The organism is Streptomyces sp. NPDC052114, assembly GCF_040680155.1.
Taxonomy (GTDB): Bacteria; Actinomycetota; Actinomycetes; order Streptomycetales; family Streptomycetaceae; genus Streptomyces.
The window spans coordinates 1-57,671 of record NZ_JBFAWC010000025.1 but is presented as its reverse complement, the minus strand read 5'-3'; the positions used below and the strand labels follow the sequence as shown (position 1 = coordinate 57,671).

Annotated in this window: 43 protein-coding genes and 2 pseudogenes (1 of these 45 running past the window's edge); 21 read left to right on the top strand and 24 right to left on the bottom strand. The window is 71.3% G+C overall.

What is annotated here, in order from left to right; genetic code table 11:
- Positions 1 to 181 carry the 5' portion of an XRE family transcriptional regulator gene (locus AB0L89_RS36880; RefSeq protein ID WP_365151537.1) on the bottom strand. 782 nt of this gene lie to the left of the window's left edge, so 181 of the gene's 963 nt are visible here — the first part of the coding sequence; it begins with the start codon at positions 179 to 181; the stop codon falls past the left edge of the window.
- A gap of 273 nt (positions 182 to 454) precedes the next feature.
- Here AB0L89_RS36880 and AB0L89_RS36875 point away from each other — a divergent pair, with 273 nt between their 5' ends.
- Together AB0L89_RS36875 and AB0L89_RS36870 are read left to right on the top strand one after the other, a co-directional pair.
- Positions 455 to 835 carry a hypothetical protein gene (locus tag AB0L89_RS36875; RefSeq protein WP_365151535.1) on the top strand — a complete coding sequence of 127 codons (381 nt, stop codon included), beginning with the start codon at positions 455 to 457 and terminating at the stop codon, positions 833 to 835.
- A 272-nt stretch (positions 836 to 1,107) separates the two neighbouring features.
- Positions 1,108 to 1,524 (top strand): hypothetical protein, encoded by a 417-nt coding sequence (locus AB0L89_RS36870; RefSeq protein ID WP_365151533.1) that lies wholly within the window; start codon positions 1,108 to 1,110, stop codon positions 1,522 to 1,524.
- A gap of 69 nt (positions 1,525 to 1,593) precedes the next feature.
- Here AB0L89_RS36870 and AB0L89_RS36865 read toward each other — a convergent pair whose 3' ends face one another.
- Together AB0L89_RS36865 and AB0L89_RS36860 are read right to left on the bottom strand one after the other, a co-directional pair.
- Positions 1,594 to 2,061 (bottom strand): hypothetical protein, encoded by a 468-nt coding sequence (locus AB0L89_RS36865; protein WP_365151531.1) that lies wholly within the window; start codon positions 2,059 to 2,061, stop codon positions 1,594 to 1,596.
- 132 nt (positions 2,062 to 2,193) lie between these two features.
- Positions 2,194 to 2,931, bottom strand: coding sequence for a VOC family protein (locus AB0L89_RS36860; protein WP_365151528.1), 738 nt, complete (start codon positions 2,929 to 2,931; stop codon positions 2,194 to 2,196).
- Positions 2,932 to 3,219: 288 nt separating this feature from the next.
- Between AB0L89_RS36860 and AB0L89_RS36855 the strand changes: the two genes are divergently transcribed.
- The 4 genes from AB0L89_RS36855 (at position 3,220) to AB0L89_RS36840 (ending at position 8,200) form a co-directional block, all read left to right on the top strand.
- A complete protein-coding gene (locus AB0L89_RS36855) occupies positions 3,220 to 5,442 on the top strand; it encodes a helix-turn-helix transcriptional regulator (RefSeq protein WP_365151525.1) in 2,223 nt (740 codons plus the stop codon).
- 6 nt (positions 5,443 to 5,448) lie between these two features.
- Positions 5,449 to 6,006, top strand: a complete 558-nt coding sequence (locus tag AB0L89_RS36850) for an XRE family transcriptional regulator (RefSeq protein ID WP_365151522.1) — start codon at positions 5,449 to 5,451, stop codon at positions 6,004 to 6,006.
- A gap of 116 nt (positions 6,007 to 6,122) precedes the next feature.
- The gene (locus AB0L89_RS36845) at positions 6,123 to 7,046 is read left to right on the top strand and encodes a hypothetical protein (protein WP_365151519.1); all 924 of its coding nucleotides are present in this window, start codon (positions 6,123 to 6,125) and stop codon (positions 7,044 to 7,046) included.
- Between the two features lie 125 nt (positions 7,047 to 7,171).
- A complete protein-coding gene (locus AB0L89_RS36840) occupies positions 7,172 to 8,200 on the top strand; it encodes a hypothetical protein (RefSeq protein WP_365151516.1) in 1,029 nt (342 codons plus the stop codon).
- A 14-nt stretch (positions 8,201 to 8,214) separates the two neighbouring features.
- Here AB0L89_RS36840 and AB0L89_RS36835 read toward each other — a convergent pair whose 3' ends face one another.
- The 3 genes from AB0L89_RS36835 to AB0L89_RS36825 all read right to left on the bottom strand — a co-directional run bounded on the left by AB0L89_RS36835 (position 8,215) and on the right by AB0L89_RS36825 (position 10,801).
- A complete protein-coding gene (locus AB0L89_RS36835) occupies positions 8,215 to 9,687 on the bottom strand; it encodes an FG-GAP-like repeat-containing protein (protein ID WP_365151513.1) in 1,473 nt (490 codons plus the stop codon).
- A 199-nt stretch (positions 9,688 to 9,886) separates the two neighbouring features.
- Positions 9,887 to 10,309, bottom strand: coding sequence for a hypothetical protein (locus tag AB0L89_RS36830; protein ID WP_365151510.1), 423 nt, complete (start codon positions 10,307 to 10,309; stop codon positions 9,887 to 9,889).
- 207 nt (positions 10,310 to 10,516) lie between these two features.
- A complete protein-coding gene (locus AB0L89_RS36825) occupies positions 10,517 to 10,801 on the bottom strand; it encodes a VOC family protein (RefSeq protein ID WP_365151507.1) in 285 nt (94 codons plus the stop codon).
- Positions 10,802 to 11,219: 418 nt separating this feature from the next.
- Between AB0L89_RS36825 and AB0L89_RS36820 the strand changes: the two genes are divergently transcribed.
- Positions 11,220 to 13,280 (top strand): NACHT domain-containing protein, encoded by a 2,061-nt coding sequence (locus tag AB0L89_RS36820; protein ID WP_365151504.1) that lies wholly within the window; start codon positions 11,220 to 11,222, stop codon positions 13,278 to 13,280.
- A gap of 223 nt (positions 13,281 to 13,503) precedes the next feature.
- Here the strand turns inward: AB0L89_RS36820 and AB0L89_RS36815 are convergent.
- The 4 genes and pseudogenes from AB0L89_RS36815 to AB0L89_RS36800 form a co-directional block, all read right to left on the bottom strand.
- Positions 13,504 to 14,048, bottom strand: a pseudogene (locus tag AB0L89_RS36815) (IS5 family transposase); the annotation flags it as partial.
- 58 nt (positions 14,049 to 14,106) lie between these two features.
- Positions 14,107 to 14,861 (bottom strand): annotated as a pseudogene (locus AB0L89_RS36810) (transposase family protein).
- A gap of 884 nt (positions 14,862 to 15,745) precedes the next feature.
- Positions 15,746 to 17,290, bottom strand: a complete 1,545-nt coding sequence (locus tag AB0L89_RS36805; protein ID WP_365151501.1) for a diacylglycerol kinase family protein — start codon at positions 17,288 to 17,290, stop codon at positions 15,746 to 15,748.
- A gap of 116 nt (positions 17,291 to 17,406) precedes the next feature.
- Positions 17,407 to 17,835, bottom strand: a complete 429-nt coding sequence (locus AB0L89_RS36800) for a VOC family protein (RefSeq protein ID WP_365151498.1) — start codon at positions 17,833 to 17,835, stop codon at positions 17,407 to 17,409.
- A 182-nt stretch (positions 17,836 to 18,017) separates the two neighbouring features.
- On the opposite strand from AB0L89_RS36800, the gene AB0L89_RS36795 reads away from it, so the two are divergent.
- Complete coding sequence (locus tag AB0L89_RS36795; RefSeq protein ID WP_365151495.1) at positions 18,018 to 19,178, top strand: serine hydrolase domain-containing protein; 1,161 nt, start codon at positions 18,018 to 18,020, stop codon at positions 19,176 to 19,178.
- A gap of 65 nt (positions 19,179 to 19,243) precedes the next feature.
- Here the strand turns inward: AB0L89_RS36795 and AB0L89_RS36790 are convergent, their stop codons facing one another.
- The 4 genes from AB0L89_RS36790 to AB0L89_RS36775 form a co-directional block, all read right to left on the bottom strand.
- Positions 19,244 to 21,667 carry a GMC family oxidoreductase gene (locus tag AB0L89_RS36790; RefSeq protein WP_365151492.1) on the bottom strand — a complete coding sequence of 808 codons (2,424 nt, stop codon included), beginning with the start codon at positions 21,665 to 21,667 and terminating at the stop codon, positions 19,244 to 19,246.
- 1 nt (position 21,668) lies between these two features.
- The gene (locus tag AB0L89_RS36785; RefSeq protein ID WP_365151489.1) at positions 21,669 to 22,763 is read right to left on the bottom strand and encodes an alpha/beta hydrolase; all 1,095 of its coding nucleotides are present in this window, start codon (positions 22,761 to 22,763) and stop codon (positions 21,669 to 21,671) included.
- A 289-nt stretch (positions 22,764 to 23,052) separates the two neighbouring features.
- Entirely contained in the window at positions 23,053 to 25,797 is a 2,745-nt protein-coding gene (locus AB0L89_RS36780) for a hypothetical protein (protein ID WP_365151486.1), read from the bottom strand.
- Positions 25,798 to 26,032: 235 nt separating this feature from the next.
- Positions 26,033 to 26,431, bottom strand: coding sequence for a VOC family protein (locus AB0L89_RS36775; RefSeq protein WP_365151483.1), 399 nt, complete (start codon positions 26,429 to 26,431; stop codon positions 26,033 to 26,035).
- 94 nt (positions 26,432 to 26,525) lie between these two features.
- Here AB0L89_RS36775 and AB0L89_RS36770 point away from each other — a divergent pair, with 94 nt between their 5' ends.
- Together AB0L89_RS36770 and AB0L89_RS36765 are read left to right on the top strand one after the other, a co-directional pair.
- The gene (locus AB0L89_RS36770; protein ID WP_365151480.1) at positions 26,526 to 27,530 is read left to right on the top strand and encodes a YafY family protein; all 1,005 of its coding nucleotides are present in this window, start codon (positions 26,526 to 26,528) and stop codon (positions 27,528 to 27,530) included.
- A 109-nt stretch (positions 27,531 to 27,639) separates the two neighbouring features.
- The gene (locus tag AB0L89_RS36765) at positions 27,640 to 29,223 is read left to right on the top strand and encodes a TIGR03086 family metal-binding protein (RefSeq protein ID WP_365151612.1); all 1,584 of its coding nucleotides are present in this window, start codon (positions 27,640 to 27,642) and stop codon (positions 29,221 to 29,223) included.
- A gap of 27 nt (positions 29,224 to 29,250) precedes the next feature.
- On the opposite strand, the gene AB0L89_RS36760 is transcribed toward AB0L89_RS36765, so the two are convergent.
- The 4 genes from AB0L89_RS36760 to AB0L89_RS36745 form a co-directional block, all read right to left on the bottom strand.
- Entirely contained in the window at positions 29,251 to 30,132 is an 882-nt protein-coding gene (locus tag AB0L89_RS36760) for an aminoglycoside phosphotransferase family protein (RefSeq protein ID WP_365151477.1), read from the bottom strand.
- Positions 30,133 to 30,196: 64 nt separating this feature from the next.
- The gene (locus AB0L89_RS36755) at positions 30,197 to 31,183 is read right to left on the bottom strand and encodes an ornithine carbamoyltransferase (RefSeq protein WP_365151474.1); all 987 of its coding nucleotides are present in this window, start codon (positions 31,181 to 31,183) and stop codon (positions 30,197 to 30,199) included.
- Complete coding sequence (locus AB0L89_RS36750) at positions 31,180 to 32,505, bottom strand: amino acid permease (RefSeq protein WP_365151471.1); 1,326 nt, start codon at positions 32,503 to 32,505, stop codon at positions 31,180 to 31,182. Before AB0L89_RS36750 ends, AB0L89_RS36755 begins: the two co-directional genes overlap by 4 nt.
- Positions 32,502 to 33,272 (bottom strand): ArpA protein, encoded by a 771-nt coding sequence (locus AB0L89_RS36745; RefSeq protein WP_365151468.1) that lies wholly within the window; start codon positions 33,270 to 33,272, stop codon positions 32,502 to 32,504. Before AB0L89_RS36745 ends, AB0L89_RS36750 begins: the two co-directional genes overlap by 4 nt.
- Before the next feature lie 569 nt (positions 33,273 to 33,841).
- On the opposite strand from AB0L89_RS36745, the gene AB0L89_RS36740 reads away from it, so the two are divergent.
- Both AB0L89_RS36740 and AB0L89_RS36735 read left to right on the top strand, forming a co-directional pair.
- Positions 33,842 to 35,005: a GNAT family N-acetyltransferase gene (locus AB0L89_RS36740; protein ID WP_365151465.1), complete on the top strand. Its 1,164-nt coding sequence runs from the start codon at positions 33,842 to 33,844 to the stop codon at positions 35,003 to 35,005.
- A gap of 181 nt (positions 35,006 to 35,186) precedes the next feature.
- Positions 35,187 to 36,431 (top strand): DegT/DnrJ/EryC1/StrS family aminotransferase, encoded by a 1,245-nt coding sequence (locus AB0L89_RS36735; protein WP_365151462.1) that lies wholly within the window; start codon positions 35,187 to 35,189, stop codon positions 36,429 to 36,431.
- A 22-nt stretch (positions 36,432 to 36,453) separates the two neighbouring features.
- On the opposite strand, the gene AB0L89_RS36730 is transcribed toward AB0L89_RS36735, so the two are convergent.
- Positions 36,454 to 36,900 (bottom strand): MarR family transcriptional regulator, encoded by a 447-nt coding sequence (locus AB0L89_RS36730; protein WP_365151458.1) that lies wholly within the window; start codon positions 36,898 to 36,900, stop codon positions 36,454 to 36,456.
- A 192-nt stretch (positions 36,901 to 37,092) separates the two neighbouring features.
- On the opposite strand from AB0L89_RS36730, the gene AB0L89_RS36725 reads away from it, so the two are divergent.
- The gene (locus AB0L89_RS36725) at positions 37,093 to 38,559 is read left to right on the top strand and encodes an MFS transporter (protein WP_365151455.1); all 1,467 of its coding nucleotides are present in this window, start codon (positions 37,093 to 37,095) and stop codon (positions 38,557 to 38,559) included.
- Positions 38,560 to 38,674: 115 nt separating this feature from the next.
- Positions 38,675 to 39,721, top strand: a complete 1,047-nt coding sequence (locus tag AB0L89_RS36720) for a methyltransferase (RefSeq protein ID WP_365151452.1) — start codon at positions 38,675 to 38,677, stop codon at positions 39,719 to 39,721.
- Between the two features lie 43 nt (positions 39,722 to 39,764).
- On the opposite strand, the gene AB0L89_RS36715 is transcribed toward AB0L89_RS36720, so the two are convergent.
- Positions 39,765 to 41,750 (bottom strand): hypothetical protein, encoded by a 1,986-nt coding sequence (locus tag AB0L89_RS36715; protein WP_365151449.1) that lies wholly within the window; start codon positions 41,748 to 41,750, stop codon positions 39,765 to 39,767.
- Positions 41,751 to 42,041: 291 nt separating this feature from the next.
- Here AB0L89_RS36715 and AB0L89_RS36710 point away from each other — a divergent pair, with 291 nt between their 5' ends.
- The 6 genes from AB0L89_RS36710 (at position 42,042) to AB0L89_RS36685 (ending at position 48,067) form a co-directional block, all read left to right on the top strand.
- Positions 42,042 to 42,647: a hypothetical protein gene (locus AB0L89_RS36710; protein ID WP_365151446.1), complete on the top strand. Its 606-nt coding sequence runs from the start codon at positions 42,042 to 42,044 to the stop codon at positions 42,645 to 42,647.
- A 175-nt stretch (positions 42,648 to 42,822) separates the two neighbouring features.
- The gene (locus tag AB0L89_RS36705) at positions 42,823 to 43,233 is read left to right on the top strand and encodes a hypothetical protein (RefSeq protein ID WP_365151443.1); all 411 of its coding nucleotides are present in this window, start codon (positions 42,823 to 42,825) and stop codon (positions 43,231 to 43,233) included.
- 96 nt (positions 43,234 to 43,329) lie between these two features.
- Positions 43,330 to 43,791 carry a pyridoxamine 5'-phosphate oxidase family protein gene (locus AB0L89_RS36700; RefSeq protein WP_365151440.1) on the top strand — a complete coding sequence of 154 codons (462 nt, stop codon included), beginning with the start codon at positions 43,330 to 43,332 and terminating at the stop codon, positions 43,789 to 43,791.
- Between the two features lie 110 nt (positions 43,792 to 43,901).
- Positions 43,902 to 45,347 (top strand): argininosuccinate synthase, encoded by a 1,446-nt coding sequence (argG, locus tag AB0L89_RS36695; RefSeq protein ID WP_365151437.1) that lies wholly within the window; start codon positions 43,902 to 43,904, stop codon positions 45,345 to 45,347.
- Positions 45,348 to 45,671: 324 nt separating this feature from the next.
- Positions 45,672 to 47,048: a hemolysin family protein gene (locus tag AB0L89_RS36690; RefSeq protein WP_365151434.1), complete on the top strand. Its 1,377-nt coding sequence runs from the start codon at positions 45,672 to 45,674 to the stop codon at positions 47,046 to 47,048.
- Positions 47,045 to 48,067 carry a hemolysin family protein gene (locus tag AB0L89_RS36685; RefSeq protein WP_365151431.1) on the top strand — a complete coding sequence of 341 codons (1,023 nt, stop codon included), beginning with the start codon at positions 47,045 to 47,047 and terminating at the stop codon, positions 48,065 to 48,067. Before AB0L89_RS36690 ends, AB0L89_RS36685 begins: the two co-directional genes overlap by 4 nt.
- A gap of 76 nt (positions 48,068 to 48,143) precedes the next feature.
- Here the strand turns inward: AB0L89_RS36685 and AB0L89_RS36680 are convergent, their stop codons facing one another.
- The 3 genes from AB0L89_RS36680 to AB0L89_RS36670 form a co-directional block, all read right to left on the bottom strand.
- Complete coding sequence (locus AB0L89_RS36680; protein ID WP_365151428.1) at positions 48,144 to 48,446, bottom strand: hypothetical protein; 303 nt, start codon at positions 48,444 to 48,446, stop codon at positions 48,144 to 48,146.
- 156 nt (positions 48,447 to 48,602) lie between these two features.
- Positions 48,603 to 52,742, bottom strand: coding sequence for a hypothetical protein (locus tag AB0L89_RS36675; RefSeq protein ID WP_365151425.1), 4,140 nt, complete (start codon positions 52,740 to 52,742; stop codon positions 48,603 to 48,605).
- A gap of 2 nt (positions 52,743 to 52,744) precedes the next feature.
- Positions 52,745 to 56,503 (bottom strand): hypothetical protein, encoded by a 3,759-nt coding sequence (locus tag AB0L89_RS36670; protein WP_365151422.1) that lies wholly within the window; start codon positions 56,501 to 56,503, stop codon positions 52,745 to 52,747.
- A gap of 502 nt (positions 56,504 to 57,005) precedes the next feature.
- On the opposite strand from AB0L89_RS36670, the gene AB0L89_RS36665 reads away from it, so the two are divergent.
- Positions 57,006 to 57,431: a pyridoxamine 5'-phosphate oxidase family protein gene (locus AB0L89_RS36665; protein ID WP_365151419.1), complete on the top strand. Its 426-nt coding sequence runs from the start codon at positions 57,006 to 57,008 to the stop codon at positions 57,429 to 57,431.
- A 43-nt stretch (positions 57,432 to 57,474) separates the two neighbouring features.
- Here the strand turns inward: AB0L89_RS36665 and AB0L89_RS36660 are convergent.
- Positions 57,475 to 57,671 (bottom strand): SAM-dependent methyltransferase (locus AB0L89_RS36660; RefSeq protein ID WP_365151416.1); only part of this gene is annotated, 197 nt, incomplete at its 5' end.

The following is a 57,671-nucleotide window of genomic DNA, read 5'->3' as shown; positions in this document are numbered from 1 at the left end:
CGTCGGCGAGCGTGCTGCGTGCCAGGACGTCACCCCTGCGGGCGGCTCGCTCCTCCAACTCGCGGTACGTCAGGCCCGACCGCTCCTTGAGCCGCCGCATCGACCTAATGAAGCCGGCGTCGTCCCGGATCTCGTGCAGAGCCTCGTCCCCGTACGGTGGTAACTCCCCGAGGTTGCCCATGAGCGCCATCTTGCGGCGCCCCTGTCACAGGGGCAACGGCGTATTCCGTCATCTCCGCCTGTCCGGGACGCAGTTCGGACGGGCCTGCGACCAGCCCGGACAGCCCGTGTCTGTCCGGGACACGGACTCTCACTGTGCTGCCGCTCCGGCGCCCGTGAACCTGTTCCCCGTCCAAGCGCTCACATTGCGGCGCGCGGCTCACACACGTCACACAAGGGAGCAGCAGTGAAGAAGACAGGTTTGGCGTCACGAACGGGAAAGGCGGGTGTCGGGGTGGCCTTGGCCGCCGTGGCCACCATCGCCTTCTCGGGCACGGCGCAGGCGGCCAGTGTCTACGGCGAGAGCACCAACGGCTGTTCGGACGCCGGCGGCACCTACAGCTACGCCTGGACCGGCAGCGCGCAAGGGCGTGACACCTACAACGCCTACTTCAACATCGAGGTCCGGGACAGGTGCTCGGGCGACGGCTGGGCAGGCGGCCTCTACCTCAGCTACTGGAAGTACCAGAACGGTCAGTGGAGCTGGATCTCCGGGAAGCGGGTCAAGGTCAACGGAACGTACACGACCCCGCTCACCAACGTGGAGGGCGTGCAGATCAACGTGTGCAACTACTACCCGGAGAAGGCCCCCTCCGGTTGCAGCCGCGTCAAGTGACCTCTTCTCCCACCGGGGCGTACGAGCCGTGCGCCCCGGTGGGGGTGGGCCCGGCGCCGTTCGAGGGCGTTCCGGCGGGAGGGGGAGCAGTGACACGGGAAGCCGCTGTTGCAAGACGGTGACATTGGTGGGGCAACGCGAAGTGGTAAACGGCTGTCTTTTCAGGCGTGATTGACCCCAATGGGAAATAGCGCACCTTCTGCGTGAACCCCTCATGTCCTCACGGGCCTCGCGTCCTCAGGGACCTCATGTCCTCATGGAAAGGCACCTTCATGATCGTCACCAAGCGGCACTCGCTTCGCATCGCCGCCGTAGGCGTCATCAGCGCTGTCTCCGTCGCCATGGCGGGCACCGCCGCCATGGCCGCCACGCCGGCCACGCCCCCTGCCTCCGCCCCGCAGAAGGCCGTTGCCGCGGCGGCGAAGATCACCGCGAAGCCGTCGGTGAACTCCGTCAAGGCGTGGCAGCTCTTCCGCGTCACCGGCACCACGACCGGCCTGAAGCCGGGCAGCAAGGTCACGCTGCAGCAGAAGCAGCGCGGCCACTGGGTCGCCCTGCCCGCCTCCGCGCCCATCGCCCGCAACGGCGCCTACTCCTTGGGCGTCAAGCTCGGCCTCAAGGGCAAGAACGAACTGCGTATCGTCAACGGCTCCACGGCCTCGCCCGTGTTCACCGTGACCGTGCGCTGAAGGTGCGGGTGATGCGGACGGCCGCCGCGCAGGGGCCGTCCGCATCGCCCACCGTGCGCCCACTGTCCGTCAGATGCCCGCCGAGGCCATCTCGATGATCGAACGGTAGTGGGCCGCGGCGGACACCACGCAGGCCCGGTACGTACGGTTCTCCTTGACGACCAGGAAGTAGTCCCTGATTTGCTTCCAGTACTGGCGCAGATAGCTCAGTCCGGGCATGAACGCCGGCGGCCTGGGGACCAGGGCGAAGGCCTCGGAGCACTTCAGGATGCCGCCGGTCACCTCCGACAGGACGTCCGCCACATCGGCGTTCATGTTCCAGCCCGCCGCCAGCTCCGGGGTCCAGATCGACCCCGCGATCTCACGGAGCCGCTCCTGCTCCTCCGGTGTGGGATCGCTCTGGATCGTCACCGCGGTGCCGGCCGCGCGAGCGGCGGTGGGTTCCGTCGCCTGCGCCGTCCCCACGGCGCCGACCACGGTCATCGTCCCGGCGGCGACCAGCGCCACCGCCGAGAGTCTGAGCGAACGTACCGTCATCCTTGTCCTCCCCTGACTGCATGAACTCCTCTGCCGTACTGGCGCGTTGACGGTCACACGCGCTCTTGGAACGGTCAACGAGCGCCGGCAGGCCATGGCCGGATTGCTGTACAGGAGACCCGCGCCGGAACGTCAGAGCGCGGTGAGAACGCAGAACTCGTTGCCCTCGGGATCGGCCAGCACCGTCCACGGGACGTCGCCCTGTCCGATGTCGATGGCGGTGGCACCCAGAGCCCGCAGCCGCTTCACCTCCGCCTCCAGGTCGTCGCCGGGATAGGGGCGCAGGTCGAGATGGACGCGGTTCCGCACGGTCTTCGCGTCTGGGGTGCGGATGAACTCCAGATACGGCCCGACGCCCTCGGACGAGCGCAGCACCGCCTGATCATCGGTCACCTGGTGCACGGTCCAGTCCATCGCCTCGCCCCAGAACCCGGCCATCGCCCGCGGATCCGCGGAGTCGACCACCACCGCGGCCATGGGCCCGGTGTCCCGGTAGGTCTCCCTCGGCTCCAGCACGCAGAACTCGTTGCCCTCGGGGTCGGCGAGGACCGTCCAGGGCACGTTGCCCTGGCCCACGTCGACGGGCGTCGCGCCGAGCCCCTGGAGCCGTGCGACCAGTTCGGCCTGGTGGGCCGGGGAGGTGGTGGCGAGGTCGACGTGGACGCGGTTCTTCACCGTCTTGGGGTTCGGGTCGGAGACGACGTCGATGTACAGGGCGGCCGGGTCGGGATAGGTGAGTCCCTCGGGTTCGAGGTTGGTGACGCCGGGCCCTTCGCTGGACATGCCCCAGCCGAGCGTCTGTGCCCAGAACCGGCCGAGCGCCGCGTCGTCCCCGGCCTTCATGTGAATCTGCACGAGCCTTGTTGCCATGGTGTGGATCATATGTGCGGGGGTGTGGCGTCGGGCGGGCGGCGCGTATGTGCCGTGCGGGCCCCGCCTCGTGGGCGATCATGGCGCTCTGGCGTTCTGACGTTTGGCGTCTAGCGTTCTGGCGTCTGGGGATCCATCGCTCTGGCGGCTGGTGTGCGGCGTCGTCGGCGTGACCCGTCGGCTTGAGCGGTGGGCGCGGCACGGGTGAGCACCCATGCGCGTTCAGAGAGCGTTTCGTTGCGTGTTTGGCTGAGCGTTTCGATTAGGGTGCAGGTGGAGGTGGATTCTGTGTCTGCTGGGGATCAGCTGTTCAGTGCGGTGGATGCGCTGCTGGAGCAGGTCGCGCAAGAGGATCTGCCCGCTCCTGCCGAGCGCAAGAGGCTGCGGGAGGCGGCCGGCCTGAGCCAGACTCAGATCGCCAAGGCGCTGGACGCCCGCCGTGAAGCGGTGGGGAACTGGGAGAGCGGGAAGACCGAGCCGCGACCGCCGAAGCGGGCCGCCTACGCGCGTCTGTTGGAGGGCCTCGCCGTGCGGTTTCCCGCCCAGGCCTCCGATCCGCCGGAGCAGCCGGAGCCCACTCCGGCGCCCGCGCCCGCGCCCGCCCCGGCACCCGCAATCCCGGCTGCGACGGCGACCTCGTCCCGCCCGCCGACGAGCGTCCCCGAGCCGGCAGCGAGCGCCCCCAAGCCGGCATCGAGTACCACTGAGCCCGCGCCGTCGCGGCGCCCGGCCACGAGGAAGGCAGCGAAGAAGCCGACCGCAGCGGCGACGGCGGCGGACCCCCGGTTCGAGAACGGCCCCTTGGCCGTGATCGACGCCGACGACGACGGGCAGGCCTTCGCGTACTGCGTAGGCGGTCTGGTCCTGGACGTACCGGCGAAATCGCTGCCGTCTCTGATCGAGTGGACGTTGGCCGAGGCGAGGCTCGGACAGGCCCGCCTCCACCGCCACGGCCGTGACGCCGACCCGGTCCTCGTCCTGACTCCGGCCGCGCTGGAGCGTTACGGTCTGCCCGCCGCTCTGGCCGAGGAGGAGCAGCGCGCCGGGCGGCTCGCCGACAGCCACAAGGTGGTCAGACAGCTCGGCAAGGCGGACTGGCAGCTCACCCGGCGCGGGTTCGGTCCGTGGGCGCGGATCTACCGCCCGGCCGAGGGATCGAGGCGCAACTGCGTCCAGCTGTGCATTCCGGCGTGGAACGCCCTGGACGTGCGCGAGTGGGACCGCAGGGACGACCCGGTCCTGCCGACGATGCACCCGGCCGATCTCGCCCGGTACCTCGGCACCTACGCGGAGCGGGTGATGACGCCGCGCGGCACCACGGCGGTCACCGGCCTGGAGCTGATGGTCGCGCTGCGTCCGCCGACCCGCGCGGAGAAGGACCAGGCCACCGGCGAGTTCAAGCGTGCGTTCAACGCCGACGCGCTGACCGCCGTGTACGACGTGGTGGAGTGCGAGGTCCCCGACGAACATCCGCTGCTGAAGGGCAGGTTCGCCCGGCATCACCTGCGCACCCCGGCGGAGATGCTGATGGAGGAGCCCTACGACTGGTGCCGGCCGCTGACCGACGCCGAGTGCGTGAACCCCTTCCTGGTCGCGGTCGACATCAACATGAGCTTCGCCGCGGCCGCGAACGGGCTCACCGTCGGGCTGGACGGTCCGACCCACCTGAGCGGTGATCCGGCCTTCGATCCGTCCCTGCCGGGTTCGTGGCTGGTCGACCTGTCCCACGTGGACCTGTCCCGGGTGGAGATCAACGGCCGGACGGTGGACGGCGACCGGCTCCCCAGCCCGTTCACGCCGAGGGGTGACCATCCCGCCGGTCCGGCCTGGTACGCCACGCCCACCGTGCAGTACGCGGTGGAGCTCGGCTTCGAGGTCGCGCCGCTGGAGGCGTATGTGCGTACGCAGACGGGCCGTTACCTGGACGGCTGGTACAAGCGGCTGCGCGACGCGTACGTCGCCACGATGGCCGACCTCGGTGTGACCACCGACCTGGGCGGGAGCGAATTCTTGGGGGCGATGGCCCGCTCCAAGGAGGTGGACCCGACGATGGCGCTGCTGGCGGGTGCGATCAAGGCGACGGCGAAGGGCGGCATCGGCAAGCTGCGGCAGCGCAACCGGGGGCAGGTGGCGTACTACGAGCCGTGGCCGGCCCTCGCCCGGGAGACGTGGCGGCCCGACATCCGGGCGGCCGTGCTCGCCAACCAGCGCATCGGCCTGCACCGCAAGCTGATGAAGACCGCCGCGGCGGCCGACCTGTACCCGGTCGCGATCGGCACGGACGCCATCGTCTATCCCTCGCCGGGCCCGTCCCCGCTGGACGCCCTGCCGCACACCGACGAGGGCAAGCCGGTGCCGGGCGGCTTCCGGCTCGGCGTCTCGCCGGGCATGGTCAAGCACCAGGGCACGCAGACCGTGCTGTGGGCCGAGGAGCAGTTCGAGGAGCAGGGCGGTGTCTTCAACGTGGCCAACCTGATCAAGAACGATCCGACGGCCGGAGAGGGGGAGTAGCCGGTCATGGCGGATTCGCTGGGCGACGGCCTGGACCGCGCGCTGGAGGGGGCGTTCACCCGCCGCATCCCGCAGAGCGCGCAGGCGCAGATGAAGTACCTGGTCAAGCAGCTCAAGGGCACCCGGGCCGTCGCGCAGGCGCTCGGGGTGTCGCAGCGGACGGTGGAGCGGTACGTGGCCGGGAAGCTGAAGCGGCCCCGTCAGGAGTTGCGCGGCCGACTGGAGCGCGAGGTCAAGAAGCGGTGGCAGCCGCAGGTGCGGGCCAGGGCGAGGAAGAAGGCGGCCTCCACCGACGGTCTGGTCGTCTCCACCCGTGCGCGGTTCGGGTTCACCGCCGCGCCGGGCACGACCGACGACGCCCGGATCCGTGACATCACCCAGGCCCTGCCCCCCGAGTTCGCGGACCGGCTGTTCACCGCGCGGGAGCAGGGCGCTGACGAAGGCCGGCTCCAGCAGATCGCGGCCGAGGGCCTCGCGCAGATGTACTTCCGCGCCAACGACACCCGCGCGCACGGCCTGGGAGTGGAGTTCACCGACGTGGAGCACATCGACATCGAGCTGTAGGGGCAATCCGCTGATGTCGGCGGGTGTGCGTGCCCTCGGTGCTGCCCTCCCGTACCTCGTCCGTTCACCGCTGCCGCTCTAGGCTCGCGGACATCGACCGGAAGGACGAGAAGAGCATGCGCGAGCAACGGAGAGCCGCGGAGGCGCAGACGACGACGCAGGCCGCCGCCGGGCGTCGGGTGCCCCTCACGGGTGTGGCCGCGCTCCAGCAGCGCGCGGGGAACGCGGCGGTGACGCATTGGGTGCAGCGTCAGGCGGGCGCCCTGAACGAGCACTACGCCACGAGGCCCACGGAACACCCCGAGTGGGGGACGTACCAGGAACTCACCAAGGCCGCGGGCATTCCCCAGGCCGATGCCGACGACGCCTGGCAACTCCTGCTCGGCGGGATCGACTCGCAGGGCGCGCTGAACGACGAGGCCGCGGCCAGGACGAGCGACCGCCAGGAGCAGCGCGAGATCCGCGCGACGAACTCCTGGTACCAGGAGTTCGTCCAGCTCATGACCAAGCATCTGGAGATCAAGACGCCCACCATGGCCTTATGGGCCGGCGGGATCGAGGTCAACGATTACGCGTACGAGAAGGGCCACACACCGCTGGCGCGGACCCGGATCGGCAGCGTGCTCAACGTCCTGGAAATGCATCCGGACTGGAAGCTGACGGGGCCGATGTGGAGCATTCTGTCCAAGGCCTTCGTGTCCCTCGCCACCGGCCCCGTGCACATCTTCGTGCGCGCCTACTCTCCCGACAGCATCCTCATCAGGCTCGAAGTCCCACAACTCCAACTGGTCCAGCGGCTGAACCCGAACGTGAAGCTGATCTGGCACCCCTTGTACACCGGTCCCGACGGGCGGACGAGGGAGATCTCCAAGGATTTCCGCCTCGTCGACGACGCGGAGTACGACGGACGCGACACGTGCGTGGGCACCCTCATCCAGTACCTCAGGCTCTTCCACGACGAGAGCAACGCCGAAGCCGCCCCCGCCCACAAGAGCATGGAGCAGCTGCTCGCCGCGAACGGTCACAAGGACGGCGTCTGAAGCGGGCGACCGGTTGAGCGCGGGCCGCGCGGTGGGAGGCGGCAACGTCTCGGGAGAACCGCGCACGGTCCGCCCGGCGTCCTGGCCGGGAAACGGAACCGGAACGTACAGAAGGCTCCCCCCACATGCCCCAACAGCACGACCGCACGACGTCACCGACGAGCGGGAACCGGGAACGTGGTGTCGCTGCGACCGCGTTCATCGCCCTGCGGCGGCATCGGCGCACTCTGGCGAGCGCGACGGCACGCGTCGTCGGCCTGTCCGGACTGGCCGGGCTCCTGATGACGGCCGCGATATTCGCGTGCGCCTGGCCCCTCTTCACCCACATGCGGAACCAACGCGCCTGGTACCACCACCTCGAGGACCCCTACCTCCACGACCACTCCGACCTGGGACTGGTCGCCCTCTACACGCTCCCGCTCTTCCTGGTCCTGCTCGGCATCGGTGGCGCGGCCCTTCAGGTCGCTTGCTCCCGGGCGGTCGCAGAGGTGGGGACGCAGGGCCCTGCACCGGCGGAGCGCATACGCGGCTCCCTCGTCGCGCGCCTACGACCGCTGCTCGCCGTGTACGCGCTGCGCGGCCTGATCGTATGGCCCCTGCCGCTGCTCGTCATGGCCGTGGCGAACAGCCTCACCGGTGACCACCTCGACACTCCGCAGCCCTTGGAACGCGGATCGTGGCCCTACACCCTCGTCGCCGCCTCACCCGCGGTGGCGGTGTTCATCGCCGTGCTGCTGCGCCTGGCGCTCACCCTTGCCCCGGCCGCCGTGGCCGACGGCCTCGGCCCGCGCGCGGCCTTGCGGCGTTCCTGGCAACTGACGTGGACCCGCGCCGGGCTGCCCCGCGTGCTCGTTCTGGCCGTCCCTTCGGCCGCCCTCATCGCCGGATTGATCCGGCTGGCGACACAACTCGCCCTTCCACTGCGCCCCCTCGTCCGATCCGCCCTCGAACAGGCCACGGGGAACTTCTTCGCCGCGTACTACGCCGGCATTCTCGCGCCCGTCATCGTTGGCCTCCTGGTCGCGGCGGCCGTGATGCTCCCCCTCACATTCACGGCTTTCGCGGCTCTTTACGACCGCCTGTACTCGCTGCGCATTACGTCCCGGCGTGCCGAGGACGAATGCGTCGCGAGGGCCCTGTGCAGCAGGGGGTGAGGGTCCAACCGGCGTCAGGACCCGTGCGCACTCGTCGGCATGGACCGGCCGAAGTACTGGTAGGGGTCCTGCGACAGGCCCGCCGTGGCCGCCGAGAAACTGACCGCGTGCGTGGGGGGCACGCCGGCCGCGGAGCCGCGCAGGCTCCACAGCGCGCCGTTGCTCGTGTTCTCCATGGGGGCGCCCACCGCCAGGTCGGCGTTGCCGTCGCGGTTGGTGTCGGTGAGGCGGACGGCGGATCCGAAGCGGTCGTAGGGCTCGTTCGCGCCCGGCACGCCCTCCGTGTCCTGGTGCACGACCTGTGCGCCGATACCGGTGAGCCCGTCGGCCGAGCCGCGCAGGACGGTGACCGAGCCGGCGTTGGGCACCGAACCGACGGTCTCGTACTCGGCACCCACGGCCACGTCGTCGTATCCGTCGCCGTCCACGTCACCCGCAGCGACCCCTTCCCCGAAGAAGTCCGAGGGTTCGGTCGCGCCGGGGACACCCGGGCTGTCCTGGGTGAGCGTGCGCCGTGCGGACGCCCGGAGCCCCTCCGTGCCGCCGGAGTAGGCCGTGACCGCGTTGTCGTCGGGGGATCCGAGGAGCAGGTCGTCGCGGCCGTCGCCGTCGAAGTCGCCCGAGGCGGCCACCGGCGCCTCGTCGGGGAGGTCGGTGTACGTGCCGCTCGCCCCGGGGTAGACAAGGGCGGCGCCGTCGTAGCTGCCGTCCTTGTCGTAGCGGCCGCCGACGACGAGCTCGTCCGAGCCGTCACCATCGAAGTCCCCGGCCGTCAGGGAGCGGTAGTAGTCCGAACTGTCCGGTGCGATCGCGGTGCTCAGCTCACGGTGGGACCCGGCGCCCGCCGTCGAGAGACCGTCGAAGATCCAGACGCTGTTGTCGCTGGTGCCGACGGCCAGCTCGGGGCGTCGATCGCCGTTGAAGTCGCCGACGGCGAGGCGATCGCCGAAGCGGTCGTGGGCGGTGGGCGCCGGGTCGGGGATCGTGGTGCCGCCGTCGAGTCCGGACTTCGCACCCCACAGGACGGTGACGGTACCGCCGTCCACGTCATCGCCGACCTTCTCCTGGGGCGTTCCGGCCACGACGTCGGTGTAGCCGTCGCCGTTCAGGTCGCCGGTGGCGAGCGCCGAGCCGAACCGGTCGTCCGCCTCCGAGGCGCCGGGCACCCCCGCAGAGTTCTGCGAGACGATCTGAGTCCGCCCGGCCGATATCCCACTGGACGAACCGGTGTTCACGACGATCGCGCCGGCGCCCTTGGCGCCCGACACGGTGGCCTCGGAAGCGGTGACGAGGTCGCCGTAGCCATCGCCGTTCACGTCGCTCTGCCCCTTGGGGGCGGCGGCAGGGGCGGCGTGAGCCGGTGCCGCGGCAAGCAGCCCAGCGGCGACAGCGGCCGCGGCGAGAGCGGGGGCGGTGCGGGAGAGGTAGCGCATGATGCCGTTCATGTCCTTAAGGAAGACGTACTGCTGGCGGAGGTCTCTGGGCATGCCGGAGTCGGCACAGACGAGACCTACGGCGGGATCGAAGGGTTGTACGAACGATGGACATGCGGTGATTCCCCTCAGTGCGTCAGGAAGCCTTAGCGCCTCAGGAAGCCTCAGTGACTCAGGAAGGGCGCTGTAGCGAGGGTGGGGTGCGCAGTGGCATCGCCTTGTCCGGCGCCCGGCGGGCTCGTCCGGCGCTCCGTCACCGCGCCGCCACCGGTGTGATGCTCAGGGCGCGGACGAGGGCGTCCTCGGTTTCCGTGCTGAAGAACCCCGAGATGCCGCGCAGGAGCTGGAGTGCGGTCCGTACGCCCACAGGGAGTGGGACGGGCATGCCTGTGGTCGGCACGACGTGCTTGTCCGGGGCGGTCCGCGCCGCCTCCAGGTGGGCCTGGGCCCGGCTCAGATCTCCGCTGCCCGCGTGCAGGACGGCGCATGTCAGGTCGTGCGAGGCGCTGCGCGAGAGGTCGAGGAGTGCTTGGAGGGCGGAGGTTTCCGCGTCGTCGGGGCGTGCGGGCGCCAGGGCGGGGTCGTGTACCGCGGCGCTCAGGTGGTTTCCGGCCCGGTCGAGGATCTTCGCGATGGCGGACAGCCGGCCCGCCTCCAGGAGTGCCTGAGGTGCCATGCCGAATCCTTTCATCACCTCGTTCTCCGATGTCGTAACTCAAGCGTTATCACCGGGCTCGGCGCGCTGCGAACCTCTGTACGGGGGCGCACTGCACGCGCAGAGGGAGGCTCCGCTGCGCAGGGGCGGAAGTTGAGGCATGCGGCGGCGCACATGCGGTCGGTGCCAAGGGCCGTGCCCTAAGTGCCCCCGACGAGGGAGGCGGCGTCAGCTGGGGCCGCCTCCGAGGCTGATCTCGTTGCCGTCCGCGTCCCGGTAGATCACCTTGGTCACGCCACCATACGTCTCGCGCTTCGCCGGCTCGATGCCCCGCCGGGCGAGTTCGGTGACGCGGTCGGCGAGGTCGTCGACGAACGACAGAACCAGGGCGTTCCCCGCCCGTTCCGGGTCCTCCACGATGTAGACGTAACGATGCTCCGCCACCTCCCACACCGCCTCGATGTCATTCGGCAGGAACGACGGCTGCCCGCCGAAGAACTGAGCCTTTTCCAAGCTCAAGTTGAAGCGTGGTTAAGGATGAGGGCTGCCTGGACCATCGTGGTGATGCGATGCCACCCGTCGGAGTGAGCGCGCCCCGGGCCGCTGCCGGACATCACGCGCCCCGTGGCCCGGCGACGCCACCACAGTCGCCCAGGGTTCGTGGCCCCGAAGACAGGCGTCGCCCTGTCGATGATGGCCGGCGTCTTCGGCTCCACGAGTCACGACTTCATCTCCGTCAGTGAGTGGGGCCGCCTACATCTGACGCGGCCCCATGACATGTGCGCATCGCGCGAGTGGTCACCTCTGGACCGCACCGCCGCTCCGCCCCGTCCCCGGTGCGTACGCGGACCATCGGCCCGGAGATTGCGCAGAGCGGGTCGAGTGGGGAAGGTTTACTGCCATGGGCACTTGGGGGCGGAAGGCGTCGGCTGTGGTCGGCGCGATCGTGCTGCTGTCGGTCGTGGTCTACTTGGTCCGTCCAGCGCTGCGGGAGGGCTTTGGCGACGTTGACCCGGGCGGGCTGGCCATCGCATCCGTGGGACTGGCCGTCGCCCTCGTCGGGCTGTGGATTGCGCGGCGCCGGTACGACCCGGTCGAGGTGGCCGCAGACTTGGCGCGGAAGGTCGTACGAGTGGAACAGGGTGCGTTCAAGCAGTTGCTGGGCGGTGATGTGAACGGGGTGATCGACCTGTCGTTCACCGCTGACATGACCGGGCGGGTGCGCGGGGCGACCGCGACAGGTCGGCTGGATGACGTGGTGTCTTTCTACCGGGGTCTGACGCCGGGCCGGGTGGTGATGACCGGTACCCCTGCGCCGCCCGGGGCGGGTGTTGTGGGGGATGCCGGTGCGGGCAAGACGCTGACCGCGCTGAAGCTGGTGGTCGACCTGGCCCAGGCGCGTGCCGACGGGGAACTGGTGCAGGTGCCGGTCCGGCTGACCGCGACTTCCTGGCCCGGCGGCACGATCGAGGACTGGCTCGCCCGCGAGCTGGAGCAGGCTTGGGAGCAGGAGCGCGCGAAGGCCCGACTGCTGCTGGAGGCCCAGCTGGTGCTGCCGGTCATCGACGGTGTGGACGAGCTGGACCCGGGCGATGCGCCCGGTCCCGGCTCCCGCGCCGCGGCGCTGATGGCCGAGGTGAACCGCTACCAGCTCGGCACCGCGCCCGCGCCCGTGGTGCTGACCTGCCGGCGCCTGCAGTACGAGGCGCTGGAGCACGGCCAGGTCTCGGCTCGGACGGTGGCCCTGGTGCGGCTGGACCGCGTTTCCCCCGCGCAGGCCCGGGCGTTCTTGGAACACCGCGTGGCAGACACCGCCGTGGGGCGCGCGGCCTGGCAGCCGGTCCTGGACGCGCTCGACCCGCCGGTCTCCGCCGGACTGACGGCCGTACGGCCCGAGGCAAATGCCCTGCGGCGGGCCCTGGACACTCCCTGGCGCCTGACCCTGGCCGCGACCGTCTACCACCCCGCGACCGGCCGTCAGCCCGCGGAGCTGCTAACGCGAGCTGGCAACGGCACCCTGCACCGTCAGCTGCTCGCGCATTACATCGATGCCGCAGTGACGGCGGCTCCTGGCCCGGGAGCGGCCGCTGTGCCAGCCCTCGATCCGGCCAAAACCCGCCGGGTGCTGACGGTACTCGCTTGCTACCTGCACGCCAACGCGGTCGGCCGCACCGAGCAGGGCCGGGCCCTGTCCTCCAGCGACCTCGTCCTGCACGACCTGTGGCCGCTCGCCAAACCACGAGACATCCGTTTACAGGACATGCTCCTGACAGTCCTGCTGAACTGCGGCGCGTTGCTCGCCTTCGGCTGGGCACTGCCCGAGCAGCCCTCCAGGTCGTGGTTGATCCTTACCGGCGCTCTCCTCCTCGTGATAGCCCTGTCGCGCACGGGGGAAATTGGGTGGCCGGTCCCACGCCCGTTGCGCATGCCCCGGCTGAGCACCGTTGCCGGGCTGCGGAGCCTCGCGGAAGAGCCGGCCTTGGCGCTCTTGGGGACCCCTCTCTTGGGAGCCGTGGGCGGGGCCTACTTCGCGGCAAAGGGCGAGATGCGCTCGGGGCCCCTGGCCGGGGCGGGCTACGGTGGCGCGGTCGGCCTTGCGTACGGGCTGGTGTTCGCCCTGATCCTGTGCCTGTCCATCAACAGCCATGTACCCAGAACCGATCCGGGCTCCCCGCTGCGAGGCGACCTGGCGGGCGGACTTGTCGCGGGAGCGCTGTTCGGCACGACGACCGGACTGGTCTACAGGCTCGTCGCCGATCCAGGGGCGGCCCTGACGGTCGGGCTGGCGTCCGGCCTCGCATTCGGCCTCGGGGGCCAGGCCTGGACGCGCTACACCATCTTCCGCCTGAACGTACGGGGGCGACTCCCCTGGAGACTGGCCAGCTTCCTCCGGAGGTGCCAGCAGGCCGGCCTACTGCGCACGGCCGGACAGGGCTGGCAATTCCGCCACAGGGAGATCCAGGAGCACCTGGCCGTAGCTCCGCCACCCTGACGCGCGGACACGGGGCGCTCCTGCCGAAGTGGTTGAGTGGGTCAGTGAGCAGGAGGCGTTCGCCGGGGTCGGTGTGCTGGTCTGCGGGAGCAGTGTCTCCACGGCGATCGCGGTCCCGGCGCGGCCAGAAGCTGGGACGGCAGGGACGTCGGTAGTGATCGCGGCGACGACGGTCTCCTCCACGATTTTCATCATCGCTTCCGTGCGCTGCTGGCTGGTCGTTTCAGAATGAGGTTCGGAGGCGGCGGAGGCATATGAGGCTGCAGGCCAGTTCGAGCAGTCCCTGGTAGAGGTCGGCTCTGCGTTCGTAGCGGGTGCGGAGTCGTTTGAACTGGTGGAGCCAGGCGAAGGTGCGCTCAACGACCCAGCGCACCTTGCCTAGTCCGGAGCCGTGGGCGACGCCGCGTCGGGCGATCAGCGGTTTGATGCCGCGCTTCCACAGCAGGCGGCCGTACCTGTCGAAGTCGTAGCCCCGGTCGGCGTACAGGCGCCGGGGCCTACTGCGACGATGTCCACGCAGGCCCCGGATCGGCGGGACGGCGTCGAGCAGCGGCAGGAGCTGGGTGATGTCGTGGCGGTTGCCGCCGGTGAGGGTAACGGCGAGGGGTGTGCCGTGCCGGTCGACACTCAGGTGGTGCTTGGAGCCGGGACGGGCGCGGTCGACAGGCGAGGGGCCGACGTGGTCCCCCCTTTGAGGGCACGGACGTGGGAGCCGTCCACGGCGCAGTCGTCCAGGTCCAGCGAGTCCGCGCGGCGCAGTTCGGCCAGCGCACCGTTCTCGAACCGGCATACGAAGATGTCAAAACTCATGGAGCTTTTTCTCAGCTCAGGTTGAGGCGTGGTGAAGGACGACGATAGCGTGCACGATGTTGGTGATCCGGTTGGTGCTGCAGCGGAGTTTTCGTAGAACGCGCCAGCCCTTCAGGGTGGCTATGGCCTGTTCGCCGAGACAGCGGATTCTGGCATGGGTGCTGTTGTGCCGCCGCTTCCAGCGTTTGAGCCGACGGCCCCTGAACGGCACCCGGACAGGGTGCCCGGCGCCCTGGTATGCCTTGTCCGCCCAGCACTTCACGTCGGCCTCGGCGAGCGCCTCGATGATGCCGTGGCGCCGGGCGGCGGTCAGGTCATGGGTCGATCCGTGCAATGCCGGTGAGGCCCACAGCAGTTGGCCGAACGGGTCAGTGAGAACCTGGACGTTCATGCCGTGGCGTTTGTGTTTCCCGGAATAGTACGGGGTGTCGGCGGCGATCCGGTCGATAGGCAGCAGGGTGCCGTCCAGGATCACGAAGGCTTTCGCCCGTACGGTCTTCATCGCCTCGGTCAGGGCCGGAGTGGTGGCGCCAGGATGTCGATCACCTCACGTATGTATCGGTACACGGTCGCGACGCCGATGCCGAACTCGGCGGCGAGCCGCGCGTAGGTGTCCCCGCACCGCAGGTGGGCGAGGACGAGCAGCGCCTGACGGCCGACAGGCAGCCGCCGCCACCGGGTCCCGATCTCTCGCTGCCGGGCACGCAGCCGTGTGGCCAGGAAGCGCAGGGTGCGGCTGGACAGATCGATCGACGACGGGTGGACGAGCACACGAAACTCCTGACGGACACGGGCGATCTTGGTCGAGAACTCGTCTACCAGGAGCTTCGTGTTCCGTACAGCTGGCAGCCTCCAACACCTCACCACCGCAGTCAGGTTAGAAAAGGCTCACTGTTCGTACCAGGGCAGCGCCGTTGCGTAGTCGGTGACGGGAATGCCGGCGAAGAGATCCAGGGCCATGCCGCGCTCCTCAGGAAGTCGATGCGTTGTGTGTGCTGACTCCGGCAGCGCTCAGAAATCATCGGGTTTCCACTTGGACGACGAGCCGAGCCTATGGACGGCTTGCCGGCCCCGGATCGTCAGAGACGTCGTGGCGCTGTTGAGGCGGGAGGTTGTTCAGCAGCGTTTCCGGGCCGAAGGAGACGATGGACTCGGGTTCGCCCGACGTCCACACGGCGTCGCATGCCGTGCACAGGAAGCGGTTGGAGAGCCCGTCTGCGTAGCAGCCACAGACCGGGCAGGGTTCGGTGGAGAAATACGTTCCCGTGATCAGCACCCTTCTCTTCAAGCTCTTCAGCGGCCCGCCGTTGAGCCGGCGGTCATGCCTCCTATTCCGCACCAGGTGGGTGAATACGAGTCCGGTTCTGTCGGACAACTCCTCAGGAACAAGTTGCCCGACAGCGCAGCGAAGAGCACGTCCCCATTACCGGCGCCGCATCCCTTTGTCGCCCAAGATGCCCCGGCGGCCTCGCCGGTAGAACTCCTGGACGATGGCGAGGCCCTCGGGCAGGCATGCCACGATCAGTCGCTGCGCAATGTGGGTGGGGACATGATCGTAGACGGGTCGGGGCGTCGGCGACTAGGGCTATTGCTTCGCTCCGGCCGGGCAGGGCAATTCCGCACAGGCCGCACGGACGGCGTGATCGTGCGCGATGTCAGCGCAGCCACTGGTCCTGGTCGGCGGGACGGTACAGCGTGACCGCCTTGTGGACTTTGTCGAGGGTCAGGCGGCGGTAGGGGACGTCCGTGACCTCGCCGTCGTACGCGAAGTGCGGTTCACCCCGCAGTACTTCCAGCTCAAGGCCGCGCACCTGGGCGGTCGTCAGCACCCGGGAACTGTGCAGCGTCCCGGTCAGAACGGCCAGGAGCAGCCGGGTTCGGGCCAGCGGAGTTCCGGCCTCCACCGCACGGACGTCGAGCAGCCCGTCGTCGAGCTGGGTGCGGTACGTCGGGGCGAACCCGGCCGGATGGTAGATGCCGTTGCCCGCGAACAGGAGCCAGATCCGGCGGGGGCGGCCGTTGATGACCACCGAGAGCGGGCTGCCGGTCGCCAGGACCCTGGCCAGCCCCACGGCCAGCGCGGGCCATTTGCCGATGCGCTTCTCCAGGCGTTCCCTCACGTGGACGAGCTCGGAGTACACGCCGATGCTGAAGGTGTTGAGGAAGAACTGGTGCCCGCCGCCGTATGAGCCGGACCGGGCTTCTTCTTGGGGGTTCTCGTCCGGGTTCTCCGGCCATGCCGCCCGGCCCACATCGGCGGTGACCGCGTCACCGGCCTCGATCGCTCGGGCGACGTCCTCCATCGTCTCGTTGCCGAGGTCCACGGCGAAGTGGTTGAACGTACCGCCGGGGAAGACCGCGAGGGGCACGTGGTGACGGGCCGCCGTCGCGCTCGCCGCGTTCACCGTGCCGTCGCCTCCGCACACGCCCAGGGCCCCGCCGGCCGCGACGGCGCGCGAGGCCGCGTCCTCGAGCTGCGCGACAAGGTCGTCGCCCGGCTCGAAGAGGGTGATCTCGGCCTGGGGCAGCAGGGTGCGCAGCGTGTCGGCGGTGTCCTTGGACCAGGCGACGCCGGACGACGGATTGACCACCAGGTGCAGTCCCTTGCCCCCCTCCAGCGCCGGAGCGGGCCTGCGCGGCCGGGAGGCCGCGGCCGCGGACTCCGGCTTCACCGGCCACCATCGGCAGGTCAGCAGTGCGGCACCCACTCCCGCGATCAGCCCTGCGGCGGCGCGACCCCGGTGATCGAGAGTCCCACGGCTCCGCGCATAGGCCAGGCCGGCGGCCACCGGTACGACGCCGAGGCCGTACCGGGGCGACTCCAGTGCCACGCCGGCGCTGAACGCGGCGGCCGACGCCATCGCGTTGGAGGGCAGGGACGCGGCCTCGGGCCGGGGAAAGACTCCGGGCAGGGCGTCCAGAACGGGGCGGGCGCTACGCGCGGCCGGCTTGGCCAGCGTGTGGTTGATGACCGCGACGATGGCCACGGACCCGAGGCCGCGCAGCGCGGCCCTGCGGGCATTCCTGCCTCCCGTGACGCCCAGCACGGTCGCGGCCCCGAGCCATACGGCGTCGTGCCCGGCGGCCTTGCGCAGCAGGTCCCTCGTGGAGGATCCCCTCGCGGGACGCATCATGCCGAGGGACGCGGCCAGGCGCCCTCGCGGCGCGAATATCTTCCCCAGCCGTCCAGGTCGCTTCATACGCCCCTCACACCCCTGCCCCTCAAGATCCACCGCGCGCGACCGGACCGCAGCGCCGCCCCACCCTACCCGCGCGCCGTTCGCCCGAAGCCGTCCGCCGCGAGAACCGGACCGCCTCAGTCGATGCAGAACTCGTTGCCCTCGATGTCCAGCATCGGGATGCACGCGTCGTTGCCGTCGTACAGCGTTCGCACGTGGACCGCGCCGAGCGGGACCAGCCGTGCGCGTTCGGCGTCGAGCGCGGCGAGGCGCTCTTCGCCCACGAGTCCGGTGCCGACCCGCACATCAAGATGCACGCGGTTCTTGGCGGCCTTTCCCTCGGGGACGCGCTGGAAGAACAGCCGCGGGCCCACGCCTGAGGGATCGATGCAGGCGAACCATGAATCCCGCTCCTCAGGCGCCTGCGAGCCCTTGAAGTCGTCCCAAGTGGCGAAGCCTTCCGGCGGTGGCGGAACGACGTACCCCAACACCTCGCACCAGAAGCGGGCGAGGCGCTCGGGTTCCGCGCAGTCGAAGGTGACTTGGAACTTCTTGATCGATGCCATCGGCCCACCCTATGGACGCGTGCCGGTCACCGAGATCCCGGGGTCGTGTATCGCGCGCGTATCAGAAATCGCATACGCCTCCGCAACGCTCTCCTGCCTTCCATGGAGGCACGGACCACAGCGGTCCGTGCCGAGGGCATCGTGCCCCGGCTTCGGAAGGTGATCACGGAACGGAGCGTGCCGTGCCTCATGAGAACGTTCGTCCGCCGCTGAAGAGGGCCGGTCTGGCCTTCGGTGTCGTCATGCTGATGATGGCCCATGCCGCGCCCGCCGACGCCGCCCCGGCGCCGGCCGGGAACGTGCAGAAGGCCATGGAGGAACTGGCCGGGGTTCCTGGGGTGGTGGGGGTTGTCGGCGGGGCCTACGTCGACGGGAGAGCCGTCGGGCTGGGCAGCGCGGGCTCGCGGCTGCTGGACGGCGAGGGCGGGAGAATACCCGCGAACGCCCGCTTCCCGATCTGGTCGCAGACCAAGCAGATGGTGGCCACCGTGGTGCTGCAACTGGTCGAGGAGGGCCAGTTGGGTGTGGACGACAAGCTCGGCGACCTGCTGCCGGTGGTCGTGCGGGAGGATCTGGTGGCGCGGGCCGACGAGATCACGGTACGGCAGATGCTCCAGCACACCTCCGGCATCCCCGACTGGTGGGCCGGCGAGCCGAACCCGGACGGGAGCGAGGGCGACCCCGCGTTCGACGTGTTCGACTTCACGACCCACTACCGGCCGCTGGATCTGGTGCGCTGGAGCAGGGAGCGGCCCCGGACCGGGGAGCCGGGCGAGAAGTGGTCGTACTCCAACACCAACTACACCCTGCTCGGCATGATCGTCGAGAAGGTGACCGGTCACGACCTGGCCACCGAGTTGCGGACGCGCCTGTTCGAGCCGCTCGGGATGACCAAGAGCTACCTCAGGGTCAAGCCGCCCGAGGGCATCAAGGGGCCCCACGGACACGGCTATTACCCCGACGCCGACGGCAAGGTGCGCGACGTGGACCGGTTCAACGCCAGCCTCGCGGGCGCGGGGGCCGGAGGGGTGGTCTCCACCGCGCACGACGTGAGCGCCTTCAACCGGGCGTTCACGCAAGGCAGACTGCTGCCGCCGGAACTCCAGCGCATCCTGACCGACCGGCCGCCCGGTGACCGAAAGGCCCGTGGCGAAGGCGGAGACCGCTGCGGCGACGACTTCTACATCGCGGGCGGGCTGGCCCCCGGTTCCCTCGCCCTGACCTCCTACTCGGCGGACGGCCGTCGCCAGCTCGCGATGTCGGTCACCCTGAGCGTCAAGCCCAGCGCCGTGGAGCTCGACGTGAGCAAGGCCGTGGAGTCCGTCTTCTGTCCGTCCTCCTGAGCGGCGGCAGGTAGCACCCCTGATCCCGGCCGGCCGCGGTGGCCTCGGCCGGTCCTGAGGCCGCATCAGTCGGCCCGCGCGCCGCCGGAATCGCGCGGGCCGCGGGGCGCGCGACCCGACAGCCGGATCGGCCAGTAGATCTGCCGCAGCTCAGCCAGGAAGAAGGCGTGGAAGCGGGCGAGCGTCGCCGCGGAGTGCCCACCCGTCGTACGGAAGGTGGTGAGCTGGCGAAGAAAGTCGGGCAGGGAGATGCGCAGCGTTCCGGCGGCGACGACATCCGCCTCGCGGTCGTCCTCGGCCCGGGCCGGATGGCCGTCCAGGAGGACGTACGGCAGCGTGGTGGTGGCCGGCCACAGCCTCGTGATGCTTGCCGGAGCGAGCTCCTTGACGCCGATCATGGTGCGGGCTGTTCCTGCGCCGTCGGTGAGGAACAGCCGGTAGCGCAGCTCCCGATGGTCCGGTGTCCGGCCGTTGCCGAAGAAGTGGAACGTGCCGTCGGTCACCGGACGCCGTCCGCCCAGACCGCGCGCCTCGATCCAGCCGTCGGCGCGGGCGGGGTGCTCGGGGCGTGCCAGGAAGTCGTCGATGTCGTCGATGGTGAGGGTGAGCCGGGCGCGGAGAGGTTCGCGTGCGGGGGACCGCCGGGCGGCGGGCGGGTCACTCAGCCCCAGCGCGACGCTGCCCTTCAGCGTCTCGGTGAACTGCACCGAGCTGTGCTGCGTATAGGTGACCGGGGGCCGCGAGGCCGCGCCGGACGAGGCGGGCGCGTTCGAGTCGCCCTTCTCCAGGAGCCGGGTGCACGCCCGGTCGGCCAGTGCGGCCACGGTCAGGGCCGGGTTGGTGCCGACCGGGCCCGGCAGCGCCGCGGCGTCCATGACGTACAGGCCCGGATGGCCGTGGACCTCCCCGAACCCGTCGCAGACGCCCTCCACGTGGTTCCTCCCCATGGGAGCGCCGCCGCACGGGTGGACGGTGATGATCCGCTTGAGGAGCCAGTGCGGGCTGTCCGCGTAGCGCCCGTCGAGCGCCTCGGACACGGCACGCAGGGCGGCACGCAGTCGTGCGTAGTGCTGGGCGCTCCCGGCGGTGGACCATTCCGCGTCCAGGACGCCGCGCCGCAGCACCAGTACCCCGTCCGGCGTGTCCCGGCCCATGCCCAGCAGCGGCAGGGAACTGTCCGACAAGGCGCCGTCGGCGAGGAGACCGGAGAGTGAGGCGGACACGGCGCCCGGGTCTCCCACGGTGTGCGCGGCGAGCTGGCGCAGCAGGAAGCGTCCCGCCCGCCCCGCGTCCTGGGGCAGGCCGGCCGCCTCGACCAGCCAGGCGACGAAGCCCGGATAGCCGCCGTCCTGGATGTACGCGCCCCGCCCCGGCGGAGAGAAACCGCCGTGGGCCTGTCCGTCGAGATCGTCGGGCAGGCGGATGGCACTGGTGATGACCGGTCCGCGGCTCGGGTCCACGCTGGACGGACGGGCACCGTGACCGTCCCTGGTGCGGACGGCGAACGACAGGATGTCGCCGTTGCCGGAGAAACGGGTCCCCAGCGCCGCCCCGATCCCCGGGAGCTGTCGACGGCTGCGCAGCAGGAGGTACGAGGTGCCGTAGGTGCCCGCGGCGAGGACCAGCCGGTCGCAGCTGAGGGTGCGGACCGGCAAGCGATCGGCGGGCAGGCCCGCCTGGGCCGGATCGTGCCGCACATAGTCGACCTCGTAGCCACCGCGGGCAGCTGGGCGGACCGTGCGTACCTCGTGACCCGTACGCAGATCGGCGCCGTGCCGGCGGGCCGTGGAGAGGTAGGTGAAGTCGAGGCTGTTCTTGGCGCCCTCGTTGCAGCCGATGTTGCACTCCCCGCACAGCCGGCAGGTCCGGCGGGTGGCACCGTGCAGGTTGCCACCGTCCGGTTCGACGACTGGCAGGCCGATGCCGGGCCGACCACCGGGCTCGGGGGCGAAACTGACGGCGAGCGGCGGGAGAAGGTGCTCCAGGCCCAGCCGGTCGGCAGCGGTGCGCATCGCCCGGACCTTGGGTACGTCGTCGTATCCGGGCTGGTCCAGGGGATAGGGAGCGGGGGTCAGCACCCGCTCGACCGCGTCGTAGTGGGGGTCGAGGTCCGCTCGGGTCACGGGCCAGGTCTCGTAGCCCCCGCCGGGCAGCTGCTCCCGGTCGACGAACCAGTGCTCGTCCTTGCGCAGGAGCACGTTGGCGTAGATGAGGGAGCCGCCGCCGAGCCCGCTGGCGACGACCGAGTCGAAGTGGCGGAAACCCCGCACGTCGAACAGGCCGTAGGAGCCTGCCTCTGGCGCCCAGAAGACACGCGATGCCTGGGCGGGCGTGCGGGCGAAGCTCCCCGGCGGGTAGTCCCGGCCGCGCTCCATGACCACCACGTCGAGACCTGCCTGCGCCAGCCTGCAGGCGGCGACCGAGCCGCCGAACCCGGAGCCGACGACCAGGACGTCCACGTGCTCGGGCGCGGTCCTGTCCCTGGCCATGTCAGACCGCCTGCCGTCGGAAGAAGTCCGCGATCAGCGGAAAGACGTCGAGGTGGGCCTTCTTGCCGATGATCGGGTCGAGATAGCCGTAGCCGGGCAGCACCGCCAACTCGTGCCGGTCGGGCGCGTCCTGGGAGAGGATCTCGTGACAGACGACGTTGGAGTCGGCGAAGACGTGGTTGTTCTGGCCGGTCATGAAGAGGATCGGGGTCTTGATGTCGGCGGCGTGCGCGAGGTAGTCGTCGGGCAGGGCCGCGTAACGGCGGTCGCCGGGGGCGTACTTGACCGCGTGCCCCGCCCGCACCATCTTGCGGATGTGCCGGTAGTAGTGCAGGCCGGTGGGGCCCAGCAGATCGGCGATCCGGTCGTGCGTCTCGGGCTCCAGGTTGGCGTGGCTGTAGAGGGCGGGCCAACCGGCCCCCCACATCAGGCTCACCAGATGACATGCGGGGTTGTCGCACTCCGGATGTCCGAGCGACACCAGCTTCGACAGCGCCCAGGAACGTGTGAACGGCGCGGAGGCCCCCATCCTGGGGTCGATGGCCGACAGCCCCAGTACGTGTTCGAGCAGCGTCGGGGCGAACTCGATCTTCCACCGTGACCAGCCCGGCACCTTGACGACCAGGCCCACGCTCTGCGCGACCATGCTGGTGATCCCGGTGACCGTGCCCGCGGCCAGGCTCATGGAGAACGACGCCGCGCCCAGGCAGTGGGCGACGACATGGACGCGCCGCTGCCCGATGTGCCGACGCAGCTCGGCGAGCATGGCCGGATGGTCGTGGAGGACGACGTCGTCGATGGAGGAGTCACCGGGTTCCGTGTTGTACGGATACCTGTTGCTCAACCGCAGGTCGACGGTCCACACGTCGGGGAATCCGTGGTCGAGGAGATAGGTCGCCATGTTGTAGTGCTCGGGCATGATGAACAGGTCGCTCGACGCGGTCAGACCGTGCATCAGGAGTACGACGTCGTCGCCGTCACCCCGCTGAAAGCGGGTCAGGTCCAGGGCCAGCCCGTCCGCGGTGGTGAACGGATGCGTCGAGATCCGCGCGTCGGGCACCCCCTTGAGCGTGTGCCGCGCAATGCCGTGCCGCATGGTTCAGTCCCCGTCTCCGCGTCGCCCTCAGGCAGAGTGGAAACGGTAGACGCCTGGACCAAGTGCCCACATCCGACGGTCGGTTGATCTGTTCCTAGGCCCCTGGCTGTAGGGATGCGCCGGTTCCAACCGTTGAGGTAGGAGGGCGTAACCCGGTGGTATGAGAACTCCCTGCTCGTGCGGCTTCGGTGTCGGCCCTCGCATGCCGAGGCGGGCGGCCCCTAAGGAGCCGCCCGCCCAGTTCTCCGCGCCGCCCGTCGTGACCACGACGGGCGGCGCGGGGTGCCACCTAGGAGGCGTTGCGCACCCGCCCGGTGAACACCGGTCCCCGGTGCTCGTTCCAGTTCTCGTCGTAGGTGTAGAGCCGCAGCCGCACCGACTCCTGGCCCTCGCGCACCCGGTCCTTCACGGTGGGGATGCTCAGCTCCGCGCTGCGCTTGCCCGCCTTGACCTCCATCGAGAGGTAGGGGTACGCCGACACCTTGGACAGCCGGCGGGCCGGGTCCGGCTTGCTGTCGAAGTTCCGCTTGAGCCACGCCTTGTCGACGTCCTTGGTGGACAGTTCCTTGCCACCGCTGACGCGCTCGATGCGGAACGCGACGTACGTCTCGACGTCCGCGGCCTCGGACAGCGAGACGCGCCACTTGAGCGGCTTGCCCTCGGTGACCTTGGCCGCCACCGGCTTCACGCTGACCTTGGGCATCGGGTCGTCCTCGCGGACGAAGACCCCGCCGTGGTGCGAGCCGACGACCGCACCGCTGATGGTCTTGGCGAACACCTCCTGCGCGCTCGAACCGCCGTAGCGCTTGTTGCCCTTGACCTCGAACGGCACGCCGATGGACGTGTCGCCGGGGCGCACCGTGACCGTCTTGGTGACGTACTTGTCCGGGGTGGTGCCCGGCACGAAGAGCCGCACCTTGCCGGTGCCGTCACCGGTCACCCGTACCGGAGCGCGGTACGTACGGACCCCGGAGTCGCCCTCGTCGACCCGCAGCCGTCCGACGTCGACACGCGCCAGCTGCGACGGGCGCACCTCGGCCGTGCCGGGGCGCCAGCCCCAGGCGTCCATCAGCCAGGCCTTGCCGGAAGCGGTACGAGAGGTCAGCTCCAGGGACTGGATCTGCTTGAGGTCGAGCCCGGCGCTCGCGGCGGCCTTCAGCGGCACGCGCAGCTCCTGGCCCCAGTACGAGGCCAGGTACCCGCTGCCCGGCAGCCCGTCGGCACGCACCTGGCCGAGCCTGGCCCGGTGCCCCGAGGCGTCGACGGCCGTCACGTCCAGCTTGGTGCCCTTGGTGTTGGGCGGGACGATCACGCGCAGCGCGAGCGAATCGGAACCCTCGAGGGAGACGGGACGCGCGTTCTTGACGGCCATCGTGGACCCGGTCCGCGACCAGTTCATCGCGAGGGCGTAGCGACCGGGGTCGGGGGACACCTCGAAGCTCGCGAAGTGCGGGGACTGGCCCTTGGCGCCGGCCGTGAGGCAGCCTCGCGCCCCGGACGCGGTCTGGTCGCACAGCGTGCCACCGGTCACGTCGAGCGAGCGGCCGGGGAGGACGGCGGGCGTGCGCCGCCCGCCGACGGCGTGGGTGAGCACGCGGGCCGGGTTCGCCGAGGGCGCGCCCTTGCCGGAGCCGTCGAGGAGCGGGCGCACCTCGTCGTCGTTCTCGACGAAGAGCCGGGCGGCGGCCGCGATGTAGGTCGAGCCCGCCTTCTGCTGCTGCTTGGCCTTCAGCCGCGGGCCGTGGCCCGGCGAGCACACCGGGTCGGGCCGTGAGCCGGAGGAGAAGTCGTCGTCGGCGGGCGCCTGCGCCTGCCCCGGCGTCCACTCGGTGTTGAAGAAGTTGTGGTTGGCGCCGACCATGTACACCGCGCTGTGCAGCGCGGAACCGTTGCCCACGCGCCGGGTGTTGTCCAGGTAGAGCTGGCCCTGGAGGTCGGAGACGTCGCCGTCGCAGCCCGGCAGGAGCGTCATGGACGGCACGTCCGGGTCCGGGTTCTGCCCGAAGATCGTGGGGCCGATGAGGACCGTGCCACGGATCTGCCAGCGTGCCTTGTGCGGGTAGCCGTCCTCGTCCGCCGGCGGCTGGTAGCGGCTGTCGAAGGCCGCGCGGTTGACGCCCTCGCCGCCGCGGGAGTGCCCCACGAGCATGACGCGGTCGAGATCGACCGGCGAGGTCCCGCGGACGGCGCCGGGCGCCTTCGTCGGGTCGGCGGCCCAGTCGGCGAAGCGGCCGAGGTGCTGGCGCACGAGGGACGAGCGGGCCTGTGCGCCGCCGTCGGCGGCGCTGTCGTCCTGGCCGTTGATGCCGTTCGCGGAGATCGACACCGTCACATAGCCCTGGGAGGCCAGGAGCTTCTGGTCGTGCAGATAGCCCTGGTGGCTCGGGATCGGCTTCCAGCCGGACTTGCAGGGCCAACTGCCGTCGGCCTGACCGCCCTTGTAGCAGGTGCTGTGGCGGCCGTGCAGGAACAGGGCCAGGGGCCGCTTGCCCGGTGCGTCGACGGGGCCGACCACCGTGGCCCGCATCTCCACCTTCTTGGGGAAGTCGGGCAGCTTGACGGACTCCAGGTCGTACTCGCCCTTGACGGTGCGGTACTTGCCCGGCTTGCCGGGGTCGACCTCGCCCGCGGGCAACTGGGCGGGGGCGGGCGCCGTGCCCTGGGGCGGCGCGGCGGATTCGGGCTTGTCGATGCGGCGGCCGCCCGCGAGCGCCTGGAGGTCGCCGTTCCCCAGGGCGTCCTTCGCGGCGACGCCGCTCTCGTCGAGCTTCAGCCGGAACGTCCGCTGGTCGTCGGTGGCCGTCGGCCGACCGAGCAGCCGGTCGCCCGCGTAGAACTCGACGCGGGCGTTCCCCATCGGCACCGGCTTCGGCGCGCGCCACACCAGGTGCTGATCGGCGCCGTCGCCGGTGAGCTCCCAGCCAGGCGGGAGCCGGTCTCCGGGGCCGTCCGAACGGCCGGGCGATATGAGGTCGTCGGAGCGCGGCGCGCGCGGCTGGTCAGGCGACGCGTGCGCGAGTTCCGGCAAGCCCACTGCCAGTGCGAGTGCCGTGACAGCGGCAGTCGCCAAGCGCGGGACACGGATCAAGACAGATCTCCTCGTCACTTGCTCCCCCGAGAGCCCGTACGGCACAGGGCTCCTTCGGAGCAGGAGAGGGCAACGAGGGCCCCAGGGTTGCCTCGTGAGCGCGGTAATTCAGGCAAGATGCGGCGAATTGGCGGCGCATATCGGTCAGGAGCGGGCGAAGGTAATCAAGTCGCGCCCGTCGTCAGCGTGCGAACTTCTCGATGGCCGCCGGCGTGACAGGGGTGAAGAAGTTGACGAGATTGCCGTCGGGGTCGCGGAACAGGAGCGACCGGTTGCCCCAGGGCATCGTGGTGGGCCCGTTGACGAAGTCGGTGACGAAGCCGGTCAGGTTCTGGTGCACGCGGTCCACGTCGTCGACGAGGAACTCGGTGATCACGCTGTGGTTGTCCGCCGGACGGGCGGAGCCGGGGGCGAACAGGGGGACGGTGCGGGTGCCGGCGATGGCGAGGGTGGCGCCCGCGGTGCTGAGTTCGGCGAAGTCCTCGGTGGCCCACGTCGCCCGCGCTCCCGTGGCTCGCTCGTAGAAGTCGACGAGGCCCGCCACGTCGCTGGTGATGATGCGGATCGAGACGAAGTTCATGGGGATCTCCTTGGCTGTGCGGGGGAGCGTGCTCACCGCAGGCTAGGAGAGATACCGGACAGAACACGTCCTGTATGCGAGATAGTCTGCGGACATGCCTCGACCCACCGGCCGCGTACTGACACTCCTGGAACTGCTGCAGTCGGGCGGGACGCGAACGGTGGCCGAACTCGCCGACCGGCTCGGCGTGGAGGGGCGCACGGTGCGGCGGTACGTGGCCCAGCTGATCGATCTGGACGTGCCCGTGGAATCGGTGCGCGGCCGCTACGGCGGGTACCGGCTGTCTCCCGGATACCGTCTGCCTCCGCTCATGTTCAGCGACGACGAGGCGCTGGCCGTGCTGCTGGGCCTGGTCGCGGGCCGCCGGGCGGGGCTGACGACGGCGCAGCTCACGGCGAGCGAGACGGCGTCGGCGAAGATCCGGCGCGTGCTGCCCCGGCACATCGCCCGCCGTCTCGACGCACTCCTGGATGCTCTCGCCTTCACGGACCGGACCGGTGAGGGCGGGGCCCCGGACGCCGACGTCCTGCTCACGCTCGCCGACGCGGTACGCCGCCGTCGGCCGGTCGCGATCCGGTACACCGACCGCGAGGGGCGGCGCAGTGAACGCACGCTGTACGCCGACGGGCTCGTCGCCCACGCGGGCCGGTGGTACGTCACGGGCACGGACCCCCGGATCGATGAGGACCGCACCTTCCGCCTCGATCGCATCGCGGACGCCCGGACCCTGCCCGGCGCGTTCGAGACGCCCGCGGGGACCGATCGTGCCGATCCGGCGGAGCGCCTGCTGTCGGCCTTCGCCGCGGCCGAGTACCGGCATGAGGTGACGTTGCGGATCCACGGGACGGTCGAGCAGCTCCGCGCCCGCTTTCCCGCCGGGGCCGCGATCCTGGAGGACCACGACCGTACGCCCGCCGTGGGCGAGGGCGGGGCGGCCGAGCGCTGGCTTCGGGTCGAGCTGCGGGTGGAGCGGCTGGACTGGTTGCCCGCGGTGCTCGCCTCGCTCGATCGGCCGTTCGTCATCGAGCGCCCTGCCGAGTTGCGCGATCAGGTCGTGGCGTTCGCCGATCGCCTCGCGTCCCGTGCCCGTCACGTGTGAGTGGAACGGGGGCACGTCCTGCGGCGGGCAGCGGGGCATCCGGCACCACCGCGGCAGGATCATGAGACTGCTTGACTCTCCCACGAAGGGAGAGTCAAGAGTGGAGCACATGCGTATGGACGACGACGCGTCGAGGCCCACGTGGAGCATCGGGGCCGTGGCGCGACAGATCGGGCTGCCGGTGAAAGTGGTCAGGCACTGGTCGGATGCGGGTGTCGTGACACCGGTCGGCCGGACCGCCGGCGGCTACCGCCGCTACGACACCGCCGGCGTCGCCCGGCTGCACCTGGCCCGCACGCTGCGGGACCTGGGCATGGGGCTCGGTGAGATCCGGGCCGCCCTGGATAGCGAGGACGGGCTCACCGAGGTGGCGGCTGCCCACGTCGAGGCTCTGGAGGTCCAGGTCCGCCGCCTGCGGACCCATCAGGCGGTCCTGCGCACCGTCACACGTCGCACCACACATGAAGGACTCGCGCTGATGACCCGTCATGCCCGGATGTCTCCCGACGAACGCCGCAAGCTGGTCCACGACTTCTTGACCGGCACGCTCGGGGATCTGGAGGTACCCCACTTCCGCGAGGGGCTCCTCGCGGCCGGCTCCGACCTGCCGGAAGATCCCACCGATGAGCAGGTCGAAGCGTGGCTGGAACTCGGCGAGCTGGTCGCGGCGGGGGAGTTGCGTCTCGCCATGCGGCGCGTCGCGGCGTACACCGCCCGTCACGGGCGAGGAGCGCAGGACTCCGCCGTGGCGGAGGAGATGCGGGCCCTCACCGACGCCTGGACCGCACGCGTCCGCGCGGCGATGCGGGCCGGCACCGCGGCGGACTCCCCGGCCGCCGACCAGGTCGTCGCGGACGTCGTCGCCGCGTGGCTGCCCAGCCGCGCGAACACCGCCTTTGCCGTGACCTCCGACGGCGTCGAGGCGCGCAGACTCCTGCACGAGCAGCTCACCGCCGCGTCCGAGCCCGCCGTCGAGCGCTTCTGGCAACTCCTGTGCGTCCTCGCCGGCCGCGCCGCACCCGCCGGGATCGCCGAGGAAGGACGGTGGCTGACCACCGCGCTGCGTGCCAACCCCGCGCCCGGCGCGGGCAACGCCCGGCTCGAAGCCCTCTACACGGACGACAGCGACCCCTGGCCGGGTGGTGTCCTGGACGCGTTCACACGCGTCCAGGACAGAGTCGCCACGATCGTGCGCGGGGCGGCTCCGGACCAGTTCGGCCTGCCGACCCCCTGCGAGGACTGGACCGTACGGGATCTGCTCGACCATCTGGTGTGGGAGAACATCATGTGGGGCGGCCTGGCGCGGGGCACGCCCCCCACCGACGGCCACACGGCGGACCACCTCGGTGACGACCACATCGCCGCCTTCGATGCCGCCGCCTCAACGGCTCGCGGTGCCTTCCGGCAGCCGGGCATGCTGGACCGCTCCTTCGGCCCGGCCCCCGGCCGTCGCGTGGTCGAACAACTCCTCGTCGAACTGCTCGTGCACGGCTGGGACCTCGCGACCGCGCTCGGCCGCGACCGCGACCTGGAGCCCGACATCGCGTGCGCCGCCCTGCCGGTCGTCCGGGAGATCTACGGAGACCTGCCCCGCACCGCCGGCGGTTCCTTCGCCCCGGCGCGGCCCGTACCCGAGCGCGCCCCGGCCCTTGACCATGTGGCCGCGTTCCTCGGCCGCCGCCTCCCGGAGTGATCCGGCGCGAGCCGATCCCGCGTGGGATCAGCGGGACAGGGCGAGCAGTTCGTCGACCGCCTGCTCGGGACCGCCGTATGTGAGGTGCGCGATGGCCGTCATGGGTGCGATCACCCGGCTCCAGGCGTACAACCGGTCCCCGTCGAGCGCGCACGCGGTCGCCACCCGCTGGCAACGGTCCTCGACACCTTCCAGACCGGCACCGGCCACCACGTAGTCGACGGCGTCGAAGCACGGGTCGCCGACGCAGGCCTTGGGATCGATCGCGATCAGACCGCGCGCCGGGCCGCCGTCCAGGGCGTTGCCGAGGTGCAGGTCGCCGTGCAGCAACACGCGCCGGGTCCGGCTGTCCAGCAACGTCTCACAGCGCCCTGCCGCCCGCTGCCACGCGGCCCGGTCGATCCGTGCCCCGATGGCAGGGTCGGCCAGCCGTCGGCCGATCCGGACGAAGGCCTCCTCGCACCGGCCGCGCAGATCCAGTGGCCAGTGCGCGGGTGGAGGCACGGCGTGCAGTGCGGCGAGCAGCTCTCCCCACTGCCGCGGCAAGGACGCCTGCGGCATGTCCTCGGCCTCGGTGCCGGGCTGGACCCCTTCCAGCACCATCGCGCCGGCCTCCGCGTCGGCAGCCAGCACGGCCGGTACCCGACCCGAGGGGGCGAACACGCGCAGCATCTCCACCTGGCTGGTCAACAGGTCCCGATCCGGACTGAGTTTGAGGACCGCCGGCGTCCCGTCCGACCACTGACAGCGCAGGGCGACAGCGGAGGCGCCGCTCTCGAACAGCTCACCGAGCACGCACCCCCACCGCGCGGCCAGCCGTGCGGCGAGGTCCGGAACCCCGGCGAGCCAGTCCTCTGCCCCGGGACCGAATCGATCCACCAACCGCGCGCCCACCGCTTCTCTCTTCACTCCCGTAGCTTGTGCTCCCGAAGCCGGACCTCCAAGGTCTTTTCAGGACGTGCGGGCCGGACGCTCACCGGGCCTCTCCGGTGAGCGTGCCGTCGAACAGGTGGGTGAGCAGGGCCTTCTGGGCGTGCAGGCGGTTCTCGGCCTGCTGGAAGATCCTCGACCGGGGGCCGTCCTTGACCTCGGCGTCGACCTCCTCGCCCCGGTTGGTGGGCATGCAGTCGAGGAACACCGCGTCCTCGCCCGCCAGGTCCATCAGCGGGGCGGTGACGCGCCAGCGGTCCGCCAGGCGTGTCCGCGCCTGGATCTCGTCCTGCCCGGTCAGCGTCGGGGACTTCCAGCTCAGGGTGTAGACGGCGGCGCTGCCGCGTACGGCCTCCTCCAGGTCCTCGGTGAGCTCGACGCGCGCGCCGGTGCGGGCCGCGACGTCCCGGGCGGCCCGCGTCACCCGTTCCTCGGGCGCGAAGCCCGGCGGGTGTGCGACCGTGACGTGGTGGCCGAGCAGGGCCGCGGCCATCATCGAGGAGTGCAGCACGCCGGGGGTCTTCTGCCGGGGGGAGTAGGACCAGGCGTACACGACCCGCCGGGCCGGTACGTCGCCGCCGTACAGCTCGCGCAGCGTGAGGAGGTCGGCGAGGACCTGACAGGGGTGTTCCTCGTCGTCGAGCGCGTTGATGACGGGAATCGTCGCGAGCTCGGCCATCGTGCGCAGCCTACGGTGTCCGGCGCCGGGGTCCCGCATGTCGTACCAGCGCACCACCAGCGCGTCGAGATAGCGGTTGAGTACGCCGATGGTGTCCTCGATCGACTCCCGGTTGGCGAGCCGCAGTTCCTCCACTCCGTACGGGAAACTGTCGGCGCCCAGTTGGGACGCGGCGACCTGGAAGGAGACGCGGGTCCGGGTCGAGGGGACGTTGAAGAGCAGCCCGACGCAGCGTCCCGTGAGATGGGGGCGGGTGTCGTCGCCCCTTTTCATCGCCTCGGCGAGGTCGAGCAGAGAGGAGATCTCCTTGGCGGAGAGGTCCTGGATCCGGAGGACGTGTCGCACGGTCACGTGAGTATCCCTTCGTTCGATGGGGTGACGCGCCGGCGCAGCCACCGCTCGGCGACGACGGAGACGAGCAGCATGGCCAGGGCGATGACGACGCTGAAGCCGAAGAACGGCAGCATGGCGAGGGTGGCCGCGACGACCGCGAGGTTCATGTACGCGACCGGGCCGCGGGGCAGCAGCCGGGCGGCGGAGACGAACGCCATCAGGAAGATCAGCACGTAGGTGGCGGACGACGCCTTGATGAGGGCCGCCTCGCTGGAGTCGGTGACGAGCAGGGCGACGACCGACACGGCATAGCCGGGAAGCAGGGCGAGGACGGCGCGCACCGGGAGGTGCCGGTGCGGGTCGAGCCGACTGAGCGCGCGCGGCAGGATGCCGTCGCGGGCCAGGGCGAAGACGACGCGGGACGTGCCCAGGCACCAGGCGTTCGTGGTCAGGAACAGCAGCACCCCGGCCAGGAGATATCCACCGCTCCGCAGTCCGGCCCCGGTGGCGACGTCGAGTAGCCGCACGAACGCCGTCAGGTCCGACTGGTCGCCGTCCGTGTCGGGCAGCGCCACGGCGACGGTGAAGGCCATCGCGAAGTAGAGCACGCCGACGCAGCTGACCGCGTACAGAATGCCGCGGGGAAAAGTGCGTTCGGGATCGCGGACCTCCTCGGCCACCGGAGCGGCGTTCTCCCATCCGATGAACCCGAAGAAGCAGATGAGGAGGGCGCTGCCGAGCGCGCCCCAGCCGTGCGGCGCGACCGGCGTGAGGCGGGCGTAGTCCCCTTTCGGCAGGGCCAGACAGATGACCACGACAAGAAGCAGCACCACGGTGGCGAGGACCACCATCTGCACGCGCGTACTCACCTTGATCCCGAGGAGGTTGACCAGGACGCAGCAGACGATGACCGCGGCGCCCGCGAGCAGGGCCGCGCGGTTGGACGCCCCGGGGTCGACCGCCGCCAGCAGATAGCGGCCGGCCGCGAGACCCAGGACGGGGTTCCCGGCCAGCAGCGTGATGAGCAGGAAGACGGCGGCGATCCGGCCCGCGCGCCGGCCGAACGCCGCTTCCACGAACCGGGCGACGCCCTTGCTCGTGGGGTGGAGCGTGGAGAGCCGCGCGAAGATCAGCGCGAAGGGGAAGCTGTAGAGGATCAGCAGCCCCCAGGCGAGCAGGGACAGCGGTCCCGCGACCCGCCAGGCGAGGGCGGGGATGAGCAGGACGCCCGCGCCCATCACGGACGTGACGTAATGGACGACGAGCCCCGAGGTGCCCAACCTGCGCCGCAGGAGCGGCGGTCTTGACGAGTCCGGCGGAGCCCCCTCGACCGCTGTCACGCGGTCTGTCCCTCGCGCGATCCGTTCCAGAGGGTGTCCATGGTCTCGTGGCTGATCCGCTTGTCCAGGTCGGCCCGGGACGCGTACCCCATGTTGATGATCAGCCGGCGGCCCCCGCTCAGGGGGTAGACACGGTGCAGAGTGGTGTCCGTGCGCAGGAAGTACAGGTCGCCCGGGTGGAGTTCGAAGGAGTGGATGGGCCGGTCGACGAACTGCCGGTGCAACTGCGGGTCCTGCTTGTTCCAGCGGGTGCGCGGCACGCACTGCACGAAGCCGCCGTGTTCGATCGGAGGGCACGCGACGACCCAGACGAGCGCGAAGCTGTAGTCGTCCCAGTGCCAGCCATGGGTGTCGCCGGACTGTTCGAGCTCCGTGATGACATAGCGCTCCGGTTCATAGGGGCACTCGAGGACCGGCTCGCCCGCGACCTTCCCCAATGCCTCCCGGAATTCCTCTGACGCGTACACCTCGGGAATGAGGGATCCGTACCTGCTGATTTCATGGTGGCGGACATTGCGCATCAGGCGTGGTGTGTGGCCGGTCTCCTTGAAGCTCATTTCGCGGCGGACACCGTGCTCCGCGACCAGTGCCTCTATTTCGTCCGCGATCGCGGCCTTGGCGCCCTCGGGAGCCAGGAAAGGCACCTTGACGAAGCCGAGACCGAGGAAGTCCCGGCGGGCCCGCTCCCATTGTTTCTCGTCGACATCGTGGACCAGGTGTTTCGACAGGGACTGAACGAGGCCCCCGATCCGCTCGTCCGGTCGCATGACAGACTCCCAACATCATCTGCAGGGGAATGGCGTTCGCTGACACTTTTCGAGAACGAAACCCTACAAGGTCCGGTGACCGCGACCAAGGGAGAGACTTTCGAAGGGAAGAATTCCGGCCATGCGAAGTCGGTGTCATGGGCATTGTGTGCAGAAGAATGCGCTCCGTTTTACATGATCCATCGAAGGTTTCGCATGATCCACCGACGAGTGTGTTCCGGTATTTGACGCTCCTCCTCCTTTCGTCCACGAAAGCGCCACGATTCCACGGCATCGTCGTGATGCGGTACGACGGCGAACCCTGTCGCCGAGAACCTTGAGGGGCATTGGCGCGCCCGAGAACTGTTCCTCGTGCTCCCTGTGTCTGCCGGATGACCCGGGGCGCCCGAAACGCGGCCTTCCGCTGTGGTGTGCACCCTTGACACGTGCGTGTGGTTTCGCGACCTTTAAGCCTCGCAGGGCCGGGGAACGGGGGGAGCGGTCAGCCATGACATCCGTCAGATCCAGGAGTGCAACGACGCCCACGGACACGTCCTTCGCGGATCCCGCGGAAGGGCGGTCGATCTGAGATGGACATAACGATCCAGGACCTCGACGACGTCAGCGCGGCACTGCGCGGGGCCTGGCACCGGACCATGGACGCGTCGCCCCAGTACGCCAACCCTTTCCTCGCACCGGAGTTCGCGATGGGGGTCGCCCGCCATCGCGGCGGCGCGCGGCTCGCGGTCCTGCGCGAGGGCGGGGAGCCCGTCGGCTTCCTGCCCTACGAACGCAACGCCTTCGGCGTCGGCCGGGCCATCGGGCTCGGTCTCTCCGACTGCCAGGCCCTCGTGCATCGGCCCGGCATCACCTGGGACACCCGCGAACTGCTGCGCGCCTGCGCCCTCTCCGTCTTCGAGTTCGACCACCTCGTCGAGGAGCAGCGGCCCTTCGGCGATTACGTGACCGGGACGTTCGCCTCGCCCGTGCTCGATCTGAAGGTCGGCGAGGAGAGCTACGCGGAGTGGCTGCGCGGAGCGTACCCGGGACTGGCCAAGACGACGCTGAAGAAGGAGCGGCGCCTCGGGCGCGACGCGGGCGAGGTGCGGTTCGTCTACGACGAGCGCGACCCGAGGGTCCTGCGCACCCTCATGCGCTGGAAATCCGCCCAGTACCGCAGGACGGGACGCATGGACCGGTTCGCGCGGCCCTGGATCGTCGAATTGGTCGACGACCTCTTCCGGGTGCGCGAAGGGCACTTCACCGGAGTGCTGTCCGTGGTGTACGCCGGTGACAGGCCGGTCGCCGCCCACTTCGGGCCGACCTCCAGCACGGTGTTCGCGGCCTGGTTCACCGCGTACGACCCGGAGTTCCGCTACTACTCGCCCGGACTGCTGATGCATCTGCGGATGGCCGAGGCCGCCGGCCGCGAGGGTGTGCGGATCATGGACATGGGGCGTGGCGACAAGGAGTACAAGGACTGGCTCAAGACCCGCGAGCTGCGCGTGGGCGAAGGGTTCGCCACCCGGCCGCACCCGGTGGCCGCGGCGCACCGGCTGTGGCGCAGACCCGTGCGCGGTCTGCGGAACACGGTCCTGGCGCACCCCGGACTGCGGGAGCCCGCCGACCGGCTCCTGAAGGCCGTCGGCGGGCTGCGCACGTCTGGGCGCGCGGGCTCGTCGGGTCGCGCGGGCTCCGGCAGCCCCGCACGCGGCGCCTCCGGCTCCGGCGGAGCGACTCCCCGGCCACGCTGAGCGGACCTCCCGCCCCGGGCCCTGCCCGCGCCTTCCCCGACCATCCATGTCACCGGACACATCAATGTCAGGCGCATGCGCCGTGCCGTCGACGCCCCACACCGGCAGCCGACCGCGGCGACCCATCAACACTTCGGCGATTCTTCGAGACCCTCGACACCCTTCGACGGGAGACGTTCGGATGCCGTACGGATCGCGGCTCGCCGCGGCGATGTCACGACGACTGGGACGCGAGTGCGTCTACACGCCCTCGGCGCGGCTGGCCCTGTATCTGGCGCTGCGGCACTGGTGCAGGCCCGGCGCGCGCGTCCTGATGTCCCCGGTGAACGACGACGTGATCCTCTTCGTGGTCCTCGCGGCGGGGCTGCGCCCCGTGCAGGCCCCGGTGTCCCTCAAGGACGGCAACATCGATCCGGCCGCGGTGCCGGAGTCGACCTGGCGGAACGTGGACGCCGTGCTGACCACGAGCCTGTACGGCATGCCCGACCGCATCGTCGAACTCCGGTCCCGCTGCGAGCAGTTGGGGATTCCCCTGTTCGAGGACGCGGCCCACGCGATCGGCACGCGGGTGGACGGTCTGCCGATCGGGACCTTCGGCACGGCGGCGGCCTTCAGCCTGTCCAAGCACGTGGCGGCGGCGGCCGGCGGCTTCCTCGCCGTCGAGGACGCCCGCACCCGCCGGGAACTGGAGCGGCGGCGCGACGAACTCCTCGCGCCGCGCAGCCTGCGCGCCGATCTGACGGCCACGCTGCGCCCCCTGGCGCGCTCGGGCGTCCGCACCCTGCGTCTGGTGCGTCCGGTGTGGCGGACGATGCAGCGTCTCGGGATGCTGGAGCGCGACGAATACCGCATGGACCTGCACGCTCCCCGCCTCGCCGAGTGCGCGTCCCGGGCGCCGGGCCTGACCGCGTACGAACCGTGGATACGCGTCGATCTGCACGGCTTCCGTACCCGTCACGGAGCGCTGGTGCGCGGGCAGTTGAAGATGCGGATGGACCGGATCGACGGCGACCTCGCCCGGCGCAGGGACGGGGTCGCGCTGCTCTCGGGCACCGACTGGGCCTCCCCGGCGCTTCGCGGCCGCCCGGCGGGGGAGGGGCCGGCGGGGGAGGGTCCACACCCTCTGTTCAGGGTCCCGCTTCTGGTCCACGACCGGGACGTGCTCATCGACCGTCTGGTGCGGCACGGTGTCGTTGCCGGGTATGTCTACGACCCGCCGCTCGACGACTACGCGGGCGCGGAGTTCGTCGAACCGTCGCCCGACCCGGCGGCCGCCCGCTGGTTCGCCTCCCATGTGCTGCCGGCCGATCCGCTCGCGGCGCGCAGGATCATCGAGGCGCTGACGAAGGAGCAGGCGGTGACGGCGGATCCGCCGAGAGCCAGGGTCGCCAGGGAGGCCCGGGCCTCGACCCCGCTGACCCCCTAGGGACTTCAGGGCGTACGGGGTCTCAGTCGCGGGGCCAGGGGCGGCCGTCGAGCCGCTCGATGTCGCGGTTGAGACGGGCGAGACAGTCCGCGAGCTGGGCCGCCTCCGCCGGTGTCCAGTCGGCCAGGACCTTGCCGAGGCCGGTCAGGTTCTCGGCGCGGTCCGCGTCGAGCCTGCGCCGGCCCTCGTCGGTGATGGCGAACTTGCGGGCGATGCCGCCCTCGGGGTCGGGGATGCGCTCGACGACACCCGCGCGCAGCATGGCGGCGGTCTGCCGGTTGAGCGTGGAGGTGTCCAGGCCGAAGGCCTCTCTGAGCTGCCCGATGGACATCGGCCCCTGCGCCAGGATGCGGCTGAGCAGGATGTAGGCGCTGCGGTCCAGGCGCCCGCCGCCCCGCGAGGTCAGCAGGCTCATGTGGCGGCCGAGCAGCATGGTCTCGAACTCGACCCGGTCCAGCGGCTTGTCCATGCGAGGTTCCCTTCGGCTCCAGGGCTTGCCTCACGGGCGAGACGGCCACATCGCAGCAGATATATCACGGATTGTGTGCATCTAGCACATCGCGTGCATGGCGCATATGACATGCATGATGCACATCTCGTGTACGGTGCACATCGATCCCGTGGTGTCGTGCCACGGCACGACACCACAACAGGAGAACCTGTGGACAGTGCGCAACCGGAAACCCGACCGGGTGCCGTCGTCGGCATCCTCGCCTTCGCGGGCATCGTGGCCGCGATCACGCAGACCCTGGTGGTGCCGCTCATCGCGGAACTCCCCGTGCTGCTCGACACCTCCGCGTCCAACGCGTCCTGGGTCATCACCGCCACCCTGCTGGCCGCCGCCGTGGCGACGCCCGTCGCGGGCCGCCTCGGCGACATGTTCGGCAAGCGCCGCATGCTGCTCGTGTCCCTGCTCCCGCTCGTCGCCGGCTCCGTGGTCTGCGCGGTGTCGTCCTCCGTCGTCCCGATGATCGCGGGCCGCGGTCTGCAGGGCATGGGCATGGGCGTCGTACCGCTCGGGATCAGCCTGCTGCGGGACGTCGTCCCCAGGGAGCGGCTCGGCTCGTCCATCGCCATCATGAGCGCGTCCATGGGCGTGGGCGGCGCGCTCGGCCTCCCGTTCGCTGCCGCGATCGCCGAGAACGTCAGCTGGCGCGTGCTGTTCTGGGTGGTCGCCGCCCTGGCGCTGGCCGTCGGCGCCCTGATCAGGACCCTCGTGCCCGCGGACCACGAGAACACCGCGCGCGGCGGCTTCGACCTGCTCGGTGCCGTCGGCCTGGGCGCCGGTCTGATCTGTCTGCTGCTCGCCGTCTCCAAGGGCGCCGACTGGGGCTGGGGAAGTGCCACGACGCTGGGCCTGTTCGCCGCCGCGGTCGTCGTCCTGCTGGTCTGGGCCTGGTGGGAACTGCGGCTGACCGACCCGCTGGTCGACCTGCGCGTGACCGCCCGCCCCCAGGTCCTGACGACGAACGCCGCCTCGATCCTGGTCGGGTTCTCCATGTACGCCCAGTCCCTGGTCGTGCCCCAGCTGCTCCAGCTGCCCGAGGCCACGGGCTACGGCCTCGGGCAGTCGATGGTCGCCATGGGTCTGTGGATGGCGCCGGCGGGCCTGATGATGATGGCGATGTCGCCCCTGGGTGCCAAGCTCTCCGCCGCGCGGGGCCCGAAGGTCACCCTCGCCGTGGGCAGCCTGGTCATCGCCGTGGGCTACGGCCTCGGCCTGCCGCTGATCAGCTCCGGCTCCACCTGGGGCCTGCTGGTCGTCACGATCGTCTGCAACACGGGGGTCGGCTTCGCGTACGGCGCGATGCCCGCGCTCATCATGAGCGCCGTGCCCCCCTCCGAGACGGCGTCGGCCAACAGCTTCAACACCCTGATGCGTTCGATCGGCAGCTCGGTCTCGGCCGCTGTCATCGGCGTGGTCCTGGCTCAGATGACCACCGACTTCGGCGGCTACGCCCTGCCCTCCGAAGGGGGCTTCCGCGTCGCCATGGCGATCGGCTGCGGTGTGGGCCTGGCGGCGGCAGCACTCGCCGCGGTCATCCCCGTACGCCCCGCGGCCGGCCTCGAAGCGGCCGCTGTTGCGGCCCCCGCCGCCGCGTCCGAGGTGCCGCAGAAGCGGTCCTGACCGGCCACCGGACGACGCGCGCGGACGGCTGATCAGGTGTGGGGGCGCAGGGGCCTTTCGGCCACAGGCGCTAGAGGGGGTGGGACGCGATCATGGATCGGGTAGGCCTTCGATCATGCTGCTGAACGGACCCTCCCCTTCCGCCTCCGGTACGCGCGCTCCGGCCGTCGCCATGCTGCGCCTGCTCGGTGGCTTCCAGATCTCCCAGGCCCTGTACGTCGTGGCCCGCGCGGGCGTGGCCGACCATCTGGCCCACGGGCCACGTCCGCTGGCCGAGGCCGCCGAGGCCGCCGGACTCCGCGTCGACCTGCTGCGGCGGCTGGTACGCGGCCTCGCCGGCGAACGGGTCTTCGTCTTCGACGCGGACCGCGACACGGTGGGCCTCGGCCCGCTGGGCCACACTCTGCGCAGCGACACCGGGGACTCGCTGCGCGAGGTCGCCGTGATGTGGATGGACACCCACTACCGGCCCTTCGCCCGCCTCTGGTCCACCATGCACGACGGAGTGCCCGCCGCCGAACGGGAGTTGGGCAAGCCGTTCTTCGACTGGATCGCCGAGGAACCGGAGCGGGTCGCGGGCTTCAGCGCCGCCATGGGCAACATGATGGCCGCGCTGCGCCAGGACGCCCTCGACAGCCTGGAGCTGGGCGGGGTACGCCACCTCGTCGACATCGGCGGCGCCGACGGCACCGCGCTGGCCGGGCTCGCCCGGCGCAACGAGCACCTGCGCGGCACCGTCTTCGACCTGCCCCACGTCGTCGAGGGCGCCGGCCCGGTGCTCCGCAAGGCCGGCGTCGCCGACCGCGTCGGCACCCGGGGCGGCGACTTCTTCGAGGGCGTGCCCGGTGACGCCGACGCCTATCTGGCCTGCTTCATCCTCCACGACTGGAACGACGAGCAGTGCGGCACGCTCCTCGACCGCGTCCACGAGGCCGCGCCCGCCGGGGCCCGGCTCTTCCTCGTCGAGACGGTGCTCGGCGAGGGCGTGGCCCCCGAGGTCGCGACGCTCCTGGACCTCACCATGATGGGCATGCTCGACGGCAGGGAACGCAGCCGCGAGGACTGGCGCACCCTGCTGTCGGGATCGGGCTTCCACCTCGACCGCGTCGTGGAGACGGCGGGCCCGATGTGCGTCATCGAGGCGAGCAGAGTGGGCGACTGACCCCGGGGAGACGACGGGCCCCTCGGGGCCCCGCGGCTCGGGGTCAGCGACGCGCCGCGCCCGACGACCCCACCTCGGACAGCGAACCGCCCTCCGCGAGCCGCGCCCGCACCGTCACCTCGGCGTCCTTGGGCGCCCGTACGGCCAGGGTGCGGCCGCGCTTGTCGGCCGTGACGTCCCCGGTGACCGTGATGCCGGTGACGTCACGGCTGCCCGCCGCGAGGAGGTAGCGGTGCCCGGAACCCGCCGTCCAGCCGGTGCCGGCCACCACGTGCTGGCCGAACCGGCTGCAGGAAGCGGTCGCCTTGGCCCGCCCCACCACCTTCGCCGGTGATGTCGGGGCCTCGGCGGACGTACGGAACTGGACCATCACGTCACCGTCGCCGCGCCACGTCGAGGCGCGCGTGCAGGACCACACGGCCCGACCGCCGCTCTCGGGCAGGTCCTGGTCGGCGAAGTCCCACTGATTGACGGACCGCACGCCGCTCCCGCGCAGCTCGGGCAGCCGGCACGCGCCGCGGGCCCAGGCCTGCAGGGCCGTGCTGCTGGTGGCCTCGCGCGGCTGGCGGGACGGGGCCCCGGTGTCGGGCAGCGGCGTGTAGCTGAGGTGCACGGGGGTGAGACCGCCGAGGTCGGCCACGAGGAAGGCGTGCTTCTCCACGATCTTGTCGGACGAGCGCAGTTGCAGCACGGGCATGCTGTCGCACGAGCCACCGGCCGACGGCGCGTCGACCGGCTTGGTGAGTCCCTCGTCGGACACGTCGAGCGGGCGGCCCGGAGCGTTGGGCCGGAGCAGGTCGCGCGTCTGGGCCTCCGCGATCCACGGGGCGGTGAGGTAGCGGACCTTGCCGCCCTCGTGCCCCACCGCGAGCGCCGCCGCCGTCGTCACGTCGGAGTCGTCGGCGCGCGCGAAGGACAGCGTGGCGGGCTCCGAGGGGGACGCGGGCTCGCCGTAGCGGATCACGCGGCGGCCGTCGTGGAACAGCACGACCGTCTCGCCGCCCACGACACCGGCGTACAGCAACTGCGTGGTGTCGGGCGGCGGTTGGGTGGAGGTGGCCCGCGTCGCGGTGACGCGTGTGCCGCGCGGCGGATCGGTCCAGGCGGACAGCGCGCGCCTGAGCAGGGCGCGGTCGCCGGTGCGGGCGCCGCGCGCGGGCCACGCCGTGAAGTCGACCCGCGAGGTGTCGGCCCACACGGCGGGCTTGGTGCGCAGCAGCGCGTCGACACTGAGCGCCGAGTAGCTGCCCGTGGGCCGCGTCCGCTCGGAGTCGTGGTTCACGGTCTGGTCGACCGCCGTGAGCGCCGTGCCGCCGAGAGCGGCGACCCCGACCGCGCACCAGGCGAGCCGGACCCGGCGCCTGCGGCGCACCAGATCGGTGGGCCGCGTCTGCACGGAACAGGCGTCGAACTCCTGCGACTCCAGGAGTGCCGAGGCCGCTTCGCCCACGTCCTGGCGCACCTTGTCGGCGGTCCGCATGGCCTGCCGGGGGTCCGGCACGCCCGCGGCGGCGAGCAGCTCCACCACCTCGGCGCGCGGCAGCCCGTCCAGGGCGCACAGCACGAATGCCGCGCGGGCCGGTGCGGTGAGCCGCGAGAGGAGCTGCGCCAGCTCTATCTCCTCGGTGCCCCCGGCGCGGGGGAAGAGGCGCAGCCCCCAGACGGTGGGGAGCGTGGGGTGCAGTTCACGCGGCGCCGGCAGCCGCTTCGGCCAGCCGCGCGGCCGACGGTCGTGGGCCAGTGCCGCGCCCAGTACGCGCGCCGTGAGCCAGGCGGCCTCCGCGCGGCCCGCCTCGCCCGCCCGGGGTGCCGGGATCTTCGGCAGCGTCCGCCGTGCCCGGAAACCGGGCAGGGCGCGCTGTACCAGGGCGTGGGCGACGAGAACGCGCCGGTGGCGGCTCAGCGTGCCGGGGAGTGTGAGGTAGGCGAGGCGTACGAGCCGGGTGTAGCGGTCGACGATGACCGCCTCCGCCTGGTCGAGGGCGATGCTTTCTGGCGCTTTTGTCCGGCGTCGTTGCGATGTGCTCATCGATCAAGGAGCCTTCCGAAGGCTGACGACGTTCCATCCTGACCTCCTTCAAACGAGTGAATCGTGCGATGGTCACAGGCCTCGTCACCCGGCTTGACGGGGGTCACCGGGAAGGGTGGCGGCGCACCGCCCGTACCCCTGTTGCCGTTCGGTGACATGGGAGACGGAGCTGTGACAGAGGCGAGGGCAACGGGCGCCGGTGGTCACGGGTCGTATGAGGCGAGGTGTACAGGGGCGATGGTTTTCGCCCCAACTGACAGGCCTATCAAGTGACATGGGGGAAAAGTGGAGATGACCATGCGTGTGAACAAGGGACTGCTCGCCGTGGGTGCCGCGGTGGCTTCGGCGGTCGTCGTGGGCACCGCGGTGCCCGCCGGAGCGGCCGGCTCGCCGAAGTTCCTGGCGCCGTCCGAGCTGCCGCCGCACTCGGCGTCGGCCTGGACCGCGGGACCGGTCACGGCCGGGCAGCCCGACCCGCTGCCGATGTGCGTCGGCGAGGCGCTGCCGTCGACCTCCGTGCACCGCGCCTACCGCACCGACTACGACACCGGCGCCCTGCAGGTGACCGTGGTCGAGCGCAGCGAGCAGCGGGCCAAGGACTTCGCGGCGCTGCTGCGCAAGAAGCTGGACGGCTGCGCGGAGACGGTGATGAAGCTGGACCCGGGCACCACCGCGAAGCAGAAGTACTACGGCGAGCTCGCCGTCGAGGAGGGGGCGCACGTGTACGGGGTGCACACCGTGACCGAGTGGGGCGCCTCCGACATCAACATGTTCTCGGTGGGCCGTGACGGCACCACGGTGACGCTCGTGCAGTGGGGGCAGATGGGCGGCTTCGCCGACGCCCAGGTCGCCGACTTCAAGAAGACGACCACCACGGCCGTGAACAAGCTGTACTGACCTCCCCGCTGCCGGGACCGACCTCGGCATCCCCCGGCCGGGGTGGGAGAATCGGCCGACGGACCGCACGGAGTTCCCGCAGGGGAGCGCCTGTTCCGTCGCACGAGGACTCGGCCGGGGAGAGGCCGGGGGCCGGGCGCGTGCCCGGCCCCCGGCGATGGGGAGGAAACCGACGGTGGTGGAGTGGCGGTACATCGCCAAGGGCGCAAGGGCCGTTCCCGAACCCATGGCCACGCCGTTCGTGTGGACGGCGGCGGGCTGGGGCTCCCTGGTGCTGGTGGGCGTGCTCGATCTGCTCGGCGCGCTCGACCGCACCGGCCTCGCCCTCGCCGTCCTGTCGGTGCTGGCCGCCCTCCTCGGCACGCTCGGCCGCTTCGCCGCGGCACCGGGCACGGCCCTGCTGTGCTGGGCCCTGCTGAACGTCTTCGCCGCCCATCCCACGGGAGAGCTCTCCTGGGCCGGGCACCGGGACCCGGGCTGGGTGGCGTGCCTGCTGGCAGCGGCGCTCATCGGCACCGCGGTCGCCCGCGTGCGGTACGCGCGCGCCGCGTACCGCCGCGTCACCCCCTATGACGGGGCCGCCTGACCGGTCGGCTGCCTGTCCTGGCGGCCGTCGTCGGTCGCTGGGCGTAGGTCCGGCGCCCCATGTGCGGACGCGCCGCGCGGCCTAGGGTCGGTGCCCATGCAGAACTCGGAGATCACCCGCCGTGACGTGCGGGAACGCAGGCGCGACACCCTGGAGCGGCTCGCCGGTGAGCGGGACGTCTGGGTGTCGACGGCGCATCCCGACCACGGCCCGCACCAGGTGCCCCTGTGGTTCTCGTGGCACGAAGGTGCCCTGTGGATGTGCACCACCGCGTCCTCCGCGACCGTGCGCAACGTGCGTGAGGAACCGCGCGTACGTCTGTCGCTGCCCGACACCTTCGACGTGGTGCTCCTGCAAGGGGAGGCGGAGTGCTTCCCGGCCGGGCGCGTGCCGACGGCGCCCGCGGACGCGTTCACCGCCAAGTTCGGCTGGGACCCGCGCAAGGAGGAGGGCTCCTATGTGTACGTGCGGGTGGTGCCGACGACCGTGCGGGCCTGGCGCGGCGAGAGGGAGCTGCGCGGCCGGGTCGTCATGCGCGACGGAGCGTGGCTGGAGTAGCGCACGGGCCAGTCCGGGGACCAGGGACCGGAGCCCGGTGTCAGAGGTGAGGGGAAAGGCAGCACCAAACCGTCTTTGCATGACCATGCGAGATGATGCATACTCTTCCTATGTCTAAGGTCCTCACCTCCCTCCCCGCCGGCGAGCGCGTCGGCATCGCCTTCTCGGGCGGTCTCGACACCTCCGTCGCGGTCGCGTGGATGCGCGACAAGGGCGCCGTCCCGTGCACCTACACCGCTGATATCGGCCAGTACGACGAGCCCGACATCGAGTCGGTGCCGGGCCGCGCCAAGGCGTACGGCGCCGAGATCGCGCGCCTGGTCGACTGCCGCGCCGCGCTGGTCGAAGAGGGCCTTGCCGCGCTGACCTGCGGTGCGTTCCACATCCGCTCGGGGGGCCGCGCGTACTTCAACACGACGCCGCTCGGCCGCGCGGTCACCGGCACCCTGCTGGTCCGGGCGATGCTCGAGGACGACGTACAGATCTGGGGCGACGGGTCGACCTTCAAGGGCAACGACATCGAGCGGTTCTACCGGTACGGCCTGCTCGCCAACCCGAACCTGCGGATCTACAAGCCCTGGCTGGACGCGGACTTCGTGACCGAGCTCGGCGGGCGCAAGGAAATGTCGGAGTGGCTCCTCGCCCACGACCTGCCCTACCGGGACAGCACGGAGAAGGCGTACTCCACCGACGCCAACATCTGGGGCGCCACCCACGAGGCCAAGACGCTGGAGCACCTGGACACGGGTGTCGAGACCGTCGAGCCGATCATGGGTGTGAAGTTCTGGGACCCGTCGGTCGAGATCGCCGCCGAGGACGTGACGATCGGCTTCGACCAGGGCCGCCCGGTCACGATCAACGGCAAGGAGTTCGCCTCCGCCGTCGACCTGGTGATGGAGGCCAACGCCATCGGCGGCCGCCACGGCATGGGCATGTCCGACCAGATCGAGAACCGGATCATCGAGGCCAAGAGCCGGGGCATCTACGAGGCCCCGGGCATGGCCCTGCTGCACGCCGCCTACGAGCGGCTCGTCAACGCGATCCACAACGAGGACACCCTCGCGCAGTACCACAACGAGGGCCGGCGGCTCGGCCGTCTCATGTACGAGGGGCGCTGGCTGGACCCGCAGGCGCTGATGGTCCGTGAGTCGCTCCAGCGCTGGGTCGGCGCCGCCGTCACCGGCGAGGTCACCCTGCGGCTGCGGCGCGGCGAGGACTACTCGATCCTCGACACGACCGGCCCCGCGTTCAGCTACCACCCGGACAAGCTGTCCATGGAGCGCACCGAGGACTCGGCCTTCGGCCCGGTGGACCGGATCGGCCAGCTCACCATGCGCAACCTCGACATCGCCGACTCCCGCGCCAAGCTGGAGCAGTACGCCGGCATCGGCCTGATCGGTGCCGCGGGCCCCGCCATCGGCGCCGCCCAGGCCGCCGCGACCGGGCTGATCGGCGCCATGCCGGAGGGCGGCGCCGAGGCGATCGCCTCCCGCGGCGAGGCCGCCGGCGACGACGAGATGCTGGACCGCGCCGCGATGGAGTTCGGCACGGACTGACCCGGCCGCCCGGCCACGCACCATCCCGAGGACCGGACCGACGCCCCGCAACGGCGTCGGTCCGGTCCTTCGCCGTGTGCGGACGACGTCCGCGAGGCGCCCGCTCGGGGACCTGCTCAGCCGCTCCTGCGGGGGACTTGAGCAGGCGGCTTTGTCATTCTTTTACGATGTGGGTGAGGAGGGCACACCCGCCTTCCCGCCGACGAGGGCCCCGAGGCCCTCCCGAAGAAGAAGGGGCCCAAGACCCGCGATGGGCGAGCCTCCCAGTACCAGCCGTGCCATTCCCTGCCCGGAAGCCGTGCGTGAGGGAACGGGGGTGGCGCGGTGACCGAGCTCCTGCTGCTGTTCCTCGCCCTGCTCCTCACGCTCGCCTGTGCCGTGTTCGTCGCGGCCGAGTTCTCCCTGACGACGGTCGAACGCGGTGAGCTGGAGCGCGCCGCCGACGCGGGGGAGCGGGGCGCGGGCGGCGCCCTGAAGGCCGTACGGCGACTGACCTTCCAGCTGTCCGGCGCCCAACTCGGCATCACCGTCACCTCCCTGGTCATCGGCATGCTCGCCGAACCGTCGCTCGCCACGCTGCTGCGCGGACCGCTGACGGCGGCCGGGCTCGGCGGGGCCGCGTCGTCCGTGGCGAGTGTCCTCGGCGTCGTCGCCTCCACCGTCGTCCTGATGGTCATCGGAGAGTTGGTCCCGAAGAACTGGGCGATCTCCCGGCCGCTGGCCGTCGCCAAGGTGGTCGCCGCGCCGCAGCGAGGCTTCACCGCCTCCTTCGCGCCCTTCATCCGGCACCTCAACAACACCGCCAACCGCGTCGTACGCCGCTTCGGCCTGGAACCCGCGGAGGAACTGGCCTCCGCACGCAGCCCCGAGGAACTGGTCGCCCTCGCCCAGCGGTCGGCCGCCGAGGGCGCCATCGAGGCCGACTCCGCCGAACTCTTCGTCCGCACCCTGCACCTGGGCGAGCTGACCGCCCAGAGCGTGATGACCCCGCGCGTCGACGTACGCGCCCTGGAGGCGCACGCCACGGCCGCCGACGCCGCGAACCTCACCTACGCCACGGGCCTGTCCCGCTTCCCCGTCTACCGCGACAGCCTCGACGACGTCATCGGCACCGTCCACATCCGTGACGTCCTCGCCCTGGAGCCCGCGAAGCGGACCGTCACGCCGGTCACCGACCTGGCCACCGACCCCCTCCTCGTCCCCGACAGCCTGCCCGCGGACCGCCTGTTGGAGAGGCTGCGGGCCACCCGCACCATGGCGGTGATCATCGACGAGTACGGCGGCACCGCGGGCGTCGCCACCGTCGAGGACATCGTGGAGGAGGTCGTCGGCGAGGTCCGCGACGAGCACGACCCGATGGAAGTGCCCGACCTGCTGCCCGCCGAGGCGGCCGACGGCGGCCGCGCGGCGTGGCGCGCCGACGGCAGCGTCCGCGTCGACCGGCTCACCGGCATCGGCCTGCGGGCCCCCGAAGGCCCCTACGAAACCGTGGCCGGACTGGTCGCGACCCTGCTCTCCCGCATCCCCGCCGAGGGCGACCGCCTCGAACTCGACGGCGGCTGGCGCCTGGACGTCCTCGACGTCGCACACCACCGCGCCGACCGGGTGCTCCTCACCGCGCCCCCCGCCCTGCTCCCGGCGCAGCACGCGGACGACAGCAGGCACCCGCACGACGACCAGCGCCGGGAGGCGGTCCGATGACCACCGTGCAACTCGTCATCGGGGCCCTGACCCTGCTGACCAACGCCTTCTTCGTCGGCGCCGAGTTCGCGCTGATCTCCGTGCGCCGCAGCCAGATCGAGCCCCGCGCCGCCGAGGGCGACCGGCGCGCCCGCGTCACCCTGTGGGGCATCGAGCACATCTCCGCGATGATGGCGACCGCCCAGCTCGGCATCACCGCGTCCTCGCTCGTGCTCGGCGCGGTCGCCGAACCGGCCATCGCCCACCTCCTGGAGCCCGCCTTCGAGGCCGCTCGCGTGCCGGACGCGCTGGTCCACCCCATCGCCTTCGTCATCGCGCTGACCGTGGCGACGTATCTGCACATGCTGATCGGCGAGATGATCCCCAAGAACATCGCGCTGGCCGCACCGACGCAGACGGCGCTGCTCCTCGGCCCGTGGCTCGTCGCCCTCACTCGCGCCCTGAGGCCGCTGGTCTTCGGCATCAACGCCTTCGCCAACACCCTCCTGAAACTGCTGCGGGTGGAGCCCAAGGACGAGGTCGAGTCGGTCTTCACCGACGACCAGCTCGCCCGCATGGTCCTCGACTCCAGCCAGGCCGGGCTGCTCTCGGCCGCCGACGGGGAGCGCCTGCGCGACGCCCTGGAGCTCGGCACCCGGCCGGTCGGCGAGATCATCGTCCCCGCGGCCCGGATGCGCACGGTCGAACACACCGTCACCCCGGCCGAGTTGGAGCGGGTGGCCGCCGAGGCCGGATACTCCCGCTTCCCGGTCACCGGCCCCCGGGGCACGCTGCTCGGCTACCTCCACATCAAGGACACCCTCGGCGTCGCCGACCGCGACCGGCCCTTCCCCGCCGGTGCGCCGCACCCCGTCACCCGGGTCAGGATCGACACCCCGCTGGACGACACCCTCACCGCACTGCGGGCCGAGGACAGCCATCTGGCCGCGGTCACCGGCGCGTCGGGCGCCGTACTGGGCTTCGTCACCATGGAGGACGTCCTGAGCGAACTGGTCGGGCCCGCCCCGGCCGCCGTGTGATCCCACCCCGCACGCACTCACCCCCCGGCGCGGCTCGAAAGAGCGGCGCCGGGGGGTGAGAAGCGAGCGGGAAGAGCTACTTCTTCCACTGGATGTCGGTGGCGCGGAGCGCGTACACGCCGCACTTGCCCTCGAACTTCCAGTAGCCCTTGCCGACCCAGTCGCCGTAGTGCGTCTTGTTGGCGCACACGGTGACCGTGCGGGCCTTGCCGCGCGTGACATGGCAGTCGGCGGACCAGGAGGAGCTGCCGGTCTTCCAGTTCTTGCAGCTGTAGCCGTAGTCGTTGGCGGCCGCGGTGCCCGGCAGGGCGAAGATCAGGCCTCCGGCGACGACGGTGGTGGCGGCAGCGGCTCCCAGGCCGCGTATGACGCGCTTCATGTGCTCTCCAGTGTCAACTGCTCATGTGCAAACGGCACAGCACAGGCAGGCGAAACCCCCCGTACCGGCCGAAGTGATCTTATGTAACGGCTTTCGGAGCACTTCGCGCGGGTCCTGAGATGTCGCCCCGGACGCGGGGAAACGGCCCGGACGGCATCAGAGTTCGAAGTCGACGCGGCCGAGCAGCCCGACGCGCAGCGCGAAGCAGTCGGCGTGCACGAGACGCCGGGCCGCCGACACCGCCGCACCTCCCGCCGTGACCGTGTCCGTGGCCGTGTCCTGGTCGGCGCGGTACAGCTCGTACTCCTGCACCAGCAGGCGGTACGAGGTGAGCACCTGCCCGTCGGGCGCCTCGATCCCACCGGTCCAGACGAAGCCGCCGCCGTCGGCCGCGCACGTCAACTCGACCGGCGCGCCCAGCTGTTTCCAGTCCATCTCGTCCTCCCGCAGCTCGGCCCGGCTCTGCAGAGTCACGACGACCCGGCGACTCGCGGCCGCCGCGGTCGCTCCGGCGCCGCTGAGCCCACCGAGTTCGTTGAACGGCGCGGGACCGGCGAGCCGGACGGTGAGGAGGCCGCCCTCGCGGCGGCCGGTGACCGAACGCGGCGGGACGAGCTGGGCGAACTCCGCGCGCTCCACTGTCGAGAGGTGCAACGGATCGACCGAGTAGGGCTGGTAGCGGGCCAACGCGAGGCGCACGTACGGGAAGTACGTCGTCCCGAGCGCCGACGCGTCGCCGAAGTCCACGTCGACGTCGACGAACCAGAGCCCGCGCTCCTCGTGGAACTCCGGCGCGAAGGCCACCGCGTCGACGCTCACCGGAGCCGCGTCGGGGGACTCCGCGAGGCGCAGTCCGGTCAGGCGCTTCGCCGCGTTCGGGAAGTGCGCGGCCGACGGGCCCGGCAGGACCGTGGTGTCGGACCAGACCGGGTCGACGCCCCAGCGCGTGACGAAGGTGTCCGGCAGGTCCGCGCCGTCCGGCGCCAGGATCACCGCGAGCATCTCGTCGTCCCCGGAGGAGAACCACGGCCGGTTCAGGTGGACGCGCAGACCGGCGGAGCCGCGGTGGTGCGTGACCGTCCTCCGCTCCTCGTCGACCGTGCGCCGGTGGCGGAACGTCGGCACGGCGTAGGCCACCGACGGGGGCTCGGGCCGGCGTGAACTGGGCACCGGCACGGCGGCGGCGGCCGGGCCGACGCGGGTGATGCCCGCCCGGTCCTCGGTGAGGGTGGGGTGGAAGTACTCGCGGAAGCGGGTGACGGCGGTCGGCGTGTAGCGGACGTCGCGGTGCCGGGTGTCGCCGAACTCGTGGGTGCGGGCAACCCGTTCCTCGTCCGCGGTGTAGTCGAGCGTGACGTCCTCCAGGTGCGTGTGGCCAGAGATCCGGATGGGCGCGGGCCGCGTGACGTCGTCCAGCCACTCCCGCCAGTGGCCGTCCAGCTCGACGTGCCCGCTGCTCTCCGCGTGGCTGGTCAGCAGGCCGGTGAGGCGCGCCGAGGTCTGCTCGGCCGTACGCGCGCAGGCCAGCTCGGCGAGCTCCGGCGGGCGCACGGGCTTCTCCACCGCGTGCACCAGGGTCAGCTCCACCCACGGCGTGAGCATCCAGTTCTCGCCGTCGGCGCTGGCCCGCGTCACGAAGGCCCGGTCGTCGGCGGAGAGCCCCGCCCAGAACGGCGAGGCCGTCAGCAGGGCCCACTGCCGCAGCAGGGGCAGCTTCCGCGCGTCGAGGTAGCAGCTCAGCCGGACGGTGGCGATCTCGCCCTTCGTCAGGAACACCTCCAGGACCCGCTCCAGGGGACCGTCGTGCCAGTGCGGCTCGCCGTCGCCCTCCTTGACGCGCAGCTTGAACGGCTTGGCCTGCGGCCACGGCCCGGGGAAGGGGATCCTGCGGTTCTCGGTGTCGCCGGGCAGGCCGCGCAGCATGACGCCCTCCGCCAGCACGTCCGGGAGGTAGGGCAGGCGCAGCTGGTCGGCGCTGTGCACGACGAACTCGCCCTGGCGCAGCCCCGCGCCGCGCCGGGGCAGCGGGAGCCGGGTCAGCGGCAATGGGTCGTGCACGTCGTGCTTGGCGACGTGGATCTCGCCCCGCCGCAGCAGATCGTGCTCCCGGTGGGGCCACTCGGGGTCGCGCACCTTGGTGTCCAGGAAGGAGCCGGACTCGCGGGACGCCGTCGCGACGTACTCCTCGCGCGCCTGGTCGGACGCGCCCGGACCGAAGACGGCGTCGAACACGCCGTGCTCCTCGGCCATCTGCAGGGCGGTCTTCGGCGGTGCCACGTGCCGCTCCGCGACGGGCTTGTACCGCCGGTCGAGATCGTCCACCGCCGAGTGGGCCTCGTGGTCGGGGACGTCGGAACGCCACAGCGCGTACTCGTCGGCGGAGATGTCCCGTCCCTCGTCGGTGACGGTGCTGCGGATGACGAGCCGCTCGGCGGACTCGCCTTCGTTGAACGGCAGGAGCGGCACCACCACCGGCTGCGGCACCGGCTCCCAGCGCCCGTAGGTGATCGCTTCGGAGTGGACGGCGTCCGGCGTGTCGGCGGTGTGGTCCGGGCCGTTGCCCGCCAGGTCGACGAGCCGGACGCGCATCCGGTAGGTCAGTCCGAAGCGCAGCGCCGGCAGCGAGCCGGGCTCCACAGCGGTCTTGGTGTCCAGGGGCACGTCCGGTGACACCGGCGGGGCGGGGGCCTCCGGCCGGTCGTCCAGGCCGATGACGCGGCCGGGGCGGGGCGCCGCGAGACTCCAGCCGTGCCAGCCGAGCACCGCCTGATGCCCGTACAGCTGGCGGTCGTCGGCGGCGTCGGTGGTGACCGCGCTGGCGCGCACGAGGCCCTCGTCGGGGCGGACCGGGATCTCGACGGGCGGCTGCCCGGGCCGGCGGATGACATGGCGTCCCCGGCGGCGCAGCAGCGACCGCCACTGACCGACGCGTCCGGTGGCCGGGTCGACGACACCGATGTCCACGCGATAGCCGCGCAGCAGGTCGGCGGCGGTCAGCACCACCTCGTCGGACGTCACCCGGCGGTCCAGGTCGACGCCGATCCGCCCGGCCAGATGCCCGTCGCGGTCGGTGCGCAGCAGGGTGATCCCGGCGCCGCGGGCCGCGGGGGTGCCGGTGCCCGAGACCTGCTGGGCCACCGAGTCGACGCCCGAGGGCAGGGTGCCGTCGCTCAGGGTGCCGACGGTGCGGGCGTAGTCGATGTGCTTGAGGGCCGCGCCGTCCACGTCGAGTTCGGTCAGATGCCAGGTCTCGGGGTCGGAGAGGTCGAGCATGCGGCCCTGGAGCAGCCCGTCCTCCCCGGGGGCGGCCTCGAACACGGTGCCCCGGGTGAACCGGATCCGCGTCCAGGGACGGCAGGCCACGGCGTTGAGCCGGTCCGCCTCGGCCAGCCGGTCGTCGAAGAGCACACGGACCCGCGCGCCGTCGGCCACCCCGGCGGGCACGGCGAAGCTCAGGTCGAGGACGAGACCGAACCTGCGCTGCAGCTCCGGATGGTCGCCGAGGAGCCCGCACGCCTCGTGGAAGTCGATCCGGTGCGACGGCTCCTCGGCGAACGGGGCGGGCTCCTTGCCGCGGTCGTAGAACCGCGCGGCCTCGGCCAGCGGCAGCATCCGGCTGTTCTCGCCCGTGTACACCGCGCTCGTACGGTCCATGCTGCGTGGTGTGTTGCTCGTGGCGGCCGCGTCGGCGAAGACGCCCGCGCCGGGGTGCAGGGCGCTCTCCAGGATCTCGAACCCGGCCGCGAGGTCCTTGCCGAGATCGAGCACCGGCCGGGAGATCATGTCGGTGACCCGGTACAGCGCGGGCAGCTCCCAGCCGCGGTGGTCGGTGGGCGGCTCCTCGCACAACAGCCGCTCCTCGCGCGCCCATTCCGTACGCAGCCTGCTCCGGGTCGTGTACACCGCGACCGCCTCGTACAGCCCGGTGACCTCGTCGTGCACGAGCTTGCCCGGGTAGGACCGCAGCGTGCGCCGCTCCTCTGCCGTCAGGGCGGTGGGCGGCTGTGGCGGGCGTACGAAGGTGTCGTCGGTGAACAACGCCCGCCACAGGACGGGATCGGCGGACGGGTGGCGGCCCGTCGGCCGGAGCTCTTTCACGACCGTGCCCTGAGGGCTGTCGAACTCCAGCCACAGCGACGGCAGCAGCGCGGCGAGCCGCTCCGGCCAGTGCGCGAAGTACTCCGACCGGCCCAGCGTGCTGATGCCGGTGAGGGTGGGGCCGACGAGCACGGACACGCGTACGGTGTCCGCGTCGACGACACCGTCGGGGAGCACGGTCCATCGGATGCTGTCCATGGTCAGCCCACCTCCGCGAAGGCCGTGCAGTAGTCGAGGACGGGGTCGACGCGGGCGCCGGTCACCGGATCGTCGTACGGCGACATGAGGTCGGCGAACGACGGCGGGCTGATGGCGGGGACGTCGTCGGTCGCGGCGAACGCGGCGGCATCGGCCCCGCTGCCGGCGAACCTCTTCTCGCAGCTGATCGTCACCGACGTCTCGAAGAAGCCGATCTCGATGCTGATGGTCAGGGTGGCCCGGCCGACCGCGTAGCCGTCCTTGTAGCCCAGCTCCATGTACAGCTCGATGGAGGCGGAGACGATGCCGAGGACGTCGACCTCGCCGCGCGCCCGCAGATACCCGACGAGCGTGACGCTGTTCCGGGAGAGGTCGAGGCGGAAGTAGATCCCGGCCATCACCGACAGGCTGCCGCTGGCCACCCCGAAGTTCATGGACACGGCGGCCCCGAATTCCAGGGCGGCGTCCAGGACGGCGATCTGCCGGGGATTCAGGACGATCCCGAAGTAGCCGCCTCCGCCCAGCATCGACACCGTCAGCCGGAAGGGCGCCTCCCGACGGCAGAACGCGAATCCGGCCTGCAACGGGGTGTCGCCGATGAACGGCACCGAGATCCCGGCGTTGAGCGAGAGGTTCTCCAGGCTGAACACGCCGACTGCGGCGTTCGGCAGCTGCATGGAGTAGTTCGCGTGGATGCCGGAGCCGTCGACCGTGATCGCCGGTGGGTCGCTGAAGCCGTCGAGCGGGATGATGGTGCGCAGGGTCTGGACGAAGTCGAGGTTGCCGACGAAGTCGACGCCGCCGAACTTCACCTCGACGTCGGGCTTCTGCCCGGCGCGCATGCTGAACCTGATCTGCTCGAAGTGCAGCACGACCGCGTCGAATCCGGGCACCATGCGCAGGTCGAATCTGCCGAGGGTGCAGGTGACGTCCGCGGCCTGGGGCACGTCCGGGCGCAGCGAGCCGCGCAGGTCGGTGACCAGCGTCAGCTTGCCCGTCGGCCAGAACACGGCGTGCTCGGGGCTCGTTGGCGTCGGCTCGCCCGGCGTCCAGGGCCTGATGTCGGGCTGCCATTGCAGCCGGGAGTGCACGACGTCGGGCAACTTGGCGCCGAGAGCGGCCATTTCGACGGCCTTCTTGAGCGCCAGCGCCTCCCCGACCGTGCTGTCCCAGGTGGCGGTCGCCTCGGCGATCCGGCCGAGCACCTGACGTACGCCCGAGTCCACCGCGGCGGGCAGGCCGAGGCGCAGCGCGGCGAGCGCGTCGGAGAACGCGGTGAAGGCGCTCTCCACTTCCTCGATGGTGGTCGGGTCCGGCGAGCCCTCCAACTGGCCGGTGAGATAGGCGACCAGGGTCTGCGCGAAGGATTCCGCGGCGTCGGTCGCGCGCAGGACCAGGTCCACCGTCTCGGGGAACTGCTCCTGGACCGAGACGAGCAGGTCGCGCAGTGCGGGGAGATCGTTCAGCAGTCCGGTGACCGCGTCGACCGTCGCGGTGAGGAAACGCGGCGCCTTGAGCTTGTCGAGGCCGATCTCGCTCAGGATCTCGGTGAGCGGGAACATCCCGAAGAGCTTGGCTCCGGCCAGCTCGCCGAAGTAGTCGAGCGGGTTGAACCTGCCCTGGGCGAGCTTGGCCCACTTGTCGAAGGGCTCGGCAGCGGTGCCGGTGCCCGCCGTGAGGGGGCGGGCCGGACTCGCCGCGACCGGTCCGGTGAGCCGGGAGAGGCCCGCGACGGGGAAGTTGGGCTGGGCCAGCGCCCCGGCGGCCTGGCCGCCGTCACGGAAGCTGAGGTCGACGGGCGCGGCCAGCTCGATGAACACCTCCCCCTTGTTCGCCTCGGAGAAGGCGTCCCGCACGTACGGCTCCGGGTAGAACACCGACTGCGCCTGATCGCCGCCGAAGCCGCCGCCGAACCGGGCGAGCGCGGGGACCACGGCCCGCGCCCAGCGCACCGTGGGCAGGAAGCGGGGGTGGTCGGTGGGATCCAGGGCGAGGATGGACTCGCTGGTCACGGCGCCCCAGATCAGCTGCCCCGTGGAGAGCGTCGTGTCGTCGGGCCTGCGGCTCGGCGCGTAGGCGACGGACTGCCCGCGCACGTCCGCGACGACGCGCCGGACGCCCGGATCGCCGAGATCCGGCGGCTCGGGCGCGGGCCCGGACACCAGGCCGCGGTAGTGCTCGGCGATCGCCCGCACATCGCCCTTGTTCTCGTGCACCAGCTTGCCGACGAAGGCCATCGGCGTACGGAACTCCACGAGGCGGCCGTCGAGGTCGACCATGCTCACCTGGAACGGGAAGGGGTCCTCGGCGGCGGAGACCGGGAAGAAGGCGAGCTTCTCGTCGGGGTCGCCGCTGATCGACGACAGTCCCGGAATGGGCACCGGCTTCTGGAGGTCCGGAGTGACCAGCGTGAGCAGCCGGACGCTGGTGAACGGGAACAGCCTGCGCAGCCGCCGCTGGTCGTCGTTGTCCTCCGGCGCGCCATAGGCGCGCACCGGTTCGCGCACCATGATGAAGAACCGCTGGTTGAGGTAGGCGGCGTGGTCCGGGCGGTCGTGGTCGAACTTCCGCTCGGTGACCTTCACCAGGTCGGCCAGATGCCCGAACGGCCAGAGCCTGCCTCGGTACATGACGCGCACGTAGTGGTCGCGGCCGAGCGCGGCGCGATGGCGCCACTGGGTGACGTCGAAGCCGGCCGGCGGCCTGTCCCACCGGCCGGACGAGTCGAGCCAGCCGCCCAGCGCGGACAGGATCAGCCGGTCGACGGCGAGCGGCGCGGGAGAGAAGCCGTCCGGCAGCCGCTGATCGCAGCTCAGGTGCACCACCGAGGACCGGTCCTTGCGGTCCAGGGCCATCGTGAAGTCGTTGCCGCCGGCGTCCAGCGGGCGCGGGACGGCCGGGTCGAAGCCGGGGTCGCGGGTCCATACGGCGCGGGCGGTGCCCGTCGCCCGCATCCGGGTGTGCCAGAGCTCGACCCGGTCGTCGGGATCCGGGTCCGGGAGGTCGGTGGTGTGGGACCAGGCGGCCGTCTGGGGCGGGGAGAGGAGCAGGCGGTAAGGGAGTTCGATGCCGGTCCGGGGGTTGGCGGCGTCCGCCAGGGGGTTCTCCGGTCCGGGCGCGGGGCCCACGGCGGGCGCGGCGGACGGGGGAGCGGGAGCGGCCCGCAAGCCGGCGGCCGTGGGGCCGGCAGGGCCGTGGCGCGCGGTCAGTTCGGCCGCTGTCCTGGCCAGGCGCAATGCCTGGAAGACGTCGTGGGGCGCGGCGCCGGATGTCCGGGGGAGCCGGACCGGTGCCGGGTCCGGTTCGCGGGCCGCGTCCACCACGTGCAGCGGGAGCGTCCGCATGGCGGAGAGCATGCCGGACTCGCTGTACTCGATGACGTCGTCGGCGGCGACGGCGAAGACGAGCAGACTGCGGCCGCCGACGCGGGAGGCGACCGGTGGTGGCTTGTGCGGCTCGCTGCCGGACGGCCGCGCCGTCCCCGCGACGGGCGTCCCCGGCTCGGGGAGGCCGGGGCTCACCTCGAAGAAGGCCTGTTCGGCGATGTGCTGCGGACCGAAGGCGACCACGAGAAGGCCCGGTCGGGCGGGGTCCGCGCGGACCAGTCGGCGCGGACCGGTCAGGGGGCGTTCGAGGCGCAGCCCCAGGAAGGTGACGTGCAGATCCAGCAGATCGGTCGCCCGCAGCAGGCGGTACGGCTCGGGTGACGACGAGGAGCCTGAGGAGGAGGGAGGCGAAGAGGAGGAGGGGGACGCGGCCATGTGTCTCTCCCGTCGAGCGGGTCAGGAAACTGTTGGAGCGTGGATCCGTCCCTCGACGACCGGCGCGGCGGCAGCGCACGCGGCCGTGCAGGGGCCGTGTACGCGGCAGCGCGCCGCGTGCTCCGGCGCGAGGTGAACGGACCGTCCCGTGCGGCGTGGTGGCGACCCTCAGCGGTGGCGCCGGGGCCCGGAGGCTTCACGTATCAGCGGATCCCCGAAGCTCAAGGCGACCGCGTTCCCCATGCCTGCCCCCCCTGCCCTCGACCCCGGGCGCGCACGCACGCACCACGACTCCCGTCCAGGCTCCCGAATGATCACGAGGAATCGTGCGGATGATCCCCGTTGCCACCCGATCGAGTGAAGTGACCCGCCGAGGTGGTGCGGTGCGCGGAATAGCCGCCGGGGAAAGGGGAGTTGACCATCACGTCGGGGCGAGCGACACGTGAGAACGTCCCTGACGACATCGGACAACGGACATCGAGCACCGGACAAGGAGATCCTCATGCCCCTGAGTGTCGAAGAGCGCCAACTGTTCCTGGCCGAGCCCCGCATCGGCGCGATCGCCGTGGACGCGGGGGAGGGACGGGCGCCGCTGACGCTGCCGATCTGGTACCAGTACACGCCGGGCGGCGAGCTGTGGGTGCTGACCGCCCGCGACTCCAAGAAGGCCGAGCTGATCTCGGCCGCGGGGCGCTTCTCGCTGATGGTGGAGCGCCTGGAGCCCACCATTCGCTACGTCTCCGTGGAGGGCGCGGTGGTCCGGCAGGAGGACGCGACCGCCGAGCAGGTGCGGGAGATGGCGGCGCGCTACCTCCCGGCCGAGAAGGTCGCTTCGTACGTGGAGTTCTCGCTCAAGGAACACGGCGAGCAGCTCGCCTACCACCTGCGGCCCGAGCGCTGGTACTCGGCGGACCTCGGCACGGTCTGACCCGCCCGGCCGTCGGGTCGGACCCGCCTCACGTGTCAGGGCGTCACGCCTTGCGGGCGAGACCGCCGTGCTCGCCGATGGGCTGCGCGGCGGGCGCGCCTGGCTCCGGCCGCCAGAAGGGCACCGAGACCACGCCGGGCTCCAGGAGTTCCAGGCCGTCGAAGAACGCCGTGATCTGGTCGACGGGCCGCAGGAAGTAGGGGATGGCGCCGGACGCGTTGTAGCTGTCCTGGGCCTGCT

Bases quoted from the DNA above. Each gene is read 5' to 3' on its own strand.
- AB0L89_RS36665 (WP_365151419.1), top strand. From the start codon at position 57,006: ATGCCCCTGAGTGTCGAAGAGCGCCAACTGTTCCTGGCCGAGCCCCGC.
- AB0L89_RS36740 (WP_365151465.1), top strand. From the start codon at position 33,842: ATGGACATAACGATCCAGGACCTCGACGACGTCAGCGCGGCACTGCGC.
- AB0L89_RS36830 (WP_365151510.1), bottom strand. From the start codon at position 10,309: ATGGCACCTCAGGCACTCCTGGAGGCGGGCCGGCTGTCCGCCATCGCG.
- AB0L89_RS36700 (WP_365151440.1), top strand. From the start codon at position 43,330: ATGCAGAACTCGGAGATCACCCGCCGTGACGTGCGGGAACGCAGGCGC.
- argG (WP_365151437.1), top strand. From the start codon at position 43,902: ATGTCTAAGGTCCTCACCTCCCTCCCCGCCGGCGAGCGCGTCGGCATC.
- AB0L89_RS36860 (WP_365151528.1), bottom strand. From the start codon at position 2,931: ATGGCAACAAGGCTCGTGCAGATTCACATGAAGGCCGGGGACGACGCG.
- AB0L89_RS36710 (WP_365151446.1), top strand. From the start codon at position 42,042: ATGACCATGCGTGTGAACAAGGGACTGCTCGCCGTGGGTGCCGCGGTG.
- AB0L89_RS36865 (WP_365151531.1), bottom strand. From the start codon at position 2,061: ATGACGGTACGTTCGCTCAGACTCTCGGCGGTGGCGCTGGTCGCCGCC.
- AB0L89_RS36845 (WP_365151519.1), top strand. From the start codon at position 6,123: ATGCGCGAGCAACGGAGAGCCGCGGAGGCGCAGACGACGACGCAGGCC.
- AB0L89_RS36850 (WP_365151522.1), top strand. From the start codon at position 5,449: ATGGCGGATTCGCTGGGCGACGGCCTGGACCGCGCGCTGGAGGGGGCG.
- AB0L89_RS36730 (WP_365151458.1), bottom strand. From the start codon at position 36,900: ATGGACAAGCCGCTGGACCGGGTCGAGTTCGAGACCATGCTGCTCGGC.
- AB0L89_RS36720 (WP_365151452.1), top strand. From the start codon at position 38,675: ATGCTGCTGAACGGACCCTCCCCTTCCGCCTCCGGTACGCGCGCTCCG.
- AB0L89_RS36835 (WP_365151513.1), bottom strand. From the start codon at position 9,687: ATGCCCAGAGACCTCCGCCAGCAGTACGTCTTCCTTAAGGACATGAAC.
- AB0L89_RS36685 (WP_365151431.1), top strand. From the start codon at position 47,045: ATGACCACCGTGCAACTCGTCATCGGGGCCCTGACCCTGCTGACCAAC.
- AB0L89_RS36670 (WP_365151422.1), bottom strand. From the start codon at position 56,503: ATGGCCGCGTCCCCCTCCTCCTCTTCGCCTCCCTCCTCCTCAGGCTCC.
- AB0L89_RS36675 (WP_365151425.1), bottom strand. From the start codon at position 52,742: ATGGACAGCATCCGATGGACCGTGCTCCCCGACGGTGTCGTCGACGCG.
- AB0L89_RS36775 (WP_365151483.1), bottom strand. From the start codon at position 26,431: ATGAACTTCGTCTCGATCCGCATCATCACCAGCGACGTGGCGGGCCTC.
- AB0L89_RS36870 (WP_365151533.1), top strand. From the start codon at position 1,108: ATGATCGTCACCAAGCGGCACTCGCTTCGCATCGCCGCCGTAGGCGTC.
- AB0L89_RS36840 (WP_365151516.1), top strand. From the start codon at position 7,172: ATGCCCCAACAGCACGACCGCACGACGTCACCGACGAGCGGGAACCGG.
- AB0L89_RS36745 (WP_365151468.1), bottom strand. From the start codon at position 33,272: ATGCGACCGGACGAGCGGATCGGGGGCCTCGTTCAGTCCCTGTCGAAA.
- AB0L89_RS36765 (WP_365151612.1), top strand. From the start codon at position 27,640: ATGCGTATGGACGACGACGCGTCGAGGCCCACGTGGAGCATCGGGGCC.
- AB0L89_RS36805 (WP_365151501.1), bottom strand. From the start codon at position 17,290: ATGAAGCGACCTGGACGGCTGGGGAAGATATTCGCGCCGCGAGGGCGC.
- AB0L89_RS36770 (WP_365151480.1), top strand. From the start codon at position 26,526: ATGCCTCGACCCACCGGCCGCGTACTGACACTCCTGGAACTGCTGCAG.
- AB0L89_RS36680 (WP_365151428.1), bottom strand. From the start codon at position 48,446: ATGAAGCGCGTCATACGCGGCCTGGGAGCCGCTGCCGCCACCACCGTC.
- AB0L89_RS36785 (WP_365151489.1), bottom strand. From the start codon at position 22,763: ATGCGGCACGGCATTGCGCGGCACACGCTCAAGGGGGTGCCCGACGCG.
- AB0L89_RS36715 (WP_365151449.1), bottom strand. From the start codon at position 41,750: ATGAGCACATCGCAACGACGCCGGACAAAAGCGCCAGAAAGCATCGCC.
- AB0L89_RS36735 (WP_365151462.1), top strand. From the start codon at position 35,187: ATGCCGTACGGATCGCGGCTCGCCGCGGCGATGTCACGACGACTGGGA.
- AB0L89_RS36800 (WP_365151498.1), bottom strand. From the start codon at position 17,835: ATGGCATCGATCAAGAAGTTCCAAGTCACCTTCGACTGCGCGGAACCC.
- AB0L89_RS36790 (WP_365151492.1), bottom strand. From the start codon at position 21,667: ATGGCCAGGGACAGGACCGCGCCCGAGCACGTGGACGTCCTGGTCGTC.